Origin of the sequence: Variovorax sp. OK212 (assembly GCF_900112425.1) — a bacterium.
In the GTDB taxonomy this organism is placed as follows: domain Bacteria; phylum Pseudomonadota; class Gammaproteobacteria; order Burkholderiales; family Burkholderiaceae_C; genus Variovorax.
The window spans coordinates 732958-788794 of the sequence record NZ_FOLP01000002.1; the positions used below are offsets into that span (position 1 = coordinate 732958).

Here is a 55837-nt window from a genome sequence, read left to right on the forward strand (position 1 = left end):
GGGCAGATGGAAACCGCGCGCGCACTGGGCCTGGGCTACGGCCGCGCCATGCGCCTGGTGGTGCTGCCGCAGGCGCTGCGCAGCATGCTGCCTTCGCTGGTGAACCAGTTCGTCTCGACCATCAAGGAAACCTCGCTGGGCTACATCATCGGGCTGGCCGAGGTGTCGTTCATCGCCACGCAGATCAACACGCAGGTGTTCACCAAGCCCGCGCAGATCTACCTGGTCCTGGGCGGCACGTATTTCATTCTCTGCTTCGGCCTGTCGCGCTTCGCCTACTGGCTCGAACGCCGGCTCGCGCGCCGGGGCCTCTCCACCGCCGCCACCGCAGCCTCCTCAGCCACCGCCAAGGTGTCCGCATGATCGAACTCGAAAAAGTCAACAAGTGGTACGGCAACTACCACGCGCTGGTCGACATCAGCGAGACCATCCACAAGGGCGAGGTCGTCGTGGTGTGCGGGCCCTCGGGCTCGGGCAAGTCGACGCTGATCCGCACCTTCAACCGGCTGGAGCCGATCCAGTCGGGCCGCATCGTGGTGGACGGCCAGGACATCCATGCGCGCGGCCTCGACGTGAACGCCTTCCGCTCGCGCATCGGCTTCGTGTTCCAGCAGTTCAACCTGTTCCCGCACCTCACGGTGCTGCAGAACTGCACGATGGCGCCGATGCAGCTGCGCGGCCTGTCGCGCAAGGAAGCCGACGAGCGTGCCATGGCGCTGCTGCAGCGCGTGGGCCTGGCCAGCAAGGCCGACGCGTGGCCGAGCGAACTCTCCGGCGGCCAGCAGCAGCGCGTGGCGATTGCGCGCGCGCTGGCCATGCAGCCGCCGCTGATGCTGTTCGACGAGCCCACCAGCGCGCTCGACCCCGAGATGGTCGGCGAGGTGCTGCTGGTGATGCGCGACCTCACGCGCGACGGCATGACCATGGTCTGCGTGACGCACGAGATGGGCTTTGCGCGCGAAGTGGCCGACCGCGTGCTCTTCATGGACGAGGGCAAGGTGCTGGAGCGCGCCACGCCCGACGACTTCTTCAACCGCCCGCAGCATCCGCGCGCGCAGCAGTTCCTGTCCGACATCCGATCGCCTTTCGCACGAGACGCATGACCGATTCATCCCTTCCCCTGATCGACGTGGCCCCGCTGGTGGCGGGCACGGCCGGACGCGACGCCGTGGCGGCGCAGATCGGCGCGGCCTGCCGCGCGCACGGCTTCTTCTATGTGACGGGCCACGGCGTGGACCCGGCGCTGGTACAGCGGCTCGAAGTCCTGAGCCACCGTTTCTTCGAACTGCCCGAGGACACCAAGATGCAGTGGCGCATGGCCCTGGGCGGGCGCGCATGGCGCGGCTACTTTCCGCTGGGCGGCGAGCTGACCTCGGGCCGGCCCGACTGGAAGGAAGGCCTCTACCTCGGCACCGAGCTGCCCGCCACGCACCCGCGGGTGCAGGCGAAGACGCCGGTGCACGGGCCGAACCTGTTCCCGGACGTGCCGGACTTCCGCGAGACCATCCTGGCGTACATGGGCGCGGTCACGCAGCTGGGCCACCGGCTGATGGAAGGCATTGCGCTGAGCCTGGGCCTGAGCGCGGACTACTTCGCGCAGCGCTACACGGCCGACCCGCTGATCCTGTTCCGACTGTTCAACTACCCGACCCAGGCCGTGCCCGAAGGGCTCGACGTGCAATGGGGCGTGGGCGAGCACACCGACTACGGGCTGCTGACCCTCCTGCACCAGGACCACATCGGCGGCCTCGCGGTGCACACGCCGGACGGCTGGATCGACGCGCCGCCGGTGGCGGGGTCGTTCGTCTGCAACATCGGCGACATGCTCGACCGCATGACCGGCGGCCTCTACAAGTCGACGCCGCACCGCGTGAAGCGCAACACTTCGGGGCACGACCGGCTGTCGTTTCCGCTGTTCTTCGATCCGAACTTCGAGGCGCGCGTGCAGCGCATCGAGGGGCTGGCGGGCGCCGAGGCGCGCGACGACAGCGCCGAGCGCTGGGACCGCGCCAACGTGCACGCCTTCAGCGGCCGTTACGGCGACTACCTGCTGGCGAAGGTGTCGAAGGTGTTTCCGCAGCTGCGCGACGAAGTGCTCTGAGCGGCGGGGTTAGGCAAAGGCAAAGGCGTCGGCGAAGGGGAAGGCTCGTCGAGAAAGGCGTCTTCCCAGCGCTCGATGTGCGCATCGGGGTCGGAGATGGGCACGAGCTTGTCACTGCGGCAATAGAAGGTCCAGCCCTCGAACAGCACGTCGTAGTACGTGCCGCTCAGGTAGCGCTCGCTCGGCGCTTCGTAGGGCGCGGAGACCACCTCGACGATCCGCCCCACCGCACGCGCCGTGAAGGGCGACGCCTGGCAGCTGTCGACCACATGGCAGAGCGTGCCGATCTTGATCACACGAGCTTCTACACCGCTGCAGCCGTGGGAAACCAGCGCGGCAGGTGCGGCACCGCCTCGTGCAGCGACCCGAGCACATGGAACGCACGTTCGACGATCGACGCGGGCGGGTGCTTCAGGTCGGGCACCACCACCACCCGCATGCCCGCGGCCAGCGCGGCCTTGGCGCCGTTCTCGCTGTCTTCGAAGGCGATGCAGTCCGCCGGGTCCACGCCCAGCCGCTCGGCCGCGAGCAGGTAGAGCGCCGGGTCGGGCTTGGCGCGCGCCACCTCGTCGCCGCCGGCAAAGGCCGAGAAATGGTGCAGCAGGTCGAGGCTGCCGAGGCAGGCCTTGATCTGCCTGCTGGTCGACGACGAGGCCACGGCGCAACGCGTGCCGCGCGCGCGCAACGCCGCCAGGAACTCGGCCGCGCCGGGCTTGATGGGAAAAAGCGGCATGCCGTCGGCGCGCTCGAGCTGCAGCTGCCTGCGCACGTGGCCCACGGCATGGTCGTAGGCCTCGGCCCCGCCCAGCAGCGAGGCCAGGATGAGCTGCGACTCCACGGTGGCCAGCCCGACCACCTGCATGTACTGGCTGTGCGAAAGCTCGATGTCGAGCGTGCGGCGGCTTCGATCCAGGCGGCCATGATGGGCCGTTCCGAGTCGATCAGCAGCCCGTCCATGTCGAAGATGGCGGCGGCAAACATCCGAGCATCCTAATGAAAAAGGGGCCGACAGGCCCCTTTTGAAAGAAACGGCAGCAGTTGTTGCCGGTTGTCAGTCGCGCACCAGCGCGCGGTTCAGGCCCAGCGCGGCCAGCGTGGCCACGGCGCCCGACAGCAGGTAGACGCTCACATAGGCCAGGCCGAAGTGGGCCGACAGGCCGAGGGCGACCAGCGGCGCGAACGCCGCGCCGATCAGCCAGGCCAGGTCGGCCGTCAGCGCCGCACCGACGTAGCGGTACTTGGGCGCGAAGTTCGAGGTCACGGCGCCGGCCGCCTGGCCGTACGACAGGCCCAGGATCACGAAGCCGACCAGAATGAAGATGTCCTGGCCGGCCCGCCCGCCGTCGAGCAGCGTGGGGGCGAAGCCGCTGAAAGCGGCGATCACGGCGGCCAGGCCGCCCAGCGTGAAGCGGCGGCCGATGCGGTCGGCCAGCAGGCCCGAGGCCACGATGCCGGCGGCGCCGAGCACCGCACCGATCATCTGCACCACCAGGAATTCGGTCACCGACTGGTCGGAGTACAGCGTGATCCACGACAGCGGGAACACGGTGATCAGGTGGAACAGCGCATAGCTGGCCAGCGCGGCGAACGCGCCGATCAGGATGTTGGCGCCCTGCGAGCTGACCAGTTCGCCCACGCTGGTGGGTTCCAGTTCACGCTCTTCGAGCAGGCGCGAGTAGTCGTCGGTGGCCACCAGGCGCAGGCGGGCGAACAGCGCCACCACGTTGATGGCAAAGGCCACGTAGAAGCTGTAGCGCCAGCCCCAGTCGAGGAAGTCCTCGCGCGGCAGGCTCGAGTACAGGAAGGCGAACAGTGCGCTGGCAATGAAGAAGCCGATGGGCGCGCCCAGCTGGCCCAGCATGGCGTACCAGCCGCGGCGGTTGGCCGGTGCGTTCAGCGCCAGCAGCGACGGCAGGCCGTCCCACGAACCGCCCAGCGCCAGGCCCTGGCCGAAGCGGAACACCGACAGCAGCACGATGGCCGTGAAGCCCAGGCTAGCGTAGCCCGGCAGGAAGGCGATGCCGGCGGTGGAGGTGCCAAGCACGAACAGGGCCAGGGTCAGCTTGGCTTCCCGGCCGAATCGTCGCTGGATCGCCATCGAGATGACAGTTCCGAACGGACGCGCAATGAAGGCGAACGAGAAGATCAGGAACGAATAGAGCACGCCTTCGAGGTGTTGCTCGAAGGGGAAGAAGACCGCCGGGAACACCAGCACCGAGGCGATGCCGTAGACGAAGAAGTCGAAATACTCGGAGGCGCGGCCGATGATCACGCCGACCGCGATTTCGCCCGGGGCGATGTGCGAGTGGTCGTCACCTTGCCGGGCGTCGCGTTCGGGCGAGCTGGGCAGCGGATGGGCGCCTTGCGGACTGATGCTGGACGTCGTCATTGCTTGCTGTAATTCGAGTGTCACGCCGGGGCGCGACACATAAGGATCATGGAGAGCGCATAGCGTCGCACTGAAACACGTTTACCGCCATAGGACAAAACGTCCAATAGGCAAAACCCGTCTCACAGCGTAGATTGTGGGGTCATTTTGCGCCGACCTCGCACCTCTTTTCCCCACGGCATGCACATCCTAAAGAACCTTCGCCGATCACTCCTGCTGCTTCCAGTCGTCCTCCTGGCCGGTTGCAACACGGTGTTGATGAACCCATCCGGCGACATCGCCCATCAGCAGGGACGCCTCATCGTCGTCTCCACCGTGCTGATGCTGATCATCATCATCCCGGTGGTCGCCCTGACCGTCCTGTTCGCGTGGCGCTACCGCCAGTCGAACAAGGAAGCCGTCTACAGCCCCGACTGGGACCACTCGACCCAGCTCGAGCTGGCGATCTGGGCGGCCCCGCTGCTCATCATCATCGCCCTGGGCGCCATCACCTGGATCAGCACCCACACGCTGGACCCCTACCAGCCGCTGCGCCGCATCGACGCCCAGCGCGCGATCCCCGCGGACACCAAGCCGCTGGTGGTCGAAGTGGTGGCGCTCGACTGGAAGTGGCTCTTCATCTACCCCGAGCAGGGCGTTGCCACGGTGAACGAGCTGGCCGCCCCGGTGGACCGCCCGATCCTGTTCAAGATCACGGCCTCCTCGGTGATGAACTCGTTCTTCATTCCCGCGCTGGCCGGCCAGATCTACGCGATGCCGGGCATGGAGACCAAGCTGAACGCGGTGATCAACAAGCCGGGCGAGTTCGAAGGCTTCTCCGCCAACTACAGCGGCGCCGGCTTCTCGGGCATGCGCTTCAAGTTCCACGGCCTGAACCAGGGCGACTTCGACCAATGGGTCGCCAAGGTCAAGACCGGCAAGGAAGGCGAGCTGAACCGCGCGCTCTACCAGAAGCTGGAAGTGCCCAGCGAACGTGAACCGGTGCGCCACTACGCCACCGTCGCACCCGACCTGTACGACGCCATCCTGAACCGCTGCGTCGACAGCAGCAAGATGTGCATGAAGCAGATGATGGCCATCGATGCCGAAGGCGGACTGGGCAAGCCCGGCGCATTCAACGTCGCCACCATGCAATCCTGGCAGCCCGACAACATCAATTCGCCCAAGCGCAAGTACGTCACGGCGATGTGCACCACCGAAGAATAACGATGCTCGAACACCTCGACCTCACGAAGCTGGTCTTCGGCCGCCTCTCCTGGGAGGCGATTCCCTTCCATGAGCCCATCCTGCTTGCCACCTTCGGCGGCGTGGTGCTGGGCGGCATCGCCGTCCTCATCGCCCTGACCTACTTCAAGCTCTGGGGCCCCCTGTGGCGTGACTGGATCACCAGCATCGACCACAAGAAGATCGGCATCATGTACATCATCCTGGGCCTGGTGATGCTGCTGCGCGGCTTTGCCGACGCGCTGATGATGCGCGCCCAGCAGGCGATGGCCTTCGGCGACAACGCCGGCTTCCTGCCGCCGCACCACTACGACCAGGTCTTCACCGCCCACGGCGTGATCATGATCTTCTTCGTGGCCATGCCGCTGGTCACGGGCCTCATGAACTTCGTGGTGCCGCTGCAGATCGGCGCGCGCGACGTGGCCTTCCCGTTCCTGAACAACTTCAGCTTCTGGATGACCACCTTCGGCGCCGGCCTCGTGATGGCCTCGCTGTTCGTGGGCGAGTTCGCCAAGACCGGCTGGCTCGCGTACCCGCCGCTGTCGGGCATCATCTTCAGCCCCGACGTGGGGGTCGACTACTACATATGGTCGTTGCAGATAGCGGGGGTAGGCACCCTGCTCTCCGGCGTGAACCTGCTGGCCACCATCGTGAAGATGCGCGCGCCCGGCATGACCATGATGAAGATGCCCGTCTTCACGTGGACCGCCCTGTGCACCAACGTGCTGATCGTCGCAGCCTTCCCGGTCCTGACCGCCGTGCTGGCCCTGCTGTCGCTCGACCGCTACGTCGGCACCAACTTCTTCACGAACGACATGGGCGGCAACGCCATGATGTACGTGAACCTGATCTGGATCTGGGGCCACCCCGAGGTGTACATCCTGATCCTGCCGGCCTTCGGCATCTTCTCGGAAGTGGTCTCGACCTTCTCCGGCAAGCGCCTGTTCGGCTACGCCTCGATGGTGTACGCCACGGTCGTGATCACGATCCTGTCGTACCTCGTGTGGCTGCACCACTTCTTCACCATGGGCTCCGGCGCCAGCGTGAACTCGTTCTTCGGCATCACGACCATGATCATCTCGATCCCCACGGGGGCGAAGATCTTCAACTGGCTCTTCACCATGTACCGCGGCCGGATCCGTTTCGAGCTGCCCATGATGTGGACCATCGGCTTCATGATCACCTTCGTGTTCGGCGGCATGACCGGCGTGCTGCTGGCGGTGCCCCCGGCCGACTTCGTGCTGCACAACAGCCTGTTCCTGATCGCCCACTTCCACAACGTGATCATCGGCGGCGTGCTGTTCGGCATGCTGGCCGGCATCACCTACTGGTTCCCGAAGGCCTTCGGCTACAAGCTCGACCCGTTCTGGGGCAAGTGCTCGTTCTGGTTCTGGATCGTCGGTTTCTGGACCGCCTTCATGCCGCTGTACGTGCTCGGCCTGATGGGCGTCACGCGCCGCATGAGCCACTTCCAGGACATGTCGCTGCAGATCTGGTTCCAGGTTGCCGCCTTCGGCGCCGTGCTGATCGCGCTGGGCATCGGCTGCTTCATCATCCAGCTGGTGGTGAGCTACATCCGCCGCGACTCGCTGCGCGACACCACGGGCGACCCGTGGGACGGCCGCACGCTGGAATGGTCGACCTCGTCGCCGCCGCCGGCCTACAACTTCGCGTTCACCCCGCGCATCCATGACAACGACGCCTGGTCGGACATGAAGGCCCGCGGCTACCAGCGCGCGCTGGACGGCTTCAGCCCGATCCACATGCCCAAGAACACGGCCGCCGGTTTCATCATCGCGGCGCTGAGCGCGGTGCTCGGCTTCGCCATGATCTGGCAGATGTGGCTGCTGGCCGGCGTGAGCTTCGTTGCCATGCTCGTCGCCATCATCGTCCACACCTTCAACTACAAGCGCGACTACCACATCCCCACGGATGAAGTCGTTCGCACCGAAGACGCGCGCACGCGCCTCCTGGCTGCCCATGTCTAACAGTACCGCCCTCCCCTCCCACACGAACACCGTGGGCAACGCCTCGAGCGTGCCCACCTTCGAGCTGTTCAACGTCCGCAACGAAGACCACCATCCGGAGAACGGGACCCTGCTGGGGTTCTGGCTCTACCTGATGAGCGACTGCCTGATCTTCGCGTGCCTGTTCGCGGTGTACGGCGTGCTGGGCCGCAGCTACGCGGCCGGTCCCTCGGGCGCCGACCTGTTCGACCTGCCGCTGGTGGCGATGAACACCTCGCTGCTGCTGCTGTCGTCCATCACGTATGGCTTCGCCATGCTCGAGATGCAGCGCAGGCGCATGCGCGGCGTGCTGGTCTGGCTGGCCATCACCGGCCTGCTGGGCGCGGGCTTCATCGGCCTGGAGCTGTATGAGTTCGCGCACCTGATCCACGAAGGCGCCGGCCCGCAACGCAGCGCGTTCCTGTCGTCGTTCTTCGCGCTGGTGGGCACCCACGGCCTGCACGTGACCTTCGGCATCGTCTGGCTCATCGTGCTGATGGTCCAGCTGCCCAAGCACGGCTTCACCGCTGCCAACCGCCGCCGCCTGATGTGCCTGTCGATGTTCTGGCACTTTCTGGACGTGGTCTGGATCGGCGTCTTCACCTTCGTGTACCTGATGGGATCGCTGCAATGAGCGCGCATATCGACACCGCCGGCCACGGCGCACACGGCCATGACGACCACGGCCACGACGACGGCCCCGTGAGCCACAGCACCTTCAAGGGCTACATGACCGGCTTCGTGCTGGCCGTGATCCTCACCGCCATTCCGTTCTGGCTGGTGATGGCCAAGGTGTTCGACAAGCCGAACACCACCGCCCTGGTGATCCTGGCCTTCGCCGTGGTGCAGATCGTGGTGCACATGGTGTACTTCCTGCACATGGACGCCAAGTCCGAAGGCGGCTGGAACCTGCTGGCGCTGATCTTCACCATCGTCGTCGTGGTCATCACGCTGGCCGGCTCGCTGTGGGTCATGTATCACATGAACACCAACATGATGCCGTCCATGCACGACATGAAGAACATGCCCTGATGGCGGCAGCAGTCCGCCAGCGTTCAGCCGCCGCGCGGGTGGCGCTGGCGGTCTGCGCCGTCCTCGCCTTTGCCGGCTTCGCCGCGCTGGGCACCTGGCAGGTCGAGCGCCGCGCCTGGAAGCTCGATCTCATCGCCCGCGTCGAACAACGCGTGCACGCCCCGGCCTCCGCGCCGCCCGGGCGAACCGAATGGCCCACCGTCAACGCGGCCAACGACGAATACCGGCATGTCCGCCTTGCCGGCACTTTCCTCCACGACAAGGAAGCCCTGGTCCAGGCCAGCACCCGTCTCGGTGCCGGCTTCTGGGTGCTGACCCCGCTGCGCACCGCCGACGGCAGCGTGGTGATGGTCAACCGCGGCTTCGTGCCGCCCGAGGCGCGCGAGCGCTCCGCGCGCACCGCCGCCGAGCCCCAGGGCGAAGTTGCCGTCGCCGGCCTGTTGCGCCTGAGCGAACCCAAGGGCGGCTTCCTGCGCAAGAACGACCCTGCCGCCGACCGCTGGTTCTCGCGCGACGTGCAGGCCATTGCGCAGGCGCGCGGGCTCACGGATGTCGCGCCCTACTTCGTGGACGCGGAAGCGAGCCCGGCGGCTTCTCCGGCCGCGAATGCAGCCGCCGCATCCAGCGCATCCGACACCCCCGCCTGGCCCGCCGGCGGCCTGACGGTCATCGCCTTCCCCAACAGCCACCTGGTCTACGCCCTCACGTGGTACGGCCTGGCGCTCATGGTGCTCATTGCCGCCTGGTTCGTGCGGCGCGGCGAAAATGCGGCGCATGCCGACACCCGCCGCACCGAAGATGCCCGCCGCCACTGAGGCGGTCGCGGGGGAGCTGCACGCCCCCCGCGCCGGGGTCGCCAGCCTGGACAACGCCACCGGTCACCAGAACATGCAGCAGCTGATCCAGCTGCGCTGGTTCGCGGTGGTCGGGCAGGTGGCCACCATCCTGGTGGTGCACTACGGCTTCGACATCCGGCTGCCGCTGGACCACATGCTGCAGGTGCTGACCTGCCTGGCGCTGTTCAACATGGTGAGCCTGCTGCGCTCGCGCAACCACCGGCGCGTGACCAACGGCGAACTGTTCCTCGCGCTGCTGGTCGACGTGGCCACGCTCACGGCCCAGCTCTACCTGAGCGGCGGCGCGACCAACCCCTTCGTGTTCCTGTTCCTGCTGCAGGTGACGCTGGGCGCGGTGCTGCTCAAGCCCTGGTCGACCTGGACCATCGTGGTCATCACCAGCATCTGCTTTGCCGGACTGGCGCTGTTCTCGCGCCCGCTCGCGCTGCCGCTGGACCACCAGCGCGGCCTGTCGAGCCCCTACGTGCAGGGCATGCTGGTGTGCTTCGCGCTGAACGCCGCGCTGCTGGTGATCTTCATCACCCGCATCAGCCGCAACCTGCGCGCGCGCGACGCCCGCCTGGCCGACCTGCGCCAGCGCGCCTCCGAGGAAGAACACATCGTTCGCATGGGCCTGCTGGCCTCCGGCGCCGCGCACGAACTGGGCACGCCGCTGGCCACGCTGGCGGTGATCCTGGGCGACTGGCGCCGGCTGCCGCACTTCAACTCCGACCCCGAGCTGCTGACCGAGGTGGCCGAGATGGAGCTGCAGATCCAGCGCTGCAAGAGCATCGTGAGCGGCATCCTGCTGTCGGCCGGCGAGGCGCGCGGCGAGTCGTCCGAGGAGACCACCGTCAGCACCTTCCTGGACGACCTGATCGTGGAATGGCGCACCACCCGCCCGGTGGAAGACTTCGAGTATGACAACCGCTTTGGCCGGGACCTGCCCATGGTCTCCGACTCGGCGCTCAAGCAGATGATCTGCAACGTGCTCGACAATGCGCTGGAGGCGTCGCCGCACTGGCTGCGCCTGGAGGCGGCGCACGACGCCGACGCGCTGACGATCACCGTCACCGACGCGGGCCCCGGCTTCCTGCCGGGCATCCTGAAGGAGTTCGGCAAACCCTACCAGTCGAGCAAGGGCCGCCCCGGCGGCGGCCTGGGGCTGTTCCTGGTCGTGAACGTGGCGCGCACGGTGGGCGGCCGCGTGGCGGCGGGCAACCGGCCCGAGGGCGGCGCGGTCGTGAAGATCACGCTGCCGCTGGCGGCCATCGTGCTGGAAGAGGACGAAGCCGACGAGGACCTCGAAGAGGACTTGAAGGACGGCCTGAAGGACGGCCTGAAGGACGGCATGAACGAAGAATTCGAAGGGGAGCGCAAGCTCCCCGGCAGCGAGACCATCGAAACGGAAGCCCATGAGCGAAACCGGAGCTGAACGCCAGTTGCTGATCGTCGAGGACGACGACGCCTTCGCGCGCACGCTCGGGCGCTCGTTCGAGCGCCGCGGCTATGCCGTGGCGCAGGCGGGCAACCTCGCCGAGGTCGAGGCGCTGCTGGCCTCCCTGTCGCCGGGCTTCGCCGTGGTCGACCTGAAACTCAACGGCGAGGCCTCGGGCCTGGCCTGCGTGCAGATGCTGCACCGGCACAACCCCAAGATGCTGATCGTGGTGCTCACGGGCTTCGCCAGCATCGCCACCGCGGTGGAAGCCATCAAGCTGGGCGCCTGCCACTACCTGGCCAAGCCGTCGAACACCGACGACATCGAGGCCGCCTTCGGCCGCGCCACCGGCACCACCGAGGTGGAGCTGACCAACCGCTCCACGTCGATCAAGACGCTCGAATGGGAGCGCATCCACGAGACGCTGGCCGAGACCGGCTTCAACATCTCGGAGACCGCGCGCAGGCTCGGCATGCACCGGCGCACGCTGGCACGCAAGCTGGGCAAGCAGCAGGTCAAGTAAGCTGGGCGGGCACGGTGCGCTTCTTGCAAGCCCGCCATGGCATCCACCGCATTCACCGCACTTGCATGAGGTACCGATGACCGCTCGTTCGCAGACGCAAGCTTCGCCCCGCACCTCCGTCCTGGCCGCGCGCGACCAGACGGCGATGGAAGAACTCTTCAACGCCTTGAGCCACGGCCTGGGCCTGGCGCTGGCCATTGCCGCGCTGCCCATCCTGGTCTACAGCGCGGTGCACAAGGGCCAGGCCGCGGGCGTGGTCGGTGCGTGCCTGTTCGCGGGCACGGCCATCGTGCTGTACCTGATCTCCACGCTGTACCACGCGCTGCCCATGGGCCGCGCCAAGGCCTGGTTCAACCGGCTGGACCACGCGGCCATCTACCTGTTCATCGCGGGCAGCTACATGCCCTTCTTGTTCGGCGTGCTGCGCGGGCCGCTGGGGTGGACGCTGTTCGGCGCCATCTGCGCGGCGGCCGCGCTGGGCGTGAGCGCCAAGCTGTTCAACAGGCTGCAGCATCCGCTGTGGTCCACCGGCCTTTACGTGGCGATGGGCTGGATGGCGCTGATGGCCGCCGTGCCGCTGTACGAGCGCATGTCGGCGGCGGGCCTGGGCTGGCTGGTGGCCGGCGGGCTGTTCTACACGGCCGGCGCGGTGGTGTTCCTGTTCGACAACAAGGTGCGCTACGCCCATTCGGTGTGGCACCTGTTCGTGCTGGCGGGCAGCACCTGCCACTTCTTCGCGGTGCTCTGGCACTCGCACGGCTGAGTTCGCACGGCTGAATTCGCACAGCCGGGCGACCTCTTCAATAGTGCGGCGGCAACTCGTCGCGCGGGTTGCTTCCCGAGCCGTCCTGCATCGCGTTCTGGCTCTGCTCTCTCAGCTGCGTGACCTGCACGATCAGCCGGTCGATCTGCTGCTGCTGGCGGTAGATCGTCATGTTGAGCTGGTCCAGCAGGTCTTCGGCATAGCTCGACTTGATCTCGAGTTCGGTCACGCGTTCGGCCAGGGCGTCGGGTTGGTTTTCCATGGCGCTATTGGACAGGAAGACCGACCCGCTTTTTGTGACGCCTTGCCCGGCTCGCTCAGCGCCGCACCTTCGCCTCGAGCAGGTCGCCCATGCCGATGCGCTTCGCGAACGCGATGCGCACGCGCTCCGACACCTCGAACACCTCGGCGGCGCCGTCGCCCACGAAATCGATCAGCGAGCGCATCGGCCGCGTGCCCGTGGGCAGGCCCACGATGCGCACGATCTCGTCGGCCACGGCCTGCGGGTCGGCGTTGTCGGGCGTGAGTGCCGACAGGCGATCGCCGATCTGGTCCATCACGCCGTCGTAGCGGGCGTAGGCGGCGGCGGTGGCCGCGTCGGCCGGCTTGCCCGCGCTCGGAAAATGGTCGGTGCCCCGGGTGAAGGCGCCCGGCACGACGATGGACGTCTCGATGCCGAAGCGCGCGATCTCGTAGGCCAGCGTCACCGCCAGCGAATCCATCGCGGCCTTGGCCGCGCCGTACGGCCCCATGAACGGCGGAAAGCCGCCCTTGGTGGTGGTGCTGCCGATCCACAGCATCAGCCCCGACTCCTGCTTGCGCAGGTAGGGCAGCACCGCGCGGTTCACGCGCTGCGCGCCGAGCACGTTGGTGTCGAACACCTTGGCGATTTCGTCGGGGGTGAACGCCTCGGTGGGGCCGACCACCAGGTGGCCGGCGTTCTGCATCACCACGTCGAGGTGGCCCTGCTCGCGCACGACGGTCGCGGCGGCGGCGTCGGCCGATGCCTGCGAGAGCACGTCGAGTTCGAGCGGGTGCAGCTGGATGTTCCTCGCCGCGGCGAGCGCGCGCAGTTCGGCGGCACGGCCCGCGTTGCGGCCCGCGATGTCGCGCATCGACGCGTAGACGACGTGGCCCGCCTCCGCCAGCGATTGCGCGCTGAGCTTGCCGATGCCGGTGCCCGCGCCGGTGACGAGGATGATCTGCTTTGGCATGTGTGTTCTCCGTGTGTCGGGTTGCGCCGGCGCGGCCTCAGGCGATGCCGCCGTTGGCGCGCAGGACCTGGCCGTTGATCCAGCCCGCGTCGGGGCCCGCAAGGAACGACACCACCGAGGCGATGTCCCCGGGCTGGCCCAGGCGCTGCAGCGGCGGCATCCTGGCGAAGGTCTGGATCTGCTCCTCGGTCTTGCCGTCCAGGAACAGCGAGGTGGCGATCGGGCCCGGCGCCACGGCGTTCACCGTGATGTCGCGGCCGCGCAGCTCCTTGGCGAACACGTGCGTGAAAGCCTCGACCGCCGCCTTGGTGGCGTTGTAGATCGCATAGCCCGGCATGTTCAGCGCCAGCGTGGTGCTCGAGAAGTTGACGATGCGCCCGCCGTCGTTCAGGCGCGTGGCGGCTTCGCGCAGCGTGTTGAAGGTGCCGCGCACGTTGACGTCGAAGCTCTGGTCGTACAGCGCGTCGGTGTGCGCGGCCAGCGGCGCCACCTTGAGCACGCCGGCGTTGTTGACGAGCACGTCGGCCTTGCCGAGCTGCGCCTCGACCGTGTCGAACAGGGCGCGCACCTCGTCGGCCTTCGACACATCGGCCTTCACCGCGATGGCCCTGGCGCCGGCGGCCTGCAGCTCGGCGACCAACGCCTCGGCCTGCGCCGGGCTGGCGGCGTAGTTGACGGCAACGGCGAAACCGTCCCTGGCGAGGCGCTGCGCGACGGCGGCGCCGATGCCGCGCGACGCGCCAGTGACGATGGCGACCTGGGAGTTCGTGGGCTTGTTCATGGCTGTGTTTCCTTTGCAGTGGTGAGTGGGTGGAACGAATGATCGATCGTTCCGCTGCAAAGATAATCAGCCGCATATCGCCATTACCATTCCATTTACTTCAACAATAAATTCAGGCATCGCCCATGGACCGCTTCCAGGAAATGCAGGCCTTCGTGCGCATCGCCGAGCGCCAGAGCTTCACGCAGGCGTCGGAAGACCTGCAGATTCCGCGCGCCACCGTCACCAACCTGATCAAGCGCGTCGAGCAACGCATCGGCACACGCCTGCTCGAGCGCACCACGCGCACCGTGCGCCTCACGCAGGACGGCGAGGCCTACTACCGCCGCTGCGTGCGGCTGCTGGCCGACGTCGAGGAAGCCGAAGGCCTGTTTCGCGACGAGGCGCCCAAGGGCCTGCTGCGCGTGAACCTGCAGGGCACGCTGGCGCGGAACTTCGTGGTGCCCGCGCTGCCCGCCTTTCTGGCGCGCTACCCCGAGCTGGAACTGCACATCGGCGAGGACGACCGGCTGGTGGACCTGGTGCGCGAAGGCGTCGACTGCGTGCTGCGCGCGGGCAACCTGCAGGACTCGTCGATGGTCGCGCGGCGCGTGGCGCTGCTGGCGCAGGTGACGGTCGCGAGCCCGGCCTACCTGGCGGCGCACGGCGAGCCCCGGAGCGTGGAGGCGCTGGCCGCGCACCGCGCCGTCAACTACATCTCGAGCGCCACGGGCAAGGCGGTGCCGCTCGAATTCACGGTGGAGGGCCGCGTGACGACGGTGCAACTGGGCGGCATCGTGTCGGTCACCGGCGCCGACCTGTACACCGGCGCGGCCGTCGCGGGCCTCGGGCTGGTGCAGGTGCCGCGCTACCGCGTGGCCGGCGAACTGGCCGACGGCCGGCTGCAGGTGCTGCTGCCCGGGTTCGCGCCGCCGCCGATGCCGGTGTCGGTGCTGTATTCGCAGAACCGCCAGCTGTCGTCGCGCGTGCGTGTGTTCACGCAGTGGCTGCGCGACATCTTCGAGCCGGCCGGAGCCTGAGCCCTTTCAGCGGGCGGGCGACTCCAGCGCCACGGCGGCTTCTTCAGGTTCCGGTTCATGCGCCGGCGCCTCGCCGCGCAGGAACACGAACACCACCAGCGCCGTCAGCACGGTCACGCCGGCCAGCACGCACAGCAGCGTGCCGAAGGCCGCGCCGTAGGCCTGCAGCAGCGCCGCGCGGTCCACGCCGGGCAGCAGGGCCAGCGCCTGCGACAGGTCGCCGGTGGTCACGCGCTGCGCGGCCTGCGATGCCGATGCCGAAGGCCCCAGCCGCGCCGCAACCAGCGCCGTCAGGCCCGCGCCCACCAGCGCCAGCGCGATCCCCTCGCCCGCCACGCGCACGGTGTTGAAGATGCCCGAGGCCATGCCCGCGCGCTCGCGCGGCACCACGCTCACGGCAAGCCCGTCCATCAGGCCCCAGGGCAGGCCGATGCCCGCGCCGATCAGCAGCAGCGCGCCCGCCAGCTCGTGCAGCGGCGCGCCCGGCGCGCAGCGGCCGAGCCAGCACAGGCCGGCCGCGCACACCAGCAGCCCCGCCGCGGAAATCACGCCCGCCGAGAAGCGGTGCGCCAGCGAGGCCGCCAGCGTGGGCACGATGAGGATCGGCCCCGACAGCGCGAACATGAAGCTGCCCGCCTCCAGCGCGCTGCGCCCTTCCAGCCCGATGAAGCGGATCGGCAGCAGCACCAGCAGCACGACGAAGCCATAGGCCGGCGCGGCGGCCAGCAGTTGCACGCCGACGAAGCGCGGAATGCGCAACAGCGACAGGTCGAGCATCGGGTGCGCCACGCGCCGCTCGATGGCAATGAAGGCCGCGCCCATCAGCACCGCACCCGCGAGCGCGCCTACGACCCACGGGCTGCCCCAGCCGCTGTCGGGCGCCTGCAGCACACCGAGCGTCAGCAGGCTCAGCGCGGCGGTGAAGCTGACGGTGCCCGGCAGGTCGAGCCCCATCGCCTGCGGGTTGCGCGACTCGCGCATGACGGGCGCGGCGATGCACAGCGCCGCGAGGCTCACCGCGCCGGGGCTCAGCATCACGGCCTGCCAACCGAAGGTCTCGGCCAGCCAGCCCGAAAGAATGGCGCCGCACGACAGCCCCACGCCGAACGAGGTGCCGATCAGGCTGAACGCCCGCGTGCGCGCCGTGCCGTCGAACACCTGCGCCAGCGCCGCCGTGCCCGCCGCGAAGGCCGCGGCCGAGCCCAGCCCCTGCAGCGCGCGCGCCAGGTCGAAGGCCACGATGCCGGGCGCCAGCGTCAGCAGCGCGCTGCTCAGCGCCACCACCGCAAGGCCCTGCAGGAACACGCGCTTGCGCCCGTAGGCATCGGCCAGCGCGCCGGCGGCCATCAGCGTGGCGCCGAAGCTCAGCATGAAGGCGTTGGTCACCCAGTTGAGCTGCACCGGGCTGCCGCCCAGCGCGCCGTGGATGGCGGGCAGCACCACCGCCGGGCCGGTGAAGCTCAACGGCATGCCCAGCGCGGCCAGGCAGACGGCGGCGAGCAGCCAGTTCTTGGAAGAAGTCGAGGACATCGGGGGTTTCGCACAAAGGAAGAAGCGGGAGCACGAAGATAAAAAGGATTCAATGAAAGAAGAATGGCACCATTGATCCTCAGACCCCCAACCCAAGGTTGCCAATCCATGGACAGTTTCAGCGGACTCGAATCCTTCGTGCGCGCGGCGGACCTGTTGAGCTTCGCCAAGGCCGGCCGGTTGCTGGGCATCTCGGCGTCGGCGGTGGGCAAGAACGTCGCGCGGCTCGAGCAGCAGCTCGGCGTGCGCCTGTTCAACCGCACCACGCGCCACACGCGGCTCACCCAGGAAGGCGCGATGTTCCACGAGCGCTGCCGCCGCATCCTCGACGAGCTGGACGACGCGCGGGCCATGATGCAGGACGCCGTGGCCGCGCCGCGCGGCCGCCTGCGCGTGAGCCTGCCGACCATCGGCTACCGATTCCTGCTGCCGGTGTTGCCGGCCTTCAAGGCGCGCTACCCCGAGATCGAGCTCGACCTCGACTTCAACGACCGGCTGGTCGACGTGATCGCCGAGGGTGTCGACGTGGCCATCCGCAGCGGCGACCTCGTCGACTCGCAACTGATCGCGCGGCGCCTCGGCCCGTTCCAGTTCGTGCTGGTGGCCTCGCCGGCCTACCTGGCGCGCCACGGCGTGCCCCAGGTGCCGGGCGACCTGGCGCGCCACGCCTGCCTGCGCTACAAGTTCGCCACCGGCGGCAAGGTCGAGGAATGGGACCTGCCCGGCCTGCCCGAGCAGTTGCCGCCCGGCCTGCTGTGCAACAACATGGAAGCGATGCTGGGCGCCGCCATCGCCGGCCTCGGCGTGGCCTACATGCCCGACTTCCTGGCGCGCGATTCGCTGGGCCGCGGCGAGCTGCAGCGCGTGCTGGCCACGCACCTGGCGCGGCAGGGACAGTTCTCCGCGCTGTGGCCGTCGAGCCGCCAGCTGTCGCCGAAGGTGCGGGCGTTCGTGGACTTCGCGGGGGAGCACATGTTCAGGGAAGAAGACATCGCGGCATCCGCGGCGACGCCATCAAGCGCTTTTCCGAAGCCGGCGCGCGCCTGACCCTCGCGGGGAACGGCGATGCCCAGCGCACGGGGCGCGCGCTCTTCTCAAGGTCCTCGCGCTCGGCGACGATGAGATCGCGCGGCGCTGCTTTCAGTCTGCAGCCGGTGGGTTCGCCGACCTGAAAAGCCTGCCCATGCGCCGCTGGGTCAGCGCCGCATGAGTCGGGCCAGTCGCGAGCGCGGCCCTTGGCTCCTACGCGGCCTGCGTGAGTTCGTCGCCCGCCTGTTCGGCGACAGTGCTGACAGGCGCCTCTTCGGACTTGGCGCTTTCCGCGATCACGGGCTTCGAGGGTTCCGGCTCGATGGCGATCGCGGCTGCGACGACAGGCGCCACTTCCGCGGGCTTGGCGCTCTCCTCAGCTTCCGCTTTCACGGGCTCCGGCTGCTCCACCGGCACAGGTGCTGCGGCGGGGGCCGCAACCGGCGCTGCAACAGGTGCTGCCGCCGCGGCAACGGGCGCCGCTTCAACAGGCTTCGCGCTCTCGACGACCACCGGCTTGGCAGCCTCGACCTTCGCGGTTGCCGGCGCGGCAGCAGGCGCGGCAACGGCAGGCGCCACCGTCACCGCCACTTCCGCGGCCTTGGCCACCTTGGCAGGCTTCACCCCGTCCGCGGCCACCGTCTTCGCGGCGGCAGCCGGCTTCGTCGCCTCCGCCTTCACCGCCGCCACGGGCTTCGCGGCCTCGGCCTTCACCGGCTCGCTCTGCGCAACCCGGCTCAGCGCCAGCGCGGCCTTCAGCGGGAACAGCGTGCGCTCGTCGCCCTGCGCCGTGTTGCTCACCGTGGTGCCGTGGCTCTCGTCCAGGCTGGCGGTGCGCACCGCGTCCAGCCGGTGCGTGGGCACCATGAACGGCGAGTGCGTGGTGTAGAGGATCTGGTTGCCGAAGTCGGCCTCGAAATGCGCCAGCAGGTCGGCCTGCGAGTGCGCGTGCAGGTGCAGGCCCGGCTCGTCCAGCAGCAGCACGGCATCTTCCGCACCGCCGCCCTGCGTGTCGGCAAAGAAGGTGACGTAGAACGAGAAGAACCACTGGAAGCCGCGGCTGCGCTCGTCCAGGTTCACTTCGACCTCGTAGGCCTCGCCGGCGTCCGACACCAGCGTGTCCAGGTGCTGTCCGTCGAGGTTGAAGCGCACCTTCAGCGGGCGGTCCTTCCACAGGCGGCGAATTTCGGCCGTCACCACCGAGCCGGCGCGGTTGACCAGCTGGTTGCGCGTGGCCAGGTCGTTCTTCTCCAGCAGGCCCTGCAGTTGCCGCGGGTCGAGCCCCGCCACCTTGCACAGCTTGCCGAAGCTCTGCTGCGCGGGCGTGAGCTGCCCCCAGCCCTGGCGGCCCAGGTACTCGGCGATGTTCTGGCGGCCCGGCAGCGCGGGGTATTCGTCCACATAGATGAAGCGCGGCAGCTTCTCGAGCACCCAGGCCCGCGCACGCGCGAGCGCCGGTTCGTCGTTGGCGATGGACCGCGCCTGTTCCTCCAGCTCGGCCAGCATCTGGTCCTGCTTGTCGCTGAGCTCGGCGTCGGCCGCGGCCAGCGCCTTGCGCAGCGCCTGCATGGCCTGCACCGCGCCGGCCGACCACTTGACGTGGTCGGGACTCATGATCATCGCGGCGTCGAAGGTGTCGGCCTCCTGCTCGAGCGCGGCGCGCGCTTCCTCGGCCACCTTCTCGGCGGCGGCCTTCACGGCCGGCACGATCTTGCGGACCTTGCCCTTGATGTCGCTCACGTCGAGCGACAGCGGCGCGAGGCCTTCGAGCCCGGCCGAGCGCGTGGCGGCATAGCCCCGGCTCGCGGTGACGTGGCGCACGCCGGCCGCGCGCGGCAGGATCTCGGCCAGCGCGGCCTGTTCGCTGTCGTCCAGGCGCCAGCGCGTGAACACGACCGGCGTGTCGGCGGTGCACGCTTCCAGGCGGCGGTGGCGCGGAAAGTCCTTGATGGGGCTGAGTTCGACCAGGCCTTCCGCCGGGTTCAGGCTGTGGAGTGCGCGCAGCAGGTTCGATTTGCCGCTGTCATTTCGACCGAGGATCGCCGTGATCTGCGAGGAATCGATGAGGCCGCTGTCGTTGATCGAGCGAAAGTTGGTGATCTGGAATGACGCCAAGCGCATGCAGGAATTTCTCTTCTGAATTGAATACGGGGTCGGGGAATGTATTGCATCCCCGACCCCGTCTTGCCGATGACAGAAGAAAAAAACCTGCGCCTTGTTCTGCGCCCTGTTCCATACCCTGTTCCGTGCCCTGTTTCTCGCCTTATTTCGCGCCTTATTCCGCCGCGCGCCGCAGCGTGTCCACCACCGGCCGGCGCAGCACGTCGCGCAGCCCCCACCAGCCGGCGCCCAACGCCAGCACCGCGCCGGCCAGCGCACCGGCCAGCGGCACCACGGGCGACGCGGTCCAGGTGAACTCGAACACGTAGCGCGCCAGCGCCCAGCCGATGGCCGAGGCCACGATGCTCGCGAGGAAGCCCGCGAGCAGGCCGACGCCCGCCAGCTCGGCGCGCTGCACCTGGCGCAGCAGGCTGGCACGCGCGCCCACCGCGCGCATCACCGCGAACTCGCGCGCGCGCTCCTCGCGCGTGGCCGTCACCGCGGCGAACAGCACCACGAGGCCGGCGGCCAGCGTGAAGCCGAACAAGAACTCCACCGCGCGAATCACCTGGTCGAGCACGCGCTGCACCTGGTTGATGGTGGCGCTCATGTCCACGTTGGTCACGTTCGGGTAGCTGCGCACCAGCGCGTTGTCGAAGCCGCGCGTCTCGGGCGCGCGGAAGGCGCCCATGTAGGTGGTGGGCACGTCGGCCAGCGAGGCCACCGTGTACATCACGAAGAAGTTGGCGTGCAGCGAGCCCCAGTCGACCTTGCGCAGCGAGGTGATGCGCGCGTCGTTCTGCATGCCGCCGATGTCGAAGCGCAGCGAGTCGCCCAGCTTCAGGCCCAGCGTCTCGGCCAGGCCCTCTTCCACGCTCACCTCGCCCTTGGCGTCGGGCGTCCACTTGCCGGCCGTGATGCTGTTGTGTTCGGGCGCCTGCACGCTGTTGCTCAGGTTGAACTCGCGGTCGACCAGGCGCTTGGCGCGGTCTTCGGCGTAGTCGTCGGGCGTCACCGGCTTGTCGTTGATGGCGATCAGCCGGCCGCGGATCATCGGGTACCAGTCGAACTTGCCCACGCCCGCGTCGCGCAGCGACTTCTGGAAGGCCTCGCTCTGGTCGGGCATGACGTTGATGACGAAGCGGTTCGGCGCATCGGGCGGCGTGGCCTTGCGCCAGCTCGCCACGAGGTCTGTGCGCAGCAGCACCAGCAGCACCAGCGCCAGCAGGCCCACCGACAGCGCGCTGACCTGCACCACCGCATAGGCCGGCCGCGCCGAGATCTGCCGCGTGGCCAGCACCAGCCAGCGCGGCGCGGTGGTCTCGTTCACGCTGCGGCGCAGCACCTTCACCGCCAGCCAGCTCAGCAGCGCGAACACGGCCACCGCGCCCGCGAAGCCGCCGACCGCGATCAAGCCCAGCTTGATGTCGCTGCTCGCCGCCATCAGCAAGGCCGCGAAGCCCGCCACGCCGATGCCCAGCACCGCCAGCGACGCCGGCTTGAGCCCGCCCACGTCGCGCCGGATCACGCGCAGCGGCGGCACCTTGGCCAGTTGCAGCACCGGCGGCAGGCCGAAGGCGAACAGCAGCGTCAGCCCCATGCCCAGGCCGAAGGCCACGGGCCACAGCGTGGCGGCCGGCAGCGCGGTTTCGACCAGCCCCGCCAGCAGCAGCACGAACGCGTAGTGCACCCCGAAGCCGATGGCCACGCCCAGCCCGCTGGCCACGATGCCGATCACCGCGAACTCGAAGGCATAGGCCGCGGCGATGGTGCGCTGGCTCTGGCCGAGCACGCGCAGCATCGCGCAGTCGTCCAGGTGGCTGGCCGCGAAGCCGCGCGCGGCCAGCGCCACGGCCACCGCCGACAGCAGCGCGGCGAGCAGCGCCACCAGGCTCAGGAATTTCTCCGCGCGGTCGAGCGTCTGGCGCATCTCGGGGCGGCCGCCCTCGAAGGAGTCGAGCCGCACGCCGCGCTGGTCGCCCTTCTTGAGCGTGGCATCGGCCCAGTCGGTGAAGCGCTTCACCGCCGCGTCGTTGCCAGCCACCGCATAGCGGTAGCCCACGCGGCTGGCCGGCTGCACGAGCCCGGTGCGCGCCACATCGGCCTGGTTGAGCATCACGCGCGGCGAGAAGCTCATGAAGCCGGCGCCGCGGTCGGGCTCCAGCGTGATCACGCGGCCCACGCGCAGGCTGGTGTCGCCCAGCAGCAGCGGGTCGCCCACCTTCAGGCCGAGCGAGTCGAGCAGCGAGGCGTCGACCCACACCTCGCCCGCGGGCGGAATGTCGCGCGTGACCGCGCCGGCGCCCTCGAGCGTGGCCGAGGTCTGCAGGCTGCCGCGCAGCGGGTAGCCCGCGGTCACGGCCTTCAGTGCCACCAGCTTGCTGGCGCCGCCTTGCGCGTCGTCGGCGCGCGCCATGGTCGGGAAGCCGTAGGTGCCGGTGCCTTGCAGGCCCAGCGATTTCGCCTGCGCCACGAAGGCTTCGGGTGTCGGGTTGTCGCTGACCACCACCGCGTCGCCGCCCAGCAGTTGGCGCGCATCGCGCTTCAGGCCGCCCTGCAGGCGGTCGGCGAAGAAGCCGACGGCGGTGAGCGCGGCCACGGCCAGCACCACGGCAACGATCAAGAGGCGCAGCTCGCCGGCACGCAGGTCGCGCCAGAGCGTGCGCCAGCCAAGGCGGAGGGAGGCATTCATGGCCGCGACGATAGCCCACAGGCCCGCGCACGGCGGGATTCAAGGGTTATTGCGGGGTCATTGGCCACCGATTGCAGGTGTTGGCCTACTTGATCGCATCCGGTCGCTGTCGCATGATCCGAAAAAACACCCCGGTGCGCCGATCAGGCATTTCCTGCCGGTCGCATCGGGGGAAGCAAAAACATTCCACTATCTGACCGTCCTTTCCCCCGAAGGAGTGTCGATGCCGAGATGTCAGCGCCTGCCAATCCTGGGCCTCTGCCTGGGCCTCGGCGTGCTGTTGAGCGCCTGCGACCCCAAGCCGGCGGCCAACACAGTGCCGAGCGCATCGAGCGCGCCTGCCGCCGCCCCTTCGGGCGCCAGCCCGGCCGGCATCAAGCCCGCCGACTCCGGCGACAAGGTCGAATCTTCCGCTGAGCACAAGGGCCCTTCCGAAGGCGGCACGGCCGTCGGCGGCATGAGCGGGCCGAACGGCGGCAGCAGCTCCGGCGGCGCGGCACCCGCGCCCAGCGGCGGCGACGGCACGGCGCCCAAGTAGCGCGCGGCACAGCGACTCGCCAGAACCAGTTTCCCCACGCAAAGAAGAAGCACCCGATGAAACACCCCACTTCAGCGCTGCAGGAGGTTGTGTCATGGACATGAACCGCCGGCAATTCTTCCGCGTCAGCAGCGCGGGGCTGGTCGGTTCCAGCATCGTGGCGCTCGGCTTCTCGCCGACCGCCGCGCTGGCCGAGGCCCGCAACTTCAAGCTCGCGCGCACCACCGAGACGCGCAACACCTGCCCCTACTGCTCGGTGGGCTGCGGGCTCATCATGTACAGCCTGGGCGACAAGGCAAAGAACGTGGTGTCCGACATCCTCCACATCGAGGGCGACGCCGACCACCCCGTGAACCGCGGCACGCTGTGCCCCAAGGGCGCGGGCCTGCTGGACTTCGTGCACAGCCCCAACCGCCTGAAGTACCCCGAGGTGCGCGAGGCCGGCGGCACCGAGTGGAAGCGCATCGGCTGGGACGACGCGCTCGACCGCATCGCCAAGCTGCTCAAGACCGACCGCGACGCCAACTTCCAGACCACCAACGCCGAAGGCAAGACGGTGAACCGCTGGACCAGCTCCGGCATGCTGTGCGCCTCGGCCTCCTCCAACGAAACGGGCTATATCACCCACAAGGCATTCCGCTCGACCGGAATGCTGGTGTTCGACAACCAGGCACGCGTTTGACACGGACCGACGGTGGCCAGTCTGGCCCCGACGTTCGGCAGAGGCGCAATGACCAACCACTGGCAGGACATCCAGAACGCGGATGTCGTGCTGATCATGGGCGGCAACGCGGCCGAAGCGCATCCGTGCGGCTTCAAGTGGGTCATCGAGGCCAAGAAGCAGAACAAGGCACGCCTGGTGGTGGTCGACCCGCGCTTCACGCGCTCGGCCGCCATGGCCGACTACTACGCCCCGGTGCGCGCGGGCTCGGACATCGCGTTCCTCGCGGGGGTCGTCAACTACCTGCTGGGCAACGAGAAGATCCAGACGGAGTACGTGCGCAACTACACCAACGCGCCGTTCATCGTCGGGCCCGACTACAGGTTCGAGGACGGCCTGTTCAGCGGCTACAACGCCGAGAAGCGCAACTACGACCCCAAGTCGTGGAACTACGCGCTCGACGAACAGGGCATGGCCAAGGTCGACATGACCATGCAGGACCCGCAGTGCGTGCTGCAGGTCATGAAGCGCCACTATGCGCGCTACACGCCCGAGATGGTGAGCCGCATCACGGGCACGCCGCAGGACAAGTTCCTGAAGGTGTGCGAGTACATCGCGAGCACCAGCGTGCCCACGCGCACCATGACCATCATGTACGCGCTGGGCTGGACGCAGCACAGCCAGGGCTCGCAGATGATCCGCACAGGCGCCATCGTGCAGCTGCTGCTGGGCAACATCGGCGTGGCGGGCGGCGGCATGAACGCGCTGCGCGGGCACAGCAACATCCAGGGCCTGACCGACCTGGGGCTGCTGTCGAACTCGCTGCCGGGCTACATGTCGCTGGCGCGTGACGGCGAGCAGACGCTGGACGACTACTACAAGACCCGCGCGCTGAAGCCGCTGCGGCCCAACCAGATGAGCTACTGGCAGAACTACCCGAAGTTCTTCGTCAGCATGCAGAAGTCGTGGTGGGGCGACGCGGCCACGGCGCAGAACGACTGGGCCTTTCACTACCTGCCCAAGATCGACAAGCTCTACGACGTGCTGCAGGCCTTCGAGCTGATGAACCTCGGCAAGCTCAACGGCTATATCTGCCAGGGCTTCAACCCGGTGGGCTCGTTCCCCGACAAGAAGAAGATCGTCGACGGGCTGTCCAAGCTCAAGTTTCTCGTCACCATCGACCCGCTGGTGACCGAGACCAGCGAGTTCTGGCGCAACTTCGGCGAGTTCAACGACGTCAAGACCGCCGACATCCAGACCACGGTCTTCCGCCTGCCCTCGACCTGCTTCGCGGAGGAAGACGGCTCGCTCACCAACTCCAGCCGCTGGCTGCAGTGGCACTGGAAGGGCGCCGAGCCGCCGGGCGAGGCCAAGGGCGACATCGAGATCGTGGCGAGCCTGTTCAACCGGCTGCGCGCGGCGTACGCGAAGGACGGCGGCGCGTTCCCCGACCCGATCGTCAAGCTCACCTGGCCCTACAAGATTCCCGACTCGCCTTCGGCCCAGGAGCTGGCGATGGAATACAACGGCCGCGCGCTCACCGACCTGCTCGATGCGAAGGACCCGAGCAAGCCGCCGAGCGCCAAGGCCGGCGAGCAGCTGTCGGGCTTCGGCCTGCTGCGCGACGACGGCAGCACCGCCAGCGGCTGCTGGATCTATTCCGGCGCATGGACGCAGGCCGGCAACCAGATGGCCCGGCGCGACAACGCCGACCCGTACGGCATCGGCATGGTGCAGAACTGGGCGTGGGCCTGGCCCGCGAACCGGCGCATTCTGTACAACGGCGCCTCCACCGACCCGGCCACCGGCAAGCCCTGGATCGCCAGGCGCGGGCTGGTCGCGTGGAACGGCAAGCAATGGACCGGCGCGGACGTGCCCGACATCCGGCCCGACGCCAACCCGATCGAAGCCGAGGCCGTGCGCCCGTTCATCATGACGGCCGAGGGCGTGGCGCGGCTGTTCGCGCCCACCGGCATGGCCGAGGGGCCGCTGCCCGAGCACTACGAGCCCTTCGAGTCGCCGCTGGTGAACAACCTCATGCACCCGAACAACGCGGTGGCGCGCGCCAACCCCGCGGCGCGCATCTTCAAGGGCGACCTCGAGCGGCTCGGCGTGCCGGCGGACTTCCCGTACGTGGCCACCAGCTACCGCCTGACCGAGCACTTCCACTACTGGACGAAGAACGTGCGCACCTCGGCCATCATCCAGCCGCAGCAGTTCGTCGAGATCGGCGAGGAGCTGGCCAAGGAGAAGGGCATTGCCAACGGCGAGATCGTGAAGGTGTCGAGCAAGCGCGGCTACATCAAGGCCGTGGCGCTGGTCACCAAGCGCATCGTCGGGCTGCAGGTGGACGGGCGCACCGTGCACACGGTGGGGCTGCCCAACCACTGGGGCTTCGTGGGCGTGGCCAAGCCGGGCTACCTGGTGAACACGCTCACGCCGTTCGTGGGCGATGCGAACACGCAGACGCCGGAGTACAAGTCGTTCACGGTGAACATCGAGAAGGCATGACATGAAGTTCAACCCCATGCATGCACACAGCGCTGCCCTGACTTGCCCCCTCTCCCGCTCGCGGGAGAGGGCTGGGGTGAGGGCCGACGGCGATGGAACAGCCGATGTCGCCTGCAAGGCCGCCGCCCTCACCCTGACCCTCTCCCCGCAAGGGGAGAGGGAACAAAACACAACGCGGAGCCGCTGATGTCCTCCCTCCAAACCCTCGACATCGCCGCCCGCTCGGCCACCACCACGCCGTCGCCCGACATCCGCCACCGCCCGCAGGTGCAGCAGGTGGCGAAGCTGATCGACGTCTCGACCTGCATCGGCTGCAAGGCCTGCCAGGTCGCGTGCATGCAATGGAACGACCTGCGCGACGAGGTCGGCACCACGCACGGCACCTACGACAACCCGGTCGACCTCACGCCCGCCTCATGGACGGTGATGAAGTTCTCCGAAGTCGAGCCCGAGGCCGGCAAGCTCGAATGGCTGATCCGCAAGGACGGCTGCATGCACTGCGACGACCCGGGCTGCCTGAAGTCGTGCCCCTCGCCGGGCGCCATCGTCAAGTACGCCAACGGCATCGTCGACTTCATCAGCGAGCATTGCGTGGGCTGCGGCAACTGCGTCACCGGCTGCCCCTTCGACGTGCCGCGCATCAGCAAGGCCGACAACAAGGCCTACAAGTGCTCGCTGTGCTCCGACCGCGTGGGCGTGGGCCTGGAGCCGGCCTGCGTCAAGGCCTGCCCCACCGGCGCGCTGCACTTCGGCACCAAGGAAGACATGCACGAGTACGCCTCGGAGCGCATCGTCGACCTGAAGGAGCGCGGCTTTGCCAACGCCGGCGTGTACGACCCCGCCGGCGTGGGCGGCACGCACGTCATGTACGTGCTGCAGCACGCCGACCGGCCGGGCCTGTACGCCGGCCTGCCGAAGGACCCGCACATCAGCCCGCTGGTGTCGCTGTGGAAGGGCGTGGCCAAGCCGCTGGCCATGGTCGCGATGATCGGCGCGGTGGTCGGCAGCTTCTTCCACTACATGAAGACCGGACCGATCGAGCCGAAGGACGACCACCCCGGCGCCGACCTCGACGGCCGGCCCGACGACGTGGTGGTGATCGAGCAACCGCCGCCGCCTTCTTCGTCGTCCCCGTCGCGCCCGTTGCCCCCGGCGCCCCGTGCATGAGGAGAACGCGATGACACGCTACTACCTTCGCCGCTACCGCGACGCCACGCGCATGAACCACTGGTTCGTGGCGATCATGTTCTTCGCGGCCGCGCTCTCGGGCCTGGCCTTCTTCCACCCCGCGCTGTTCTTCCTGAGCACGCTGTTCGGCGGCGGGCCGTGGACGCGCATCCTGCATCCGTTCATGGGGCTGCTGATGGTGTTCGGCTTCGTGTTCCTGTTCTTCACGATGTGGCGCGAGAACGTCTTCGACCGCGTCGACCGCGAATGGATCGCCAACGCGCCGAAGATGCTCAAGGGCGACAAGTCGAGCATGCCGCCGGTGGGCAAGTACAACGCCGGGCAGAAGCTGGTGTTCTGGGCCTTCGGCGTCAGCCTGCTGCTGCTGTTCGTCACCGGCTTCATGTTCTGGAGCCCGTGGTTCGTCGGCTTCTTCCCGATTCTTGTGCGGCGCATCGCGGTGGTCGTGCATTCGGTCTCCGCGGTGGTGCTGATCCTGTCGGTCATCACGCACATCTATGCGGCGATCTGGGTCAAGGGCACGATGCGCGCCATGACGCGGGGCACCGTGACCGAAGGCTGGGCCAAGCTCAACCATCCCCTGTGGCACCGGAAGATGACGCGCGGTGAGTAGCGCCTGCGGCTCTTTCTCCCTCGCCTCCCGGTCTTTCTCCCTCGCCTCCCGGCGGAGGGCCGGGGTGGGGGCACGACGGCCTGCGCGCTGCAACGGCGCTGGTTGGGCACTGCCCCATTCCCGGCCTTCCCCCAGAGGGGGAACGAGCATGACAAAACACCAGATCGCTGTAGAGTGGACGCAATGAACAGCCCTTCCGGCGCCTCACCGCTGCGCACCACGCGCGTCCTCGATCCCGAGCAGATCGCGATGCAGGCCGGACGGCAGATGCCCTTCCTGCGCTTGCCGGTTCGCTCGCTCGTGTTCTCCGACCGGCAGTTGCGGCTGCGCCAGCTCGCAGCCTCGCACCCGATGCGCGAGTACCTGGTCTTCATCGCCGACCTCGCGCAGGCGCAGCACCAGGTGCTGCAGGACTACGCGGCCGTGGCGCTCCCCGAATCCGAGGCGCTCGAAGCCGCGTCCAAGGTGCTGAAGCCGCCGATGCCCGCGTTCGGCTGGACGCGCGATGCCGTGTGGCTGCAGGAACTGCGCCGCCTGCTCGCCCTCTTCCGCGTTCGGCTGGCGGCAGGCCCCGCGCGCGACACGCTCGACCGCGTGGTGGCGCAAGACGACGCGTGGATCGAACAGCAGGCAGACCGCCTTTCGCGCCGCATCATGTTCGGGCTCGACATGGCAGCGGCGCCTTTGATCGCCGCCGGCCTCCAGGCCTACTGGACGCAGCTCGTGCTTCGCGTGGCCGAGCGCGACGGCGAGAACATCTTCGGTCGCACCGACCCCGGCACCGAATGCCCCTGCTGCGCCAGCGCGCCCACCGTGAGCATCACGCGCATCGGGGCCGACGAAGCGGGCTTTCGCTACCTGCACTGCTCGCTGTGCAGCACCGAGTGGCACTACGTGCGCATCAAGTGCACGCACTGCGAGAGCACCAAGGGCATCCACTTCGAATCGCTGTCGCCGCAACCGGGCGTGGCGCTGCCAGGCACCGGCGCACGCGAGGGCGCGGTCAAGGCCGAGTGCTGCGACAGCTGCGGCCACTACCTCAAGCAGGTCGCGATGGAGAAAGACCCCGAGGTCGAGCCCGTGGCCGACGACCTTGCCAGCGTCACGCTCGACCTGCTGGTTTCCGAAGCCGGTCACCAGCGCAGCGGCCACAACCTGATGCTGCTGTTCGGCGACCCCGAGATTTCCGACGACGGCGGAGGCGGCTGATGGCAGCGCCCGAAGAGTCCGTGGTCCACGGCTCGACGGCAAGGCCCCAGGATCTGCCTTCTGTCGATCAACTGCTGCGCCTCGCCGTGCCGGGCGCCCTGCTGGCCGAGCACGGCCACACGCTGGTGGTGAAAGAGGCGCGTGCCTTGCTCGAGGGGCTGCGCGCGCAGGCGGTGGCGGGCAAGCTGGCCGCCGCCGACGTGCAGCATGACGCCCTCGGCCACGCCCTGGCCGCGCGCGTGCAGGCCCGCCTCGCGCCACGCATGCGCGCCGTGCTGAACCTCACCGGCACCGTGATCCACACCAACCTGGGCCGCGCGCTGCTGGCCGATGCGGCGCTGCAGCGGCTGCTCGCGGTGATGACCTCGCCCAACAACCTCGAGTACGACCTGGCCACCGGCAGCCGCGGCGACCGCGATTCGCTGGTCGAGGAGCTGCTGTGCGGCATCACGGGCGCACAGGCCGCCACGGTGGTCAACAACAACGCGGCCGCCGTGCTGCTGACCATCGCGGCACTGGCGCGCGACCGCGAAGTGATCGTCTCGCGCGGCGAACTGGTCGAGATCGGCGGCGCCTTCCGCATGCCCGACGTGATGGCCAGCGCTGGCGCGCGCATGGTCGAGGTCGGCACCACCAACCGCACGCACCCGCAGGACTACGAGCGCGCCATCAACGAGCACACCGCGCTGGTGATGAAGGTGCACACCAGCAACTACGCCGTGCAGGGCTTCACCGCCGCGGTCGACGAAGCCACGCTCGCCGGCATCGCGCATGCGCGCGGCGTGCCGCTGGCCACCGACCTGGGCAGCGGCTCGCTGGTCGACCTGGCGCACTACGGCCTGCCGCGCGAGCCCCTGCCGCAGGAGATGCTGGCCGCCGGTTGCGACGTGGTCACCTTCTCGGGCGACAAGCTGCTGGGCGGTCCGCAGGCCGGACTGATCGTGGGCAGCAAGGCCGCGGTCGGGCGCATCCGCAAGTTCCCGATGAAGCGCGCGCTGCGCATGAGCAAGCTGCCGCTGGCCGCGCTGGAAGCCACGCTGTCGCTGTACCTGCGGCCGGAGCGGCTCGCCAGGGATCTGCCCACGCTGCGCCTGCTGACGCGGCCGGCCGACGCGATCCGCGAGATGGCCCTGGCGCTGCAAGCCCCGGTGCAGGCGGCGGTGGCGCCGCGCTTCACGGTCGAAGTCGTCTCGCTGCTCGGGCAGATCGGCTCGGGCTCGCTGCCCGTCGAACGCCTGCCCTCGGCCGGCCTTGCGCTCGCACCGGCGGGCACGTCGAAGAAGGGCCTGGGCACCGCGCTCGATGCGCTGGCCACCGCATTGCGCGGCCTGCCGCTGCCGGTGATCGGCCGCATCGCGGAAGACCGCCTGCTGCTCGACCTGCGCTGCCTCGAAGACAGCACCGAATTCGTGGCGCAACTGCCGTTGCTGCGCGAGCGCCTGCAATGACGCCCACCTGCCTCCCTCGTATTTCTCCCTCCCCCTCTGGGGGAGGGCCGGGGTGGGGGCACAACGGCCTCCCAAAATACGCAGCGCCCGATCGAAGCCCCGCCCCCATCCCAACCTTCCCCCAACGTGGGAAGGCGCAAGCCCGCAAGCCATGATCATCGGTACCGCGGGCCACATCGACCACGGCAAGACCACGCTGGTGCGCGCCCTCACCGGCGTCGACACCGACCGCCTACCCGAAGAAAAGCGCCGCGGCATCTCCATCGAACTCGGCTACGCCTACCTGCACGCGCCCGGCGTGTCGCTGGGCTTCGTCGACGTGCCGGGCCACGAGCGCCTGCTGCACACCATGCTGGCCGGCGCCACCGGCATCGACCACGCGCTGCTGGTGGTGGCCGCCGACGACGGCGTGATGCCGCAGACGCGCGAGCACCTGGCCGTGGTCGCGCTGCTGGGCGTGCAGGAGGCGACGGTGGCCATCACCAAGATCGACCGCATCGACGCGGCCACGCGCGCGGCGCGTCTGGCCGAGGTGCAGGCGGACATCGCCGCGCTGCTGGCACCGACGCCGCTGGCGCATTCGCCGATGCTCGCGGTATCGGCAACGACCGGCGACGGCATCGACGCGCTGCGCGAGCGGCTGCTCGATGCGGCACGCCGCGAGCATGCGCATGAAGACGGCCTCGCCTTCCGCCTGGCCGTGGACCGCGCCTTCACGCTGTCGGGCGTCGGCACCGTCGTTACCGGCACGGTCTTCAGCGGCAGCGTGCGCATCGGCGACGAGCTGGGCGTCGTGCCCAGTGGCCACACGGTGCGCGTGCGCGGCATCCATGCGCAGAACCAGAAGGCCGAATCGGCCCATGCAGGCCAGCGCTGTGCCCTGGCGCTGGCCGGTGTCACGAAGGACCAGATGCACCGCGGCGACTGGGCCTGCGCGCCCGCCATCGCCCTCACGACGGACCGCATCGACGTGCGGCTCACGCTGTGGCCCGATGAACAGAAGCCGATGCGCTCGGGCACGACGGTGCATGCGCACCTGGGCGCCAGCGACGTGATGGCATCGCTCGCGCTGCTCGACCGCGATGCGCTCGCGCCGGGAGAAACCGCCCTCGCCCAGCTCGTGCTGAAAGACGGCGTCGGCGCATGGCATGGCGACCGCGGTGTGCTGCGCGATGCCTCCGCCACGCGCACCGTGGCCGGCGTGCGCGTGCTCGACCCGTTCGCGCCGGTGCGCTACCGGCGCACGCCGGAACGCCTGCGCACGCTGGCCGCGTGGTCCATCGACGATCGCCCCTCGCGCGTGGCCGCGCTGCTGCACAACGCACCGCTGGGCCTCGACACCGGGCGGCTGGCGCGCGCCCTCTCGCTGGCGAACGACGCCGCACTGCCGCTGCCCGGCGATGCCGTGCGCGTCGCGCACACCGCCATCGCGCGATCGCACTTGGACGCGCTCGAGGCGCAGATCGCCGCGCGCCTCGCGGACTTTCATCGCGCCGCGCCCGACGAGGTCGGCCCCGACGCGCGCCGGCTCAAGCGCCTCGCCGGCCCGCGCACCGACGATGCACTCTGGCGCCATGCACTCGACGCCCTCGTCACGCGCGGCGCGCTGGTGCGCAGCGGCACCTGGCTGCACCTGCCCGACCACGCGGCGCGCCTCGACGAGGCCGAACACAAGCTCGCGCAGAAGCTGCTGCCCCGGCTGGCCGACGGCGGCTTCGATCCGCCGTGGGTGCGCGACCTGGCGAAGGACTGCGCGGCGAGCGAGCCGATGGTGCGCCAGACGCTCGCGAGCCTTGCACGGCGCGGCGAGGCCTTCCAGGTGGTGAAGGACTTGTACTATCCGCTCGCCACCGTCGAGCGGCTCGCGGCCATCGCGCGCGACTGCCTCGACGGGCCGGAAGGCTTGCAGGCTTCAAGCTTTCGCGATGCGACGGGGCTGGGGCGCAAGCGCGCGATCCAGCTGCTGGAGTTTTTCGACCGCGTGGGGCTGACGCGGCGCGTGAAGGACGCGCACCTGCTGCGGCCCGACACGTCGTTGTTCGGGGCGAGGCCGTGAACGACGAAGACAGTCATGGGAGGGGATCGTCCCTGGTGGGGCGGCCGGGCTTCAAACCCGGTGGGTGGCGCCAGTCGTCGCCGGGAGGGTTCGACTCCCTCCCCCTTCCGCCGCATTTCTTGTCTTGCTCCTTCCCCTTCCGGGGGAGGGAGCAATGCGGGGACTCAGGGCACCACGCGCAGCGAAGGCGCACCGGCCTCGACACGGCCGATGACCGCGGCCTTCGCAAAACCCTCGTCGCGGAAGATCTTCAGCACCGCATCGACCGCTTCCGGCGCACAGCTCACGAGCAGGCCGCCCGAGGTCTGCGGATCGCTCAGCAGGTCCTTCGCGGTGGCCGGCAGGCCGGACGCCAGTTCGACGTCGGCGCCATAGCCGGCCCAGTTGCGGCCCGACGCACCCGTCACGAAACCGCCGGCCGCCATGGCCACCACGTTGTCGAGCAGCGGCACCTTCGACCACTCGACCACCGCCGTCAGCCTGGCGCCGCGCGCCAGCTCGAGCGTGTGGCCGGCCAGGCCGAAGCCCGTCACGTCGGTCAGCGCATGCACGCCGTCGAGCGCCGCGAGCGCCATGCCGGGCGTGTTGAGCTTGGTCGTGTTCTCGATGAGCTGGCGATAGCCCGTCTCGGACAGCTGCTCCTTCTTGAGCGCGGCCGACAGCACGCCCACGCCCAGCGGCTTGCCCAGCACCAGCACGTCGCCGGCCTTCGCATCGGCATTGCGGCGCACGCGCTTCGGGTGCACCAGGCCCATGGCGACGAGCCCGTAGATCGGCTCGACCGAATCGATGGTGTGGCCGCCCGCAATCGGGATGCCGGCGGCACGGCACACGTCCTGGCCGCCGCGCACGATCTCGGCAATCACCTCCACCGGCAGCTGGTTGATCGGCATGGCCACCAGCGCCAGCGCCATGATCGGCCGGCCGCCCATGGCGTACACGTCGCTGATCGCGTTGGTCGCGGCGATGCGGCCGAACTCGTAGGGGTCGTCCACGATGGGCATGAAGAAGTCGGTGGTGGCGATCAGCGCCTGCTCGTCGTTGAGCCTGTAGACGGCCGCGTCGTCGGCGGTCTCGATGCCCACCATGAGCTCGGGCGGGATCATGCCGCCGGCGTGGTTCTTCAGGATCTGCGAGAGCACGCCGGGCGCGATCTTGCAGCCGCAGCCGCCGCCATGCGAAAAACTCGTGAGGCGCAAGGGCGCGAGCGGGTTCAGGAGCGTTGGGTTCATGGGGCCGATTATCGAAGCGGCCCTGCTTTCTACAATCCCGTCCTTTCCTAACCCGCACGTCCCCGAGGCACATCCATGAAGAAGACTCTCACCCACATGGCGCTCGCGCTGGCCTTTTCCGCCGCGAGCGTCGGCGCCCTCGCCCAAGGCGTGCTGCGCGTCTCGGCCATTCCCGACGAGGCGCCCACCGAGCTGCAGCGCAAGTTCACGCCGCTGGGCGACTACCTGAAGAAGGAAACCGGCATGGACGTGCAGTTCACGCCCGTGACCGACTACGCCGCCGTGGTCGAAGGGCTGGCCACCAACAAGATCGACATGGCCTGGCTCGGCGGCTTCACCTACGTGCAGGCGCGCATCCGCACCAACGGCGGCGCGGTGCCGATCGTGCAGCGCGCCGAAGACGAGGTGTTCACCAGCAAGTTCATCGTGCCGATCGACAGCCCCGCCAAGACGCTGGCCGACCTGAAGGGCAAGACCTTTGCGTTCGGCGCGCCCTCGTCCACCTCGGGCAGCCTGATGCCGCGCTACTTCCTGCTGCAGGCCGGCATCAATCCCGAGAAGGACTTCAAGACGGTCGCGTTCTCCGGCGCGCACGACGCCACCGTGGCCTTCGTGGCCGCATCGCGCGCCGAAGCGGGCGTGCTCAACGCGTCGGTGTGGGACAAGCTGGTCGAGTCCAAGAACCCGAACGCCGCCAAGGTGCGCGTGCTGGCGACCACGCCGACCTACTACGACTACAACTGGACGGTGCGCCCGGGCATGGACCCGGCGCTGCAGAAGAAGCTGACCGACGCGTTCCTCAAGCTCGACCCGGCCAACCCGGCGCACAAGGAAATCATGGCGCTGCAGCGCGCGAGCAAGTTCATTCCGACGAAGTCGTCGAACTACGACGGGATCGAGACGGCGGGCAAGTCGGCGGGTTTGATCAAGTGATTCTTTGGCAGGCGGGGGCACCCTCACCCCAGCCCTCTCCCGCGAGCGGGAGAGGGAGAGGGAGCCAATACCGACAGGCCGGCTCCGTCTTGCCCCCTCTCCCGCTTGCGGGAGAGGGTCGGGGTGAAGGAACGCCCTCCGAAAGCCCCACTGCGTGAGCTTCTCCCTCAACGCCATCGGCGTCGTCCACCCCAACGGCCACCGCGCCCTGAACAGCGTGACGCTCGCCGCCCACAAGGGCGAACGCATCGCCGTCATCGGGCCTTCGGGCGCCGGCAAGACCACGTTGCTGCGCGTGCTCGGTGCCGCGCTGCGGCCCACCGAAGGTGAAGTCGAAGCCCTGGGCACCCACCCGTGGCAATTGCCGGCCGCGGCGCTCAAGAAGCTGCGCGCCCGCATCGCCACCGTGCACCAGTCGCCGCCCATCGCCCCGCGCCTGCGCGTGGTCACCGCCGTGCTCGCGGGCCGGCTCGGCGAATGGTCGACGCTGCGTGCACTCCGCTCCCTTTTCCACCCGTCGGACATCGCAGGCGCGCACGAGGCGCTGTCGCGCCTGTCCATGGAAGACCGCCTGTTCGACCGCTGCGACCGCCTTTCGGGTGGGCAGCTGCAGCGCGTGGGCATTGCGCGCGCGCTCTACCAGCGTCCCGACCTGCTGCTGGCCGACGAACCCGTGTCCGCCCTCGACCCCACGCTGGCCGACGCCGCCATCGGCCAGCTCGTTGCACAAGGCGAAACCACCGGCGCCACGCTGGTCGCCTCGCTGCACGCGGTGGACCTGGCGCTGCGCTGGTTCCCGCGCATCGTCGGCATGCGCAACGCGCAGGTGATGTTCGACCTGCCCGCCGCGCAGGTCACGCCCGCCATGCTCGACGCGCTCTATGCGAGCGAGGGCGGCATCGCCACGCAGCGCCCCCTGCCGCCGGGCGCGGCGACTGAAGCGGCCTTTCACCGGCCAGATTGCCCTTGATGAGCACCGCCATCGCGCAGCGCGATCCGCACGCCATGCGCCGGCTCGCCGGATGGCTGGCCGCGCTCGTCATCGCGTGGCCGATGCTCGCGCTCTCCGAATTCAAGCCGTGGGCGCTGTTCGAAGGCGGCAACCTCGCGGTGATCGGCGGCTTTCTCGCGGGCTTCTTTCCGCCCGACGGGTCGCCCGCCTTCCTCGCCCTGCTCTTCAAGGCCACGCTGGAAACGCTGGCCATGGCCACGGCCGGCACCGCGCTGGCGCTGCTGATCGGCGCGCCGCTGGGCTTCGTGACCACGCGTGCGCTCTCCATCTCGCGCATCGGCCCGGGCCCCGGCCGCGTGCAGGCCGGCGTGGTGCGGCAGGCCGCGCGCTGGCTGCTGATGGTGCTGCGCGCCATTCCCGAGATCGTGTGGGCGCTGCTGTTCGTGCGCGCGCTCGGGCTGGGCCCCGCCTCGGGCGTGCTGGCGCTGGCCATCACCTACGGCGGCATGCTGGGCAAGGTGTACGCCGAGATCCTCGAATCGACCGACACGCGCCCCGCGCGCGCGCTGCTCGAAAGCGGCAGCGGGCGCTTCGCCGCGCTGTGCTACGGCCTGCTGCCGAACACGGCGCAGGAGCTGGCCTCGTACACCGTGTACCGCTGGGAATGCGCGGTGCGCGCCTCGGTGGTGATGGGTTTCGTGGGCGCGGGCGGGCTGGGCCAGCTGATGGACCAGTCGATGAAGATGCTCAACGGCGGCGAGGCGAGCAGCATCCTGCTGGTGTTCCTGGCGCTGGTGCTGCTGGCCGACCTGCTGAGCAACGCATTGCGCAGGCTGCTCGCATGACGACGACGCCCTCCTCCCTTCCTCCGCGTCCGCCGCCGTGCTGGCGCTGCCGCATCGCGCTGCTGCTGATCGGCGTGTCGGTGGTCGCGAGCTTCGTCTACCTGGGCATCGACTACCGCGCGCTGGGCTCGTCGGAGTCGCTGCGGCTCATGGGCAAGTTCATTGCCGAGTTCTTCCCGCCCGACGTGTCGCCCGACTTCCTCGCCAGGGTCGGCCACGGCGCCTTGCAGACGCTCGCGGTGTCGGCGCTGGGCACGGTGCTGGCGGCGCTGGCGGGCGCGGTGCTCGCGCTGCCCGCCTCGGGCCGCGCGGGCTGGCTGCCGCGGCATGCCGCGCGCTTCGCGCTCAACTTTTTGCGCAGCGTGCCCGAGCTCGTATGGGCGGCGCTCATGGTGCTGGCCGCGGGCATCGGCCCGTTCGCCGGTGCGCTGGCCTTGTCGCTGCACACCACCGGCGTGCTGGGCCGCCTCTTCGCCGAAGCGCTGGAGAACGCGCCGCGCGAGCCCGAGCATGCGCTCACGCTCTCGGGCGCCGGCCCGGTCGCGGCCTTCAGCTACGCCAGCCTGCCGATCGTGCTGCCGCAGTGGGTGGCCTACACGCTCTACCGCTGGGAAATGAACATCCGCATGGCCGCCGTGCTGGGCTTCGTGGGCGGCGGCGGGCTGGGCCAGCTGCTGTACTTCCACCTGTCGATCTTCCAGCAACAGCAGGCGATGACGGTGCTGATCGCGATGTTCGGGCTGGTCACGCTGGTCGACTTTGCGAGCGCTCGCTTGCGCCGTGGCCTCGGCCCGGCGTACGCATGACAATCGGGGCATGAGGTTCCTGCCATGAGTCATCGCCAGCCCGTGCGGGTGCCCGACCGCCACGCCTTCGACACGCTGATCGACGCGCGCTCGCCGGCCGAGTTCGCGCTCGACCACATTCCCGGCGCCATCAACTGTCCGGTGCTCGACGACGAGGAGCGCCGCATCGTCGGCACCATCTACGTCCAGACCGGTGCCTTCGAGGCGCGGCGCATCGGCGGCGCGATGGTCGCGGCCAACATCGCGCGGCACCTGCGCGACACGCTGGCCGACCGGCCCGAGAACTGGAAGCCGCTGGTCTACTGCTGGCGCGGCGGCATGCGCAGCGGCTCGATGGTCACCTGGCTGCGCCTGGTCGGCTGGGATGCGCAGCAGCTCGCGGGCGGCTACAAGAGCTTTCGCCGGCATGTGATCTCGCAGATCGATTCACTGACGCCGAAGCTCGACCTGCGCGTGGTCTGCGGCGCCACCGGCAGCGCCAAGACGCGCGTGCTGCATGCGTTGGCCGCGCGCGGCGCGCAGGTGCTCGACCTGGAAGACTTCGCGAACCACAAGGGCTCGCTGCTCGGCTCGCTGCCGGGCGTGGCGCAACCGTCGCAGAAGCACTTCGAGACGCGCATTGCCGCCGTGCTCGAAACCGTCGACCTCTCGCGCCCGCTGTATGTCGAGGGCGAGAGCATCCGCATCGGGCGGCTGTCATTGCCGCTGTCGCTGGTGGCGCAGATGCGCGCGGCGCCGTGCATCGAGGTCTCGGCCACGCCCGAGGCGCGGCTGGCCTACCTGCTGCGCGACTACGCCTACCTGGGCGACGACCGCGAGGCGCTCGCCGACAAGATGGGCGTGCTGAAGGAACTGCAGGGCAAGGAAACGGTGACGCGCTGGCAGCAATGGGCGCACGAGGCCGACCTGCCGCACCTGTTCGCCGAGCTGATGTCGCTGCACTACGACCCGCACTACGAGAAGTCGCAGGAGCTGCACTTCCGCGCCTGGGCGAAGCGCCAGCGCGTGGCGGCGCCCGACCTGTCGGATCAGGGCATCGAGGCGGTGGCCGACGCGGTGCTGGCGCTCGGCGAAGGCGCGAGCCCGTCGGCATAGAGCACGCCGCGCGGCGCGCGGCACAGGCCCCAGAAACGCAGGCCGCTGAGCTCGGCCATGCGCACGCCCATCGAGGTCGGCGCTGAGATGGTCGCCATTGCCGCGATGCCCAGGCGCGCGCACTTGCGCACCAGCTCGTGGCTGCCGCGGCTGGACATCAGCACGAAGCCGGGCTCTTCGAGACGGCCCGCCAGCGCGAGCTTGCCGAGCAACTTGTCGAGCGCGTTGTGGCGGCCGACGTCTTCCATCAGGTCGCTGAGTTCGCCCTCGACGCTCGCCCAGGCCGCCGCATGGATCGCACCGGCTTCGGCGTTGAGCACCTGGCGCGGCGCCATGGCCGCGAAGGCGCGCAGCACGGTCGCGAGGTCGATGCGTTCGATCCATTCGCGCGGCGGCACGCGCTGCGGCGAAAGGTCGAGCCCCGCGAAGCTTTCGACACCGCACACGCCGCAGCCGGTGCGGCCCGCGAGGCTGCGGCGGCGGTCCTTCAGGCGTTCGAAGCTGCGCGTGGAAATCTCGAGCTGCACCTCGACACCTGGCATGCCGTCGGGCAGGCCGGCGTCGGAAGCGTCGACCGTCCGCACCTCGATGCCGCGGCAATCGGCCGCCGTGTCGAGGATGCCCTCGCTCAGCGCGAAGCCCAGCGCGAAGGCCTCGAGGTCTTGCGGCGTGGCCATCATCACCGCGTGCGAGACGCCGTTGAACACCAGCGCCACCGGCACCTCGGACGCCAGCGTGTCGTCGCGCACCACGCCTTCGGGCGCGAGGCCGCGCTCGCCGAAGACGTGCACGGCATGCCGCGAGAGCGACGGCAATGAATCGGAGTCGAGGGTCGTGGGGTCTTGCATGGCCGCGGCCATTGTCCGCTCAGCCGGCGTCTTCGTCAGCCGGCAGGGCGTCGACGCAGGCGCGGCCCGCGTCGGTGAGGTGCGCCACCCAGCGGTCGTCCAGCTGCACCACGCGCACCCAGCCGGGCCCGCGCACGCCGCCGATGGCGGCATCGCCCATCAGCGTGAGATGGCGCATGACCACGCTCGCGCCCTGCCCCAGCCGCTTGCCCAGGCGCGGCAGCGACATGCCGCCCTCGCCCGGTGCTTCGGCGAGCGCGCGCAGGATGGCCACGCAGAAGGAGTCGGCGCCGAAAGAAGAAGAGGAAGAAGAAGTGGCGGCGGTCATGCCGCCACGGTATCAGCCTCGGCCGGCGCGGGTGCGGGCGCCACGTGCAACGACAGCACCACGGGAATGGACTTGGAGGTCGGCGTGCCCGCGTTCTCGGCCACCGACGACAGCGGCACCAGCGGGTTGGTCTCGGGGTAGTACGCCGCGAGGTTGCCGCGCGGAATGTCGTACGCCACCAGCTTGAAACGGTCGGCGCGGCGCTCCTGGCCGTCGCTCCACACGGTCTGGATGTCGACCCAGTCGCCGTCCTTCAGCCCCAGGTGGCGGATGTCGTCCTTGTGGATGAAGACCACGCGGCGCTGGCCGAACACGCCGCGGTAGCGGTCGTCCATGCCGTAGATGGTGGTGTTGTACTGGTCGTGCGAACGCGTGGTGAGCAGCGTGAAGACCACCGTGTCGGTCTGCTTCGCGAAGCGCGCGCGGGCGCGGTGCGCGTGGGTGTCCAGCGGCACGGCGTGCGTGAAGAACACGGCCTTCTTGGAGGGGGTGTTCCACACGCGCTCGCTCGCGGTGTTGCGCAGGCGAAAACCGCCGGGGTGCGCCACGCGGGTGTTGAAGTCCTTGAAGTCGTCGAACACGGCTTCGATCTTGTCGCGGATGCGCGCGTAGTCCTCGATGAGCCACAGCCACGGCGTCTTGCTGCGCGCGCCGATGGTGGCGGCCGCCAGGCGCGCCACGATGGCGGGCTCCGACAAGAGGTGCTCCGAGGCGGGCGGGTTGATGCCCATCGAGATGTGCACCATGCTCATGGAGTCTTCCACCGTCACGCCCTGCGCGCCGTGGGCCTGCATGTCGATCTCGGTGCGGCCCAGGCACGGAAGGATGATGGCCTCGCGCCCGTGGATCACGTGGCTGCGGTTGAGCTTGGTGGTCACGTGCACCGTGAGGTCGCACTTCTGCAGGCCCTTCCAGGTCTGGTAGGTGTCGGGCGTGGCGGCCGCGAAGTTGCCGCCGAGCGCGAAGAACACCTTGCCCTTGCCGTCGAGCATCAGCCGGATGGCCTCGACCGTGTCCACGCCGTTCTGGCGCGGCGGCTCGAAATCGAACACCTTCTGCAGCCGGTCGAGCAGCGCCGCGGGCGGCTTCTCCCAGATGCCCATGGTGCGGTCGCCCTGCACGTTGCTGTGGCCGCGCACCGGGCAGGCGCCCGCGCCTTCGCGGCCCATGTGGCCGCACAGCATGAGCCAGTTGCCGATCATCTGGATGGTGGCCACCGAGTGCTGGTGCTGCGTGATGCCCATGCCCCAGCAGGCGATGACCCGCTTGGCGCCCAGGTACACGTCGGCGGCGGCGCGGATCTGCGCCTCGCTCAGGCCCGACTCCTGCACCAGGATGTCCCACGACTCGGCGCGCAGGTCGTCGGCCAGCGCCTCGAAACCGGTGGTGTGCTCGGCGATGAATTCGTGGTCGAGCACCGAAGGCTCGCCGCGCGCCACGGCCGCGTCTTCGCGCTCGATGACGTGCTTCATCATCCCCTTGACCGCGGAGAAGTCGCCGCCCACGCGCAGCTGGAAGTAGTGCGTGCTGATGGGCGTGGAGCCCATGGTGGCCATCTCGAGCTTGTCCTGCGGATCGGCGAAACGCTCCAGCCCGCGCTCGCGCAGCGGGTTGAAGCTCACGATGCGCGCGCCGCGCTTGGAGGCCATGCGCAGCTCGCCGAGCATGCGCGGGTGGTTGGTGCCGGGGTTCTGGCCGAAGATGAAGATGGCGTCGGCCTTCTCGAAGTCTTCCAGCGTGACCGTGCCCTTGCCCACGCCGATCTGCGGGCGCATGCCGCTGCCGCTGGGCTCGTGGCACATGTTCGAGCAGTCGGGAAAGTTGTTGGTGCCGTACTCGCGCACGAACAGCTGGTACAGGAACGCAGCCTCGTTGCTGGCGCGGCCCGAGGTGTAGAAGATCGCCTGGTTCGGGTCGGGCAACGCGTTCAGGTGCAGCGCGATGCGCTCGAAGGCGGCGTCCCATTCGATGGGCACGTACCGGTCGCTGGCCGCGTCGTAGGCCATGGGGTGCGTGAGGCGGCCCTGGTCTTCGAGCCAGAAGTCGCTTTGCTGGGCCAGCTCGGCCACGGTGTGTTTCGCAAACAGCTCCGGGCCGGCGCGGCGCGCGGTGGCCTCGGCGGCCACGGCCTTCACGCCGTTCTCGCAGAACTCGAAGGTCGAGGCATGGTTGCGGTCGGGCCAGGCGCAGCCGGGGCAATCGAAGCCGTCGGGCTGGTTGGCCGAGAGCAGCGTCTTCGCGCCCTTGATGGGAATGTCCTGGCGCAGCAGCGCATTCGTGACGCTGCGCAACGCGCCCCAGCCGCCGGCGGGGCCCTTGTAAAACTCGATCTTCTGCTCGCTCATGCCGGGAGTGTTCGCCCCCCGGATGCCGCAGTCAAATTGGATCGGCACATGCGGTGATTCAAAACGGAAATGAAGGGGCTTTTGCGGGGCCCGCCCCGGGGCCGATCAGCGTGGTGGCCGAAGACGTGCCGGCGAATGTGCCCGCGGCAGGGGTGCCGTGCAAGGTGCTGCGGGAGATCACGGCGCGGGTTGTCGCCCGCCTTGCGGCAAGTGAACGGTGAAAAGCGCAACGCGGCCATGCCGTTTCCGATCGCCTCGAGGGCGCGCTCGGCCAACGCCGGGTCGCCGTCTCTCGCCAGTTCCCGCTCGCGCACGAAGTCGTACAGCCGCTCGATGTCTTCGGCCGCCTGGCGCGCGAACCGAACCGCGCAGCTCACCGGCGCGCCGCGTTCTGGCGCTTCCTTGCCGATTCGAGTTTGCTTTCCGAGGCGATGCATCACCTCGCCTGCATCGGCATGGTCGCCGCTGCGGCGGGCGCCGGCCAGTGAAGCCATGCCGCGCGCAACGAATTCGGCCTGGCTCTTGCGCTGCAGGACACAGGCGCGCACCGCGGCCTCGACGAACTGGGACAGGGATTCACCCTCGCCGAGCACGCGCTCGACTTCGTCCCGGAACTCGGGCTCCACGCGAACGGAAGGAATGGTGGCGCTTTTCATCGCCAAAGTGCATCGCTTGTGCGATGCAAACAACCCAAAGCCGGCGGTCAGCGGCCAGTGGTCAGCCGCGCGCGTCCTGCATCAGCAGCCCGCGCAACTTGCTGCGCAGCGGCGTGTCTTCGACCTCCTGCACGCCGGCGACGTCGCGCAGCGCGAAGTCGCGGCTCTGCGCGTCGTGCAGGTCGATCTCGCGCACCACCTGGCCGTCGCGGTAGACGAAAGCCACGTCGGCCAGCGCGAGCACGTCCTCGATGTCGTGCGTGATCATCAGCACCGGAATGCCCCACTGCTTGCGCACCTGGGCAAGCTCGTTGCGCAGTTCGGTGCGCAGCATCGGGTTGAGCGCGGCGAAGGGCTCGTCGAGCAGCAGCACCTGCGGCTCGCAGGCCAGCGCACGGGCCAGCGCCACGCGCTGCTGCTGGCCGCCCGACAGGTTCTGCGGGCGGCTGTCGGCCAGCGCCGCGAGCCCGAAGCTCTCGAGCAGCGCCTGCACGCGCTCGGCGTCCTTCGCGGGCGGCTTGCGGCGATGCCACGCGGTCAGCCCGAAGGCCACGTTCTCGCGCACGCTCAGGTGCGGGAACAGCGCGTAGTCCTGGAACAGGTAGCCCACGCGCCGTGCCGGCGCGGGCACGTCGATGCGCCGCGCCGAGTCGTACAGCGTGCGGCCGTCGAGCCGCACATGGCCCGACGCCGGATGCAGCAGCCCCGCAATGGCCTGCAGCGTGAGCGACTTGCCCGCGCCCGACGGACCGTAGAGCGCGGCGAAAGGCACGTCGGTCCGAAAGCGCACGGCCAGGTCGAAGCGGCGAGCCCCGTCCTTCACCGAGAGCTTCAGATCGACGTCGATCATGGTTTGCCGAAACCGTAGCGCGTGAGCACTTCCTGCGCGGCGGGGGTCGCGAGGAAGCTGACGAACTCGCCGGCCAGCGCCTTCTGCTTGCTGTCGGCCACCACGGCGATCGGGTACGTCACGGGCGTGTGGCCGGTGGGCGTGAAGGCGATCTTCACCTTGTCGCCGGCCACGGCCGCGTCGGTGCGGTAGACGAAGCCGGCCTCGACCTCGCCGCGGCTCACGTAGTCGAGCACCTGGCGCACGCTGTCGGCCTGCACGAACTTGGGCTCGAGCGTGGTCCAGAGGTTGGCGCCGTCCAGCACCTGCTTGGTGTAGCGCCCGACCGGCACGGTCGCGACCTTGCCCACGGCGATCTTCTTGACGTTGGCACCGCCCAGGTCCTGCAGCGTCTTCAGGCCCACCGCGTCCTTGGCGGGCTCGACGAGCACCAGGCTGTTGGTGACGAAGTCCTTGCGGGTGGCGGTGTCGATCAGCTTCTGCTCGACGCCGCGGTTCATGGTGTCCTGGTCGGCGCTGGCGAACACGTCCACGGGCGCGCCCTGGCCGATCTGCTGCAGCAGCACGCCCGAGGCGGCGAAGTTGAAGCGCACCGTGGCGCCCGACTTGGCGGCCTCGAACCTGGGACCGATTTCCTTGAACGCATCGGTCAGGCTGGCGGCGGCGGACACGGTGATCTGCTGCGCGCCGGCGGCCAGCGGCAGGGCGAGAGCAAGAACCAACGACAGGAGGCGGAACGGGCGCATGGAGAACTCCAGATTGCTTGTTTGTTGAAACGGAATCAGCGAAGGGAAAAGAAGCGGTTCGACAGCACCAGCACGGTGACCGACAGCAGCGAGGTGACCACGACCAGCAGCAGCGCGAGGTCGTCGTGGCCGGCCTGCACCGCGTCGTAGATGGCCATCGACAGCGTCTGGGTCTGCTTGGGAATGGAGCCCGCCACCATCAGCGACGCGCCGAACTCGCCCATGGCGCGCGCGAAGGCCAGCAGCGTGCCGGCCAGGATGCCGGGCCAGGCCAGCGGCAGCGTGACGCGCAGGAACACGGAAAAAGGCGACTGCCGCAGCGTGCTGGCCGCGGCCTCGAGCGAGCGGTCGACGCCCGAGAACGCCGCGCTGGCCGACTTGAGCACCAGCGGCAGCGCCACCACGGCCGAGGCCACCACGGCGCCGTGCCAGCTGAAGATGATGGTGTAGTCGAGGTGCTCGCGCAGCCACGCGCCCAGCGGGCTGCGGCGCCCGGCCGCCACCAGGATGGCGTAGCCGATCACGGTCGGCGGCAGCACCAGCGGCAGCATGAATATGGCCTCGAGCACGGTGCGCCCGAAGAAGCGCTTGCGCGCGAACACCCAGCCCAGCGCCACGCCGACCACCAGTGCCAGCAAGGTCGCCACGGCCGCGACCTTGAGCGACAGCACCAGCGGAAACCAGTCGGTGGAGGCGATGAGCGAGTTCGTCGTGTTCATGAGAATACGGCGGGATTGTTACATGATGAGGCTCAAGGTTCTCACGGGGGTGCGCAGATGGAGGAGTCTCCATATACTGCGGGATACAGCGTAGGAGACATTCCCCCCATGCGCGCATCCGCCCACGACACCGTTGTCCGTTCGATCTCCGGCAGGCCGGAGCTTCGCCACGCGACGCCAGTGCAGGAATGGCGCATCGAGCGGTCGATGGACGCCGCGGGTTTCGTGCTGTCGATCACCGCGCCCGACGGCGCGAGCCAGTCCTTCTTCGTGGCGCAGGCCGACGCCGACGACATCGGCGAAGTGCTGCGCCGGCAGGCGGCGTGGGTCGACCAGCGGGAGCAGTGACGCGCATGTGGCGGCACATGACGGGTGCGCAGCGCATCCTCGAAGTCCTGCTGACGCGGCGCTCCGTGTCGCCGCGGCGCCTGCAGCAGCCCGGCCCCAACCCCGACGAACTCGACGCCATCCTCCAGGCCGGCCTGCGCGCGCCCGACCACGGCGGCCTGCATCCGTGGCGCGTGATCGAGTTCAGGCCGCAGAACCGCGAGGCGCTGGCCTGGTGCTTCGAGCAGGAGAAGCTGCGGCGCGATCCTCTGGCCGGCCCCGCCGACCTGAAGCGCGCACGCGAACACGCCATGCGCGCGCCCCTGCTGCTGGGCTTCGTGGTGTCGCCGCGCGAGCGCAGCAAGATCCCGGCGCGCGAACAGTGGCTGAGCGCGGGGGCCGCGCTGGGCAACCTGCTGAGCGCCGCGCACCAGCTGGGCTACGGCGCCATCGTGCTGAGCGGCGAACGCTGCTTCGACGAGACGCTGGCGCGGCAGGTGGGCGTGCTGCTGGGCGAGTACCTGGTGGGCTTCATCAGCATCGGCAGCGTGAAGGAGGCGCCGCCACAGGCGCGCGAGGTGCTGTCGCAGAGCGTGTGGTCGTGCTGGCAGGGATGGCAGGAGCCGCAGGCCGGCGCCCTGCCTACCCTGCCCGCTCAGCCCATCCGGCCGTCGGAGCGGGTGCGCGGCAGCTGATCGAGCCTGGCGCCGAACCAGCCGACGCGCTCGGTCTCGCGCACGTCGAACTTCGGCACGTAGGGCTTGATGTCGAGCACGGGCGTGCCGTCCATCATGTCGTTGCCGCTGAAGTGCAGCGTGGTGCCTTCCACCGATTCCAGCCGCACGATCGACAGGCCCAGCCGGTTCGGCCGCGCCGGTGCGCGCGTGGCGAACACGCCGTGCGAGGTGTTGTCGAGAAAGGGTACCACCTCCAGCCGCTCGTGCGCGCACTGGTGCAGGTGGGTGACGAGGATCAGGTAGTCGAAGCCCTCGATGTCGCGCAGGCCCGGCGCGAACTCGGCGAACACCTCGAGGCGGCCTTTTTCTTCCGGCGCGCCGGCCGTCTGGATCGGCATGCCGGTGGCCTCCGTGAAGCGGCTGCGTACGATGCCGACCGGGCGGCTCACCACGTCGGCGGCACCGGCGGGTTCGGCGGCTTGGGGGGCTTCAGAGCTCATGGCGCGAGCAGGCGCGTGAGCGCGCGGATGTCGGCCGCGGCGGCCAGCCGCGCGGCGTTTTCGATGGCGCGGTAATGCTTGACGATCTCTTCGCCCACCGGCGTGAGCGCCGTGCCGCCGCCGCGCGAACCGCCGGCGGCGGTGTTCACGGCGGGCGAGGCCAGCGTCTGGTTCATCTCGTCGATCAGCATCCAGGCGCGCCGGTACGACATGCCGAGCAGCCGGGCGGCCGCGGAAATCGAGCCGGTCTCGGCCACGGCTTCGAGCACGGCGATCTTGCCGGGGCCGATGGCGATGGTCTCGTCCCTATAGATGCGCAGGCGAAACTGGACTTTGGATTTCATGTTGGCGCGAAGCGTAAACCAATGCGGGCCGCCATTGTCCGCCCGCGGCAGGCCGGGTCGCTATGCAAGAATGAATACGACGCACCCGCTTCGGGGAAACGAGGAGTTCCAGTGAAAGACCGCACCCTGTTCCTGGCCGTGACCGGCATCGTGTTGGCGCTGCTTGCGGGTTGCGCTTCAAGTCCGCCTGCCCCAGCCGCGCCGTCCGCCGCCCCGATGACGCCGGTGGCCCCGATGGCGCCGCATGCCGCGCACGGTGCGCCCGCCGCGAACGAAGCCGTCTCGCCCTCCTTCACCGTCTCGGGCGCCGTCGGCAGGCGCGCCACCTTCGACCTCGCCGCGCTGCAGGCCATGCCCGCCGTCACGCAGACGGCCGGCGGCAACAGCTACACGGGCGTGAGCCTGTGGAGCTTGCTGAACGACGCGTCGGTCGGCCTGAAGCCCGACACCGCGGCGCGCAACCCGGTGCTGTCGATGTATGCGGTGGTGGTCGGCAGCGACAGCTACCGCGCGGTGGTCTCGCTGGCGGAGATCGCACCCGAATCCGGCAACCGCGTGGCGCTGGTTGCCTACAGCCTGAACGGCATGCCGCTGGGTCGCAACGGCATGGCGCGGCTGGTGATGGCCGGCGACGTGAAGCCGGGCCGCTCGGTGGCCCGGCTGGCCGCGATCGAAGTCTTCGCGGCGCAGCCTTCGGGCCGGTGATCCCTCAAGGGATCGGCTGGCGGATCAGTTGAAGAACTTCGCCGCGCTCACCAGCGTCTTGTAGACGCCCCAGGCCAGCGGAATGCCCACGGCCACCCAGGCCAGCGCCACCACCAGCGGGCTCACCGCGTCGGCGCGGCCCGAGCCGCTGCCCACTTCGGCCGCCGAGGCCTTCTCGTGCGCCAGCTTCTTCTCGACGGCCAGTTCGGCGTCGGTCATGAAGTGCTTGTCGGCCACCGGGCGCACCAGCAGGTTGGCGATGAAGCCGATCACCAGCATGCCCACCAGGATGTACATGGTCTGGTTGTAGACCTGCTCGCGCGGCAGGCCCAGGCCCAGCTGGTACTCGCGCATGTAGTTCACCACCACCGGGCCCAGGATGCCGGCCGTGGCCCACGCGGTGAGCAGGCGGCCATGGATGGCGCCCACGAACTGCGTGCCGAACAGGTCGGCCAGGTAGGCCGGCACCGTGGCAAAGCCGCCGCCGTACATCGACACGATGACGCAGCAGGCGCCCACGAACAGCAGCTTGCTGCCCGCGCCGGCCGACGAGGGAATGCTCGCGTACAGGATGGCGCCGAGCACGAAGAACACCGTGTAGGTGAGCTTGCGGCCCAGCTTGTCCGACATGCTGGCCCACACGAAGCGACCACCGATGTTGAACAGCGACAGCAGCGCCGTGAAGCCGCCCGCCACCACCGCGATGGCCGCGAGCTGCGCCTTGTCGAGCTGGCCGTACCTGGCCGGCAGGTCGATCAGCGCGCCGCCGAACACTTCCTGCAGCATCGGCGAGGCCATGCCGATCACGCCGATGCCGGCGCTCACGTTCATGCACAGCACCAGCCACACGAGCCAGAACTGGGGAATGCCCCAGACCTTCTTCACGTGCACGTGGCGCTGCGTGATCATGGTGTTGGTGGTCTGCGCCGGGGGCGGCGTCCAGCCTTCGGGCTTCCAGCCCGAGGGCGGCACGCGGTAGCCCAGCGCGCCGGCCATCATGAAGACGAAGTAGCCGAGCGCCATGATCACGAAGGTCTGCATCACGCCCACGTCGGTGGCCGTGCTGAAGCGCTTCATGAGGTCCACGGCCAGCGGCGAGCCGATCATCGCGCCGCCGCCGAAGCCCATGATGGCCATGCCGGTGGCCATGCCGCGGCGGTCGGGGAACCACTTGATCAGCGTGCTCACCGGCGAGATGTAGCCCAGCCCCAGGCCGATGCCGCCGATCACGCCCGAGCCGAGGATCATCAGCCAGAACTGGTGCAGGTGAATGCCCAGCGCCGACAGCAGCATGCCGCCGCACCAGCACAGCGCCGACACCACGCCGGCCTTGCGCGGGCCGGCGCGCTCGAGCCAGCCGCCCCACAGGGCCGCCGAGCAGCCGAGGAACACGAAGAACAGCGTGTACATCCAGCCGAGCGTGGCCACGCGCCAGTCGCAGGTGGTGGCGAAGAGCTCGGCGAAGAAGCTCATGTCCTTGGCGCAGGCCTGTGCGCCGGTGCCGGCCGTGCCGAGCGCCTTCGACAGCGGCAGCCAGAACACCGAGAAGCCATAGGCCATGCCGATGCAAAGGTGGATGGCCAGCGCGGCCGGGGGCACCAGCCAGCGGTTGAAGCCGGGGCCCGCGATGATGCGTTCCTTGTCCAGGAAACCGGGTTGCTGCTGCACCCCGCCTCCGTTGATGCGATCTCCCTCGAGAACGCCTGCAGATGAGCCTGCCATAAATCTCCTTGATTACCGGATGTGTAACTTTTTGCTGAATCCGGGCCGCGGAGTGTGAGTGAGCGCTTCATGCGCCGTCAAATTCGAACAGCGCATGGCCCGATTCAATAAGTAAATGGAGCCCCTTTTTCGGGGCGTTGCTTCACGCTCCGAGCGTGCCGCTGTGCTGCTGCACCTGCGCCTGCCACTCGGGCGTGTCCATGAAGGCCAGCGCGGCCTCGAGCGCGCGCGAGGCACGCACGCCGTCCTGCGTCATGAAGCCGATGGGGGTGCGCACCTCGGGCGCCACCAGCGGCAGCGCCTCCAGTTCGCGGTGGCTGCGCACGGCGGCCACCATGCCGCCGGGCAGCACGCTGCTGACCGTGCCCACGCTCACCGCCAGCGCCAGCGCCAGCACCGAGTTGGTCTCGATGGCCGGCGCCGCCGGCACGCCGGCCTCGCGCAGCGCCTGGTCGACGATGGCGCGGTTGTGCATGTCGGGCGTGAGCAGGCACAGCGGCAACCGGCCGGCCTCGGCCCAGGTCATGGGCTTGCCGATGCGCAACTGGTCGGCCGACGGCTTCTTCGCGCGGCGCAGCAGAAAGTAATGCTCGATGCTCTGCGGCCACGCCGTGAGCTTGATGCCCGGCAGGTGCATGCGTTCGGTGTAGCCCAGCGCCAGGTCGATCGAGAGGCTCTCCAGCCCCATCTCGAGGTCTTGCGAACTCATCGACAGCACGGCCGGCACGATGCCCGGATGCCGCTGCTGCAGCAGGGCCGCGAAGCGCGAGAGCATGGGAACGGCCGTGGGCACGGCCGCCATGCGCAGGCGCCCGTGCGGGTCGCCCGCCTCGCTGCGCAGCTCCTGCAGCAGCACCTCGTTGTCGCGCAGCATGCGTTGCGCGGTGGCCAGCACGCGCTCGCCTTCGTGCGTGAGGCCGACGTAGACGCGGGCACGCTTGACGATGACCACGCCGAACTCGCTCTCCAGCGCACGCAGCGCGTTGGACAGCGCAGGCTGCGTGATGTGGCAGGCCTGCGCCGCGCGGCCGAAATGCTTGTGCTCGTTCAGCGCCACCAGGTAGCGCATCGAGGCGAGCAGGTTCATTCTCCGCTTGCTCTCTAGGTGTTCTTGCTGATCGAGATCGTCGGGAACTTGGCCGAGAAGTCCTTCGCCTTCTCGGCGATGCCCACGGCCACGCGGCGCGCCACGGCCTTGTAGATGCCGGCCACGTCGCCTTCGGGGTCGGACACCACGGTGGGCGCGCCGCTGTCGGCCTGCAGGCGGATCTTGATGTCCAGCGGCAGCGCGCCCAGGTATTCCATCTGGTACTCGGCGGCCATCTTCTTGCCGCCGTCCGCGCCGAAGATGTGTTCGGCATGGCCGCAGTTCGAGCAGATGTGCACCGCCATGTTCTCCACGATGCCCAGGATCGGCACGCCGACCTTCTCGAACATCTTGATGCCCTTCTTGGCGTCGAGCAGCGCGATGTCCTGCGGCGTGGTGACGATCACCGCGCCCGTCATCGGCACGCGCTGGCTCAGCGTGAGCTGGATGTCGCCGGTGCCCGGGGGCATGTCGACGATCAGGTAGTCCAGGTCTTTCCAGTTGGTCTGGCGCAGCAGCTGCTCCAGCGCCTGCGTGGCCATGGGGCCGCGCCAGATCATGGCCTGGTCGGCGTCGACCAGGAAGCCGATCGACATGACCTGCACGCCGTGGCGCTCCATGGGCTCCATGGTCTTGCCGTCGGCGCTGTCGGGGCGGCCTTCGATGCCCATCATCATGGGCTGGCTCGGGCCGTAGATGTCGGCGTCCAGCAGGCCCACGGTGGCGCCCTCGGAGGCCAGCGCCAGCGCCAGGTTGGCCGCCGTGGTGCTCTTGCCCACGCCGCCCTTGCCCGAGGCCACCGCGATGATGTTCTTCACGTTGGGCATCAGCTGCACGCCGCGCTGCACCGCGTGGCTGATGACCTTGGTGACGATGTTGACCGACACGTTCTCCACGCCCGGCACCGCCTTGGCGGCCGCCACCAGCGACTTGCGGATGGCCGCGTGCTGGCTCCTGGCGGGGTAGCCCAGTTCGAGGTCGAACGAGACGTCGCTTTCCGAGATCTGCAGGTTCTTGAGCGACCGGCTCGCCACGAATTCCTTGCCGGTGTTAGGGTCTGCGACGGCCTTGAGCGCGTCCATGAGCCCTTCTGGGGTGAGTGCCATTGATCAAACTCCTGAATGGCCGGTAGTCTAAGGGGCTCTCCGGGGCCGCACCGCGCGGCCCCCTCAATAGCCCGACAAGCCTGACAACGAACAAAAGAATGACAGAGACAAGCCCCGTCACCGGCCTCCTGCTCACCGGAGGCGGCGCCCGGGCCGCCTACCAGGTCGGCGTGCTGGAAGCCATTGCCGAAATCCGGCGCGCCGCCGGCCCCGCGGTCACCGGCACCGGCAACCCCTTTCACGTGATCACCGGCACCTCGGCCGGCGCCATCAACGCGGCCGCTCTGGCCTGCGGCAGCGACAACTTCGACCACGTGGTGGCGCACATCGCCGAGGTGTGGGGCCGGTTTCGCGCCGAGCAGGTGTACCGCGCCGATTCGCTCTCGGTCATCGGCAGCGGCGCGCGCTGGCGCATGCTGCTGGGCCTGGGGCGCTTCGCGGCCAACTGGATGCGCATCAAGCCGAAGTCGCTGCTCGACAACACGCCGCTGGCCGAGCTGCTGCAGCGCATGGTGCCGCTGGAGCGCCTGCCGCAGCTCATGCAGCAGGGCCACGTGCAGGCGCTGGCCGTGACGGCGTCGAGCTACAGCTCGGGCGAGCACGTGACCTTCTTCGAGGCGGCCGTGCCGATGGAGCCGTGGGTGCGCTCGCAGCGGCTGTCGGTGCGCGACCGCATCACGCACCAGCACCTGATGGCCTCCTCGGCCATTCCCTTCGTGTTCCCGGCCACGGCGCTGCCGATGCAGGGCCATACCGAGTACTTCGGCGACGGCTCGATGCGGCAGTCGGCCCCCATCGCGGCGGCCATCCACCTGGGCGCGCAGCGCATCCTGGTGATCGGCGCGGGCCGCATGCACGAGCCGCGCGACACCGACGCGCCCAACACCCACAGCGGCTACCCGACCATGGCGCAGATCGCGGGCCATGCGCTCTCGAGCATCTTCCTGGACGCGCTGGCGGTGGACATCGAGCGCCTGCGACGCATCAACCACACGCTGGGGCTGATTCCCGAAGAGGTGCGCGCCTCCAGCTCGCTGCGCCCGCTCGACCTGCTGGTGATCTCGCCCTCGGAACGGCTGGACGTGATCGCGGCGCGCCATGTCGACGCCCTGCCCGGCGCGGTGCGCCACCTGCTGGGCGGCTCCAAGGTGGCGGCCGACGTGAAGGGCGGCGCGCTGGCCAGCTACCTGCTGTTCGAGGCGGCCTACACGCGCGAGCTGATGGCGCTGGGCCGCGCCGACGCGATGAAGCAGCACGGCGAGGTGCTGCGTTTCTTCGGCTGGAACGCGGCCTGACCGGCCCTCGCTTCGGCCTGCACCTTCAGCTTCGCTTTCAGCGCGCGGCGCCCTGCGCCGACACCAGCGTCGACATCGTTCGCAGCAGCGTCTCGGCCACCACCGGCTTGAACAGCACCGGCACGCCGGACTCGCGCACGCGCTGCAGCCGGTGCGGCGCGGTCTCGCCGGTCACCAGCAGCAGCGGCACGCGCCCGTCCAGCCGCTGCTGCAGGCGCAGCCCGGCATCGAGCCCGTCGGCGCCGTCGGCCAGCCGGTAGTCGCACAGCAGCATGTCGAAGGGCTGCTGCTCGGCCTCGGCGCGCGCCAGTTCGTCCACGGCGCCGGCCTCGTCGGCCACGGTGCGCACGTCGATCGCATGAAAGCGAAGCAGGCCGGTCATGGCGGCGCGGATGTCGGCCTCGTCGTCGATCAGCAGCACGCGCCGCGGCAGGCCCGCGAGCACGCCGGCGGGCGGCGGCTGCGCTGCGGCCTCGGCCAGTGCGCTGGCAGCCGCGCCCAGCTGCGGCGCCGCCCCCGGCACCACCACCCGGAAATGCGTGCCGCGCCCGAAGCGCGACTGCAGCCGCACCGGGTGCGCGAGCAGCCGCGACAGCCGCTGCACGATCGACAGGCCGATGCCCAGCCCCCGCGAGCGGTCGCGCCCCGGGTTGCCCACCTGGTAGAACTCCTCGAAGATGCGGCCCGACTGCTCGGGCGCGATGCCCATGCCGGTGTCGCGCACCTCGATCCACACGGCGTCTGCGCGTTCGCGCGCCATCACCGTCACGCCGCCGCGCGCGGTGTACTTGAGCGCGTTGTCGACCAGGTTCGACAGCATGCGGTGCAGCAGCTCGGGGTCGCTGCGCACCCACAGCCGGCTGGCGCGCACGCGCAGCTGCAATGCCTTCTGCTCGGCGAGCGGGCCGAAGGTGAAGTTCAGCCGCAGGAACAACGCGTCGAGCTGCACCGGGTGCACCACGGGCATGACCACGCCGGCGTCGAGCCGGGACACGTCGAGCATGGTGTCCAGCGACATGCCCAGCGCATCGACGGCGCGCATCAGGCGCTCGGCGTTCTGACCCTCGGGGCGGTCGCGCAGCTCGTTGCGCAGCGCGGCGCCGAACAGCGCAATGGCATGCAGCGGCTGGCGCAGGTCGTGGCTGGCGGTGCCCAGGAAGCGGGTCTTCTCGGCGCTGGCGCTCTCGGTGGCGGCGATCTGGTGGCCCAGGCGCGCGGCCAGCGCCTCGTTCTCGAAGCGCAGCATCAGCGCGTCGGTGAGGATGCGGTTCTGCTGGATGCCCGTGCGCAGCGTGAGGCCCAGGTGCGCCGCGCCGAAGGCCGCCAGGAACAGGTGCAGCGCATCGCCCTGCCAGGCCAGCGCCACGATGAGCCCGAGCATCATCGGCAGGCCGTAGCCGAACAGCGCGGGCTTCAGCGGCCAGAGCGCCTGCATGGCGCGGGTCCAGCTGCTCATGATGACCACCACCAGCAGCGTGGTGATGGCAGGGTGCTGGCTCGACACGACGAACAGCGGCGCGGGTGCGGTCGCTGCGCTGACCAGCGTCACCTGCCACGTGTAGCGGCGCGCCCAGTGCGCGCTCCCGGCGGCGGGAATGCCCGGGTGCCAGCCCGGCGAGAACAGCACATACAGGTCGACCGCGACGATCAGCACCATCCAGAACAGCGCCCATGCCGCACCGTGCTGCAGGTAGAACATGGCACCGAGCGCCACCGCGAAAGCCATGTGCGCGGCGATCGACACCCGCCGCGAGGCATACACCGAGGCCACGTGCTCGCGCAGCACGCGCTGGCCGAGTGCGCGGTCGTCGGCGTGGTCGTGGGTGCGGGTGTGGGCGTGGGCGGTCGTTTCGCCCGCGGCCGGCGTCATGGCCCGGCACGGCGCGAGCCGGGGCACTGCGGAGGGAGGAAGCGGCGGGAGGTCACCCGCCCATGCTATCGGCGCACCGGGGACGCGACAGTGCCATAAGTCATGCCCCACTCGCCCTGCCGGCGCCGCACGTCGTCGGCGTCCACGCCGGCCAGCTCGCGGTACACCGACGGGGCCGTCGCGCCCTCGGTGCTGATCAGCAGCACGCGGGAACGGGCGTCGAGGCCCGCCTGCGCACGCGCCGCGTCCGACAGTGCCAGCACGCGCAGCGCGGCCAGGCCGGCGGCGCCGGATTCACCGCTCTCGACCGGCACGTCGCGCGCCGAGCCCCGGGCCAGCCGGCGCATGGCGTCGATGGCGTCGCCGTCCTCGATGGTCATGAACAGGTCGATCGACGGTTGCAGGAAGCGCCAGGCCAGGGGCGAGGTCTCGCCGCAGGCCAAGCCGGCCATCACCGAATCGACGGTGCCCGTGGCGTTCGCGGGCCGGCCGTAGAGCGCGCTCTGCATGAGGCAATCGGCCTGGCGCGGTTCGACCACGATGAACGTGGGGCGCTGCTCGCCCGACAGTTCCCAGAAATAGCTGGCCACGCCCGCGGCCAGGCCGCCGACACCCCCCTGCAGGACGACGTGCGTGAACGGTGGGCCAGCCTGTTCGGCCGCTTGTTCCACGATCTCGTCGACCAGCGCCCCGTAGCCCTGCATGACGTCGCGCGGGATGTCTTCGTAGCCGGCGTACGAGGTGTCCGACACCACCTGCCAGCCGTGGGCCTGCGCCAGCGCCGCGGCGTGCGCGACCGACGCGTCGTAGTTGCCCTCGATGCGCACGATGTCCGCGCCGAAGGCGGCGATGGCGCTCTCGCGCTCGGGGCTCACGTGCTTGTGCAGCACGATCACGCAGCGCACGCCCGCGCCCTGGGCGGCCGCGGCCAGCGCGCGCCCGTGGTTG

52 protein-coding genes, 1 tRNA gene and 1 pseudogene (2 of these 54 running past the window's edge) are annotated in these 55837 nt (G+C 69.4%); 30 read left to right on the forward strand and 24 right to left on the reverse strand.

Annotated elements, in window-relative coordinates:
- The 3 genes in view from BM004_RS09930 to BM004_RS09940 are tightly spaced (each overlapping or abutting the next) and all read left to right on the forward strand, a layout consistent with a single transcriptional unit that may run on beyond the window.
- Positions 1 to 363: the final stretch of an amino acid ABC transporter permease gene (locus BM004_RS09930; protein ID WP_093212880.1), read on the forward strand. Its footprint begins 369 nt before the window's first position; only the last 363 of its 732 coding nucleotides appear in the window; the start codon falls outside the window, past its left edge; the stop codon is at positions 361 to 363.
- Positions 360 to 1103, forward strand: a complete 744-nt coding sequence (locus BM004_RS09935; RefSeq protein WP_093133383.1) for an amino acid ABC transporter ATP-binding protein — start codon at positions 360 to 362, stop codon at positions 1101 to 1103. Before BM004_RS09930 ends, BM004_RS09935 begins: the two co-directional genes overlap by 4 nt.
- Positions 1100 to 2101: an isopenicillin N synthase family dioxygenase gene (locus tag BM004_RS09940; protein ID WP_093212882.1), complete on the forward strand. Its 1002-nt coding sequence runs from the start codon at positions 1100 to 1102 to the stop codon at positions 2099 to 2101. Before BM004_RS09935 ends, BM004_RS09940 begins: the two co-directional genes overlap by 4 nt.
- On the opposite strand, the gene BM004_RS09945 is transcribed toward BM004_RS09940, so the two are convergent.
- The 3 genes and pseudogenes from BM004_RS09945 to BM004_RS09955 all read right to left on the reverse strand — a co-directional run bounded on the left by BM004_RS09945 (position 2044) and on the right by BM004_RS09955 (position 4490).
- Complete coding sequence (locus BM004_RS09945) at positions 2044 to 2397, reverse strand: hypothetical protein (RefSeq protein ID WP_093133379.1); 354 nt, start codon at positions 2395 to 2397, stop codon at positions 2044 to 2046. The genes BM004_RS09940 and BM004_RS09945 overlap by 58 nt on opposite strands.
- 8 nt (positions 2398 to 2405) lie before the next feature.
- A pseudogene (locus BM004_RS09950) lies at positions 2406 to 3082 on the reverse strand (HAD family hydrolase).
- Between the two features lie 70 nt (positions 3083 to 3152).
- Positions 3153 to 4490 carry an MFS transporter gene (locus tag BM004_RS09955; protein WP_093133375.1) on the reverse strand — a complete coding sequence of 446 codons (1338 nt, stop codon included), beginning with the start codon at positions 4488 to 4490 and terminating at the stop codon, positions 3153 to 3155.
- Between the two features lie 180 nt (positions 4491 to 4670).
- Here BM004_RS09955 and cyoA point away from each other — a divergent pair, with 180 nt between their 5' ends.
- The 8 genes from cyoA to BM004_RS09995 all read left to right on the forward strand — a co-directional run bounded on the left by cyoA (position 4671) and on the right by BM004_RS09995 (position 12312).
- On the forward strand, positions 4671 to 5696 hold the full coding sequence (cyoA, locus tag BM004_RS09960) for a ubiquinol oxidase subunit II (RefSeq protein ID WP_093133373.1): 1026 nt from the start codon (positions 4671 to 4673) through the stop codon (positions 5694 to 5696).
- Between the two features lie 2 nt (positions 5697 to 5698).
- Positions 5699 to 7702 carry a cytochrome o ubiquinol oxidase subunit I gene (gene cyoB / locus BM004_RS09965; protein WP_093133371.1) on the forward strand — a complete coding sequence of 668 codons (2004 nt, stop codon included), beginning with the start codon at positions 5699 to 5701 and terminating at the stop codon, positions 7700 to 7702.
- Entirely contained in the window at positions 7695 to 8354 is a 660-nt protein-coding gene (cyoC, locus tag BM004_RS09970; RefSeq protein ID WP_093133504.1) for a cytochrome o ubiquinol oxidase subunit III, read from the forward strand. Before cyoB ends, cyoC begins: the two co-directional genes overlap by 8 nt.
- Positions 8351 to 8752 (forward strand): cytochrome o ubiquinol oxidase subunit IV, encoded by a 402-nt coding sequence (cyoD, locus tag BM004_RS09975; RefSeq protein ID WP_093133369.1) that lies wholly within the window; start codon positions 8351 to 8353, stop codon positions 8750 to 8752. The genes cyoC and cyoD overlap by 4 nt, the downstream gene beginning before the upstream one ends.
- A complete protein-coding gene (locus tag BM004_RS09980; RefSeq protein WP_093212884.1) occupies positions 8752 to 9567 on the forward strand; it encodes an SURF1 family protein in 816 nt (271 codons plus the stop codon). The genes cyoD and BM004_RS09980 overlap by 1 nt, the downstream gene beginning before the upstream one ends.
- A complete protein-coding gene (locus BM004_RS09985) occupies positions 9551 to 11023 on the forward strand; it encodes an ATP-binding protein (RefSeq protein WP_256219846.1) in 1473 nt (490 codons plus the stop codon). Before BM004_RS09980 ends, BM004_RS09985 begins: the two co-directional genes overlap by 17 nt.
- Complete coding sequence (locus BM004_RS09990; RefSeq protein WP_093133365.1) at positions 11004 to 11549, forward strand: response regulator transcription factor; 546 nt, start codon at positions 11004 to 11006, stop codon at positions 11547 to 11549. Before BM004_RS09985 ends, BM004_RS09990 begins: the two co-directional genes overlap by 20 nt.
- Positions 11550 to 11625: 76 nt before the next feature.
- Complete coding sequence (locus tag BM004_RS09995; protein WP_093133363.1) at positions 11626 to 12312, forward strand: PAQR family membrane homeostasis protein TrhA; 687 nt, start codon at positions 11626 to 11628, stop codon at positions 12310 to 12312.
- A 37-nt stretch (positions 12313 to 12349) separates the two neighbouring features.
- On the opposite strand, the gene BM004_RS10000 is transcribed toward BM004_RS09995, so the two are convergent.
- From BM004_RS10000 to BM004_RS10010, 3 genes are read right to left on the reverse strand one after another with little or no spacing between them, the layout of a single operon-like run.
- Positions 12350 to 12574, reverse strand: a complete 225-nt coding sequence (locus BM004_RS10000; protein WP_093133361.1) for a SlyX family protein — start codon at positions 12572 to 12574, stop codon at positions 12350 to 12352.
- A 55-nt stretch (positions 12575 to 12629) separates the two neighbouring features.
- Complete coding sequence (locus tag BM004_RS10005; protein WP_093212886.1) at positions 12630 to 13526, reverse strand: SDR family NAD(P)-dependent oxidoreductase; 897 nt, start codon at positions 13524 to 13526, stop codon at positions 12630 to 12632.
- A 37-nt stretch (positions 13527 to 13563) separates the two neighbouring features.
- Positions 13564 to 14307, reverse strand: coding sequence for an SDR family oxidoreductase (locus BM004_RS10010; protein ID WP_093212888.1), 744 nt, complete (start codon positions 14305 to 14307; stop codon positions 13564 to 13566).
- Between the two features lie 125 nt (positions 14308 to 14432).
- Between BM004_RS10010 and BM004_RS10015 the strand changes: the two genes are divergently transcribed.
- Complete coding sequence (locus tag BM004_RS10015; RefSeq protein WP_093212890.1) at positions 14433 to 15326, forward strand: LysR family transcriptional regulator; 894 nt, start codon at positions 14433 to 14435, stop codon at positions 15324 to 15326.
- Positions 15327 to 15332: 6 nt separating this feature from the next.
- On the opposite strand, the gene BM004_RS10020 is transcribed toward BM004_RS10015, so the two are convergent.
- Complete coding sequence (locus BM004_RS10020) at positions 15333 to 16856, reverse strand: MFS transporter (RefSeq protein ID WP_093212892.1); 1524 nt, start codon at positions 16854 to 16856, stop codon at positions 15333 to 15335.
- 108 nt (positions 16857 to 16964) lie between these two features.
- On the opposite strand from BM004_RS10020, the gene BM004_RS10025 reads away from it, so the two are divergent.
- Positions 16965 to 17903 carry a LysR family transcriptional regulator gene (locus BM004_RS10025; protein WP_093212894.1) on the forward strand — a complete coding sequence of 313 codons (939 nt, stop codon included), beginning with the start codon at positions 16965 to 16967 and terminating at the stop codon, positions 17901 to 17903.
- Positions 17904 to 18098: 195 nt separating this feature from the next.
- Here BM004_RS10025 and BM004_RS10030 read toward each other — a convergent pair whose 3' ends face one another.
- Together BM004_RS10030 and BM004_RS10035 are read right to left on the reverse strand one after the other, a co-directional pair.
- Positions 18099 to 20006 carry an AAA family ATPase gene (locus BM004_RS10030; protein ID WP_256219847.1) on the reverse strand — a complete coding sequence of 636 codons (1908 nt, stop codon included), beginning with the start codon at positions 20004 to 20006 and terminating at the stop codon, positions 18099 to 18101.
- 154 nt (positions 20007 to 20160) lie between these two features.
- Entirely contained in the window at positions 20161 to 22677 is a 2517-nt protein-coding gene (locus BM004_RS10035; RefSeq protein ID WP_093133349.1) for an ABC transporter permease, read from the reverse strand.
- Positions 22678 to 22900: 223 nt separating this feature from the next.
- On the opposite strand from BM004_RS10035, the gene BM004_RS10040 reads away from it, so the two are divergent.
- From BM004_RS10040 to BM004_RS10085, 8 genes are all read left to right on the forward strand, one after another.
- A complete protein-coding gene (locus tag BM004_RS10040; protein ID WP_093212896.1) occupies positions 22901 to 23215 on the forward strand; it encodes a hypothetical protein in 315 nt (104 codons plus the stop codon).
- Positions 23216 to 23309: 94 nt separating this feature from the next.
- On the forward strand, positions 23310 to 26387 hold the full coding sequence (fdnG, locus tag BM004_RS10050; protein WP_143072423.1) for a formate dehydrogenase-N subunit alpha: 3078 nt from the start codon (positions 23310 to 23312) through the stop codon (positions 26385 to 26387).
- A gap of 186 nt (positions 26388 to 26573) precedes the next feature.
- Entirely contained in the window at positions 26574 to 27554 is a 981-nt protein-coding gene (gene fdxH, locus BM004_RS10060; protein WP_093212902.1) for a formate dehydrogenase subunit beta, read from the forward strand.
- Positions 27555 to 27564: 10 nt separating this feature from the next.
- Complete coding sequence (locus tag BM004_RS10065; protein WP_093133337.1) at positions 27565 to 28188, forward strand: formate dehydrogenase subunit gamma; 624 nt, start codon at positions 27565 to 27567, stop codon at positions 28186 to 28188.
- 183 nt (positions 28189 to 28371) lie between these two features.
- Positions 28372 to 29397: a formate dehydrogenase accessory protein FdhE gene (gene fdhE, locus BM004_RS10070; RefSeq protein WP_093212904.1), complete on the forward strand. Its 1026-nt coding sequence runs from the start codon at positions 28372 to 28374 to the stop codon at positions 29395 to 29397.
- Entirely contained in the window at positions 29397 to 30845 is a 1449-nt protein-coding gene (gene selA / locus BM004_RS10075) for an L-seryl-tRNA(Sec) selenium transferase (RefSeq protein ID WP_093212906.1), read from the forward strand. The genes fdhE and selA overlap by 1 nt, the downstream gene beginning before the upstream one ends.
- A gap of 151 nt (positions 30846 to 30996) precedes the next feature.
- Positions 30997 to 32901, forward strand: a complete 1905-nt coding sequence (selB, locus tag BM004_RS10080; protein ID WP_093212908.1) for a selenocysteine-specific translation elongation factor — start codon at positions 30997 to 30999, stop codon at positions 32899 to 32901.
- 17 nt (positions 32902 to 32918) lie between these two features.
- A tRNA-Sec gene (locus BM004_RS10085) sits at positions 32919 to 33011 on the forward strand.
- Between the two features lie 54 nt (positions 33012 to 33065).
- On the opposite strand, the gene selD is transcribed toward BM004_RS10085, so the two are convergent.
- Positions 33066 to 34133, reverse strand: coding sequence for a selenide, water dikinase SelD (selD, locus tag BM004_RS10090; protein WP_093212910.1), 1068 nt, complete (start codon positions 34131 to 34133; stop codon positions 33066 to 33068).
- 75 nt (positions 34134 to 34208) lie between these two features.
- Between selD and BM004_RS10095 the strand changes: the two genes are divergently transcribed.
- The 5 genes from BM004_RS10095 (at position 34209) to mnmH (ending at position 38764) form a co-directional block, all read left to right on the forward strand.
- Entirely contained in the window at positions 34209 to 35066 is an 858-nt protein-coding gene (locus tag BM004_RS10095; RefSeq protein WP_093133326.1) for a putative selenate ABC transporter substrate-binding protein, read from the forward strand.
- 154 nt (positions 35067 to 35220) lie between these two features.
- Positions 35221 to 36036 carry a phosphonate ABC transporter ATP-binding protein gene (locus tag BM004_RS10100; RefSeq protein WP_093212912.1) on the forward strand — a complete coding sequence of 272 codons (816 nt, stop codon included), beginning with the start codon at positions 35221 to 35223 and terminating at the stop codon, positions 36034 to 36036.
- The gene (locus BM004_RS10105) at positions 36036 to 36863 is read left to right on the forward strand and encodes a PhnE/PtxC family ABC transporter permease (protein WP_093212914.1); all 828 of its coding nucleotides are present in this window, start codon (positions 36036 to 36038) and stop codon (positions 36861 to 36863) included. Before BM004_RS10100 ends, BM004_RS10105 begins: the two co-directional genes overlap by 1 nt.
- The gene (gene phnE / locus BM004_RS10110) at positions 36860 to 37669 is read left to right on the forward strand and encodes a phosphonate ABC transporter, permease protein PhnE (RefSeq protein WP_093212916.1); all 810 of its coding nucleotides are present in this window, start codon (positions 36860 to 36862) and stop codon (positions 37667 to 37669) included. The genes BM004_RS10105 and phnE overlap by 4 nt, the downstream gene beginning before the upstream one ends.
- 24 nt (positions 37670 to 37693) lie before the next feature.
- Positions 37694 to 38764: a tRNA 2-selenouridine(34) synthase MnmH gene (gene mnmH / locus BM004_RS10115; protein ID WP_093133318.1), complete on the forward strand. Its 1071-nt coding sequence runs from the start codon at positions 37694 to 37696 to the stop codon at positions 38762 to 38764.
- Here the strand turns inward: mnmH and fdhD are convergent.
- From fdhD to modB, 7 genes are all read right to left on the reverse strand, one after another.
- Entirely contained in the window at positions 38698 to 39612 is a 915-nt protein-coding gene (gene fdhD, locus BM004_RS10120; RefSeq protein WP_093213093.1) for a formate dehydrogenase accessory sulfurtransferase FdhD, read from the reverse strand. The two genes, mnmH and fdhD, sit on opposite strands and share 67 nt — an antisense overlap.
- 19 nt (positions 39613 to 39631) lie before the next feature.
- Positions 39632 to 39940 carry a hypothetical protein gene (locus BM004_RS10125; RefSeq protein WP_093212918.1) on the reverse strand — a complete coding sequence of 103 codons (309 nt, stop codon included), beginning with the start codon at positions 39938 to 39940 and terminating at the stop codon, positions 39632 to 39634.
- Positions 39937 to 42285 carry an FdhF/YdeP family oxidoreductase gene (locus BM004_RS10130; RefSeq protein ID WP_093212920.1) on the reverse strand — a complete coding sequence of 783 codons (2349 nt, stop codon included), beginning with the start codon at positions 42283 to 42285 and terminating at the stop codon, positions 39937 to 39939. Before BM004_RS10130 ends, BM004_RS10125 begins: the two co-directional genes overlap by 4 nt.
- Complete coding sequence (locus tag BM004_RS41935; RefSeq protein ID WP_256219848.1) at positions 42282 to 42941, reverse strand: YlcI/YnfO family protein; 660 nt, start codon at positions 42939 to 42941, stop codon at positions 42282 to 42284. The genes BM004_RS10130 and BM004_RS41935 overlap by 4 nt, the downstream gene beginning before the upstream one ends.
- A 61-nt stretch (positions 42942 to 43002) precedes the next feature.
- Positions 43003 to 43791, reverse strand: coding sequence for an ABC transporter ATP-binding protein (locus BM004_RS10140; RefSeq protein ID WP_093212922.1), 789 nt, complete (start codon positions 43789 to 43791; stop codon positions 43003 to 43005).
- Complete coding sequence (modA, locus tag BM004_RS10145; RefSeq protein WP_093133310.1) at positions 43788 to 44537, reverse strand: molybdate ABC transporter substrate-binding protein; 750 nt, start codon at positions 44535 to 44537, stop codon at positions 43788 to 43790. The genes BM004_RS10140 and modA overlap by 4 nt, the downstream gene beginning before the upstream one ends.
- A 35-nt stretch (positions 44538 to 44572) precedes the next feature.
- Entirely contained in the window at positions 44573 to 45256 is a 684-nt protein-coding gene (modB, locus tag BM004_RS10150; RefSeq protein ID WP_093133308.1) for a molybdate ABC transporter permease subunit, read from the reverse strand.
- A 108-nt stretch (positions 45257 to 45364) separates the two neighbouring features.
- Between modB and BM004_RS10155 the strand changes: the two genes are divergently transcribed.
- Together BM004_RS10155 and BM004_RS10160 are read left to right on the forward strand one after the other, a co-directional pair.
- Positions 45365 to 45604 (forward strand): hypothetical protein, encoded by a 240-nt coding sequence (locus tag BM004_RS10155; RefSeq protein WP_093133305.1) that lies wholly within the window; start codon positions 45365 to 45367, stop codon positions 45602 to 45604.
- A 5-nt stretch (positions 45605 to 45609) separates the two neighbouring features.
- Positions 45610 to 46278 (forward strand): nitroreductase family protein, encoded by a 669-nt coding sequence (locus tag BM004_RS10160; RefSeq protein ID WP_093213095.1) that lies wholly within the window; start codon positions 45610 to 45612, stop codon positions 46276 to 46278.
- Here the strand turns inward: BM004_RS10160 and tsaA are convergent.
- Positions 46239 to 46760, reverse strand: a complete 522-nt coding sequence (gene tsaA, locus BM004_RS10165; protein ID WP_093212925.1) for a tRNA (N6-threonylcarbamoyladenosine(37)-N6)-methyltransferase TrmO — start codon at positions 46758 to 46760, stop codon at positions 46239 to 46241. The genes BM004_RS10160 and tsaA overlap by 40 nt on opposite strands.
- Entirely contained in the window at positions 46757 to 47104 is a 348-nt protein-coding gene (locus tag BM004_RS10170; RefSeq protein ID WP_093133300.1) for a winged helix-turn-helix domain-containing protein, read from the reverse strand. The genes tsaA and BM004_RS10170 overlap by 4 nt, the downstream gene beginning before the upstream one ends.
- 111 nt (positions 47105 to 47215) lie before the next feature.
- Between BM004_RS10170 and BM004_RS10175 the strand changes: the two genes are divergently transcribed.
- Positions 47216 to 47809 carry a molybdopterin-binding protein gene (locus BM004_RS10175; protein WP_143072424.1) on the forward strand — a complete coding sequence of 198 codons (594 nt, stop codon included), beginning with the start codon at positions 47216 to 47218 and terminating at the stop codon, positions 47807 to 47809.
- 24 nt (positions 47810 to 47833) lie between these two features.
- On the opposite strand, the gene BM004_RS10180 is transcribed toward BM004_RS10175, so the two are convergent.
- The 3 genes from BM004_RS10180 to apbC all read right to left on the reverse strand — a co-directional run bounded on the left by BM004_RS10180 (position 47834) and on the right by apbC (position 51724).
- Positions 47834 to 49531, reverse strand: coding sequence for an OFA family MFS transporter (locus tag BM004_RS10180; RefSeq protein ID WP_093212929.1), 1698 nt, complete (start codon positions 49529 to 49531; stop codon positions 47834 to 47836).
- A gap of 142 nt (positions 49532 to 49673) precedes the next feature.
- Complete coding sequence (locus tag BM004_RS10185) at positions 49674 to 50618, reverse strand: LysR substrate-binding domain-containing protein (RefSeq protein ID WP_093133294.1); 945 nt, start codon at positions 50616 to 50618, stop codon at positions 49674 to 49676.
- Between the two features lie 14 nt (positions 50619 to 50632).
- Entirely contained in the window at positions 50633 to 51724 is a 1092-nt protein-coding gene (apbC, locus tag BM004_RS10190; RefSeq protein WP_093212930.1) for an iron-sulfur cluster carrier protein ApbC, read from the reverse strand.
- A 98-nt stretch (positions 51725 to 51822) separates the two neighbouring features.
- Here apbC and BM004_RS10195 point away from each other — a divergent pair, with 98 nt between their 5' ends.
- On the forward strand, positions 51823 to 53019 hold the full coding sequence (locus tag BM004_RS10195) for a patatin-like phospholipase family protein (RefSeq protein ID WP_093212932.1): 1197 nt from the start codon (positions 51823 to 51825) through the stop codon (positions 53017 to 53019).
- A gap of 37 nt (positions 53020 to 53056) precedes the next feature.
- Here BM004_RS10195 and BM004_RS10200 read toward each other — a convergent pair whose 3' ends face one another.
- Together BM004_RS10200 and BM004_RS10205 are read right to left on the reverse strand one after the other, a co-directional pair.
- Positions 53057 to 54889 (reverse strand): ATP-binding response regulator, encoded by a 1833-nt coding sequence (locus BM004_RS10200; protein WP_093212934.1) that lies wholly within the window; start codon positions 54887 to 54889, stop codon positions 53057 to 53059.
- A gap of 65 nt (positions 54890 to 54954) precedes the next feature.
- Positions 54955 to 55837 carry the 3' portion of a diaminopropionate ammonia-lyase gene (locus BM004_RS10205; protein WP_093212936.1) on the reverse strand. The gene runs 359 nt beyond the window's last position, so the window shows 883 of its 1242 coding nt (coding positions 360-1242); the start codon falls outside the window, past its right edge; it ends in the stop codon at positions 54955 to 54957.

Excerpts from the sequence above, each read along its gene's own strand:
- BM004_RS10125 (WP_093212918.1), bottom strand. The coding sequence starts at position 39,940 with ATGACCGCCGCCACTTCTTCTTCCTCTTCTTCTTTCGGCGCCGACTCC.
- BM004_RS10180 (WP_093212929.1), bottom strand. The coding sequence starts at position 49,531 with ATGGCAGGCTCATCTGCAGGCGTTCTCGAGGGAGATCGCATCAACGGA.
- fdhE (WP_093212904.1), top strand. The coding sequence starts at position 28,372 with ATGAACAGCCCTTCCGGCGCCTCACCGCTGCGCACCACGCGCGTCCTC.
- BM004_RS09935 (WP_093133383.1), top strand. The coding sequence starts at position 360 with ATGATCGAACTCGAAAAAGTCAACAAGTGGTACGGCAACTACCACGCG.
- BM004_RS10065 (WP_093133337.1), top strand. The coding sequence starts at position 27,565 with ATGACACGCTACTACCTTCGCCGCTACCGCGACGCCACGCGCATGAAC.
- selD (WP_093212910.1), bottom strand. The coding sequence starts at position 34,133 with ATGAACCCAACGCTCCTGAACCCGCTCGCGCCCTTGCGCCTCACGAGT.
- cyoA (WP_093133373.1), top strand. The coding sequence starts at position 4,671 with ATGCACATCCTAAAGAACCTTCGCCGATCACTCCTGCTGCTTCCAGTC.
- BM004_RS09985 (WP_256219846.1), top strand. The coding sequence starts at position 9,551 with ATGCCCGCCGCCACTGAGGCGGTCGCGGGGGAGCTGCACGCCCCCCGC.
- BM004_RS10130 (WP_093212920.1), bottom strand. The coding sequence starts at position 42,285 with ATGAGCGAGCAGAAGATCGAGTTTTACAAGGGCCCCGCCGGCGGCTGG.
- modA (WP_093133310.1), bottom strand. The coding sequence starts at position 44,537 with ATGCGCCCGTTCCGCCTCCTGTCGTTGGTTCTTGCTCTCGCCCTGCCG.
- fdxH (WP_093212902.1), top strand. The coding sequence starts at position 26,574 with ATGTCCTCCCTCCAAACCCTCGACATCGCCGCCCGCTCGGCCACCACC.
- modB (WP_093133308.1), bottom strand. The coding sequence starts at position 45,256 with ATGAACACGACGAACTCGCTCATCGCCTCCACCGACTGGTTTCCGCTG.
- selA (WP_093212906.1), top strand. The coding sequence starts at position 29,397 with ATGGCAGCGCCCGAAGAGTCCGTGGTCCACGGCTCGACGGCAAGGCCC.
- BM004_RS09955 (WP_093133375.1), bottom strand. The coding sequence starts at position 4,490 with ATGACGACGTCCAGCATCAGTCCGCAAGGCGCCCATCCGCTGCCCAGC.
- BM004_RS41935 (WP_256219848.1), bottom strand. The coding sequence starts at position 42,941 with ATGAAAAGCGCCACCATTCCTTCCGTTCGCGTGGAGCCCGAGTTCCGG.
- BM004_RS10005 (WP_093212886.1), bottom strand. The coding sequence starts at position 13,526 with ATGCCAAAGCAGATCATCCTCGTCACCGGCGCGGGCACCGGCATCGGC.
- BM004_RS10095 (WP_093133326.1), top strand. The coding sequence starts at position 34,209 with ATGAAGAAGACTCTCACCCACATGGCGCTCGCGCTGGCCTTTTCCGCC.
- BM004_RS09990 (WP_093133365.1), top strand. The coding sequence starts at position 11,004 with ATGAGCGAAACCGGAGCTGAACGCCAGTTGCTGATCGTCGAGGACGAC.
- BM004_RS10160 (WP_093213095.1), top strand. The coding sequence starts at position 45,610 with ATGTGGCGGCACATGACGGGTGCGCAGCGCATCCTCGAAGTCCTGCTG.
- BM004_RS10185 (WP_093133294.1), bottom strand. The coding sequence starts at position 50,618 with ATGAACCTGCTCGCCTCGATGCGCTACCTGGTGGCGCTGAACGAGCAC.
- BM004_RS10200 (WP_093212934.1), bottom strand. The coding sequence starts at position 54,889 with ATGACGCCGGCCGCGGGCGAAACGACCGCCCACGCCCACACCCGCACC.
- BM004_RS10025 (WP_093212894.1), top strand. The coding sequence starts at position 16,965 with ATGGACAGTTTCAGCGGACTCGAATCCTTCGTGCGCGCGGCGGACCTG.
- cyoC (WP_093133504.1), top strand. The coding sequence starts at position 7,695 with ATGTCTAACAGTACCGCCCTCCCCTCCCACACGAACACCGTGGGCAAC.
- BM004_RS10170 (WP_093133300.1), bottom strand. The coding sequence starts at position 47,104 with ATGAAATCCAAAGTCCAGTTTCGCCTGCGCATCTATAGGGACGAGACC.
- BM004_RS10195 (WP_093212932.1), top strand. The coding sequence starts at position 51,823 with ATGACAGAGACAAGCCCCGTCACCGGCCTCCTGCTCACCGGAGGCGGC.
- apbC (WP_093212930.1), bottom strand. The coding sequence starts at position 51,724 with ATGGCACTCACCCCAGAAGGGCTCATGGACGCGCTCAAGGCCGTCGCA.
- BM004_RS10105 (WP_093212914.1), top strand. The coding sequence starts at position 36,036 with ATGAGCACCGCCATCGCGCAGCGCGATCCGCACGCCATGCGCCGGCTC.
- BM004_RS10010 (WP_093212888.1), bottom strand. The coding sequence starts at position 14,307 with ATGAACAAGCCCACGAACTCCCAGGTCGCCATCGTCACTGGCGCGTCG.
- cyoB (WP_093133371.1), top strand. The coding sequence starts at position 5,699 with ATGCTCGAACACCTCGACCTCACGAAGCTGGTCTTCGGCCGCCTCTCC.
- BM004_RS10030 (WP_256219847.1), bottom strand. The coding sequence starts at position 20,006 with ATGCGCTTGGCGTCATTCCAGATCACCAACTTTCGCTCGATCAACGAC.
- cyoD (WP_093133369.1), top strand. The coding sequence starts at position 8,351 with ATGAGCGCGCATATCGACACCGCCGGCCACGGCGCACACGGCCATGAC.
- BM004_RS10015 (WP_093212890.1), top strand. The coding sequence starts at position 14,433 with ATGGACCGCTTCCAGGAAATGCAGGCCTTCGTGCGCATCGCCGAGCGC.
- BM004_RS09980 (WP_093212884.1), top strand. The coding sequence starts at position 8,752 with ATGGCGGCAGCAGTCCGCCAGCGTTCAGCCGCCGCGCGGGTGGCGCTG.
- BM004_RS10140 (WP_093212922.1), bottom strand. The coding sequence starts at position 43,791 with ATGATCGACGTCGATCTGAAGCTCTCGGTGAAGGACGGGGCTCGCCGC.
- BM004_RS10020 (WP_093212892.1), bottom strand. The coding sequence starts at position 16,856 with ATGTCCTCGACTTCTTCCAAGAACTGGCTGCTCGCCGCCGTCTGCCTG.
- selB (WP_093212908.1), top strand. The coding sequence starts at position 30,997 with ATGATCATCGGTACCGCGGGCCACATCGACCACGGCAAGACCACGCTG.
- BM004_RS10000 (WP_093133361.1), bottom strand. The coding sequence starts at position 12,574 with ATGGAAAACCAACCCGACGCCCTGGCCGAACGCGTGACCGAACTCGAG.
- phnE (WP_093212916.1), top strand. The coding sequence starts at position 36,860 with ATGACGACGACGCCCTCCTCCCTTCCTCCGCGTCCGCCGCCGTGCTGG.
- fdhD (WP_093213093.1), bottom strand. The coding sequence starts at position 39,612 with ATGCAAGACCCCACGACCCTCGACTCCGATTCATTGCCGTCGCTCTCG.
- BM004_RS10040 (WP_093212896.1), top strand. The coding sequence starts at position 22,901 with ATGCCGAGATGTCAGCGCCTGCCAATCCTGGGCCTCTGCCTGGGCCTC.
- tsaA (WP_093212925.1), bottom strand. The coding sequence starts at position 46,760 with ATGAGCTCTGAAGCCCCCCAAGCCGCCGAACCCGCCGGTGCCGCCGAC.
- mnmH (WP_093133318.1), top strand. The coding sequence starts at position 37,694 with ATGAGTCATCGCCAGCCCGTGCGGGTGCCCGACCGCCACGCCTTCGAC.
- BM004_RS09940 (WP_093212882.1), top strand. The coding sequence starts at position 1,100 with ATGACCGATTCATCCCTTCCCCTGATCGACGTGGCCCCGCTGGTGGCG.
- BM004_RS10155 (WP_093133305.1), top strand. The coding sequence starts at position 45,365 with ATGCGCGCATCCGCCCACGACACCGTTGTCCGTTCGATCTCCGGCAGG.
- BM004_RS10035 (WP_093133349.1), bottom strand. The coding sequence starts at position 22,677 with ATGAATGCCTCCCTCCGCCTTGGCTGGCGCACGCTCTGGCGCGACCTG.
- BM004_RS09995 (WP_093133363.1), top strand. The coding sequence starts at position 11,626 with ATGACCGCTCGTTCGCAGACGCAAGCTTCGCCCCGCACCTCCGTCCTG.